The organism is Streptomyces sp. Root1304, from assembly GCF_001426405.1.
Lineage (GTDB): Bacteria > Actinomycetota > Actinomycetes > Streptomycetales > Streptomycetaceae > Streptomyces.
This window is the reverse complement of the sequence record NZ_LMEP01000022.1, coordinates 456456-511336: the sequence shown is the minus strand read 5'-3', so window position 1 is coordinate 511336 and position 54881 is coordinate 456456. Positions and strand designations below refer to the sequence as shown.

The 54881-nt window shown below is 73.3% G+C and carries 60 protein-coding genes, 1 tRNA gene and 1 pseudogene (2 of these 62 cut by a window edge); 35 read left to right on the top strand and 27 right to left on the bottom strand.

The annotated features are described in order from the left end of the window. From ASD33_RS21750 to ASD33_RS21740, 3 genes are all read left to right on the top strand, one after another. On the top strand, positions 1-127 hold the final stretch of the coding sequence (locus ASD33_RS21750; protein WP_056562818.1) for a hypothetical protein. Its footprint begins 257 nt before the window's first position; the window shows 127 of its 384 coding nt (coding positions 258-384); the start codon falls outside the window, past its left edge; it ends in the stop codon at positions 125-127. A 62-nt stretch (positions 128-189) separates the two neighbouring features. Next, positions 190-387: a hypothetical protein gene (locus tag ASD33_RS21745; protein WP_056562815.1), complete on the top strand. Its 198-nt coding sequence runs from the start codon at positions 190-192 to the stop codon at positions 385-387. Positions 388-463: 76 nt separating this feature from the next. Beyond that, positions 464-2326, top strand: coding sequence for an alpha/beta-hydrolase family protein (locus ASD33_RS21740; protein WP_079044917.1), 1863 nt, complete (start codon positions 464-466; stop codon positions 2324-2326). Positions 2327-2478: 152 nt separating this feature from the next. Here the strand turns inward: ASD33_RS21740 and ASD33_RS21735 are convergent, their stop codons facing one another. Together ASD33_RS21735 and ASD33_RS21730 are read right to left on the bottom strand one after the other, a co-directional pair. Further along, positions 2479-3312, bottom strand: coding sequence for an IclR family transcriptional regulator C-terminal domain-containing protein (locus ASD33_RS21735; RefSeq protein WP_063991986.1), 834 nt, complete (start codon positions 3310-3312; stop codon positions 2479-2481). A 175-nt stretch (positions 3313-3487) separates the two neighbouring features. Next, entirely contained in the window at positions 3488-4774 is a 1287-nt protein-coding gene (locus ASD33_RS21730) for a low temperature requirement protein A (RefSeq protein ID WP_277922097.1), read from the bottom strand. Positions 4775-5058: 284 nt separating this feature from the next. On the opposite strand from ASD33_RS21730, the pseudogene ASD33_RS36445 reads away from it, so the two are divergent. Then, positions 5059-5478, top strand: a pseudogene (locus ASD33_RS36445) (hypothetical protein); the annotation flags it as partial. A 72-nt stretch (positions 5479-5550) separates the two neighbouring features. On the opposite strand, the gene ASD33_RS21720 reads toward ASD33_RS36445, so the two are convergent. After that, positions 5551-6375 (bottom strand): helix-turn-helix transcriptional regulator, encoded by an 825-nt coding sequence (locus ASD33_RS21720; RefSeq protein WP_056562808.1) that lies wholly within the window; start codon positions 6373-6375, stop codon positions 5551-5553. A gap of 90 nt (positions 6376-6465) precedes the next feature. Here ASD33_RS21720 and ASD33_RS21715 point away from each other — a divergent pair, with 90 nt between their 5' ends. Then, positions 6466-6771: a 4a-hydroxytetrahydrobiopterin dehydratase gene (locus ASD33_RS21715; RefSeq protein ID WP_056562805.1), complete on the top strand. Its 306-nt coding sequence runs from the start codon at positions 6466-6468 to the stop codon at positions 6769-6771. A gap of 54 nt (positions 6772-6825) precedes the next feature. Further along, complete coding sequence (locus ASD33_RS21710) at positions 6826-7563, top strand: class I SAM-dependent methyltransferase (protein ID WP_056563218.1); 738 nt, start codon at positions 6826-6828, stop codon at positions 7561-7563. On the opposite strand, the gene ASD33_RS36830 is transcribed toward ASD33_RS21710, so the two are convergent. After that, positions 7550-7684: a hypothetical protein gene (locus ASD33_RS36830; protein ID WP_277922096.1), complete on the bottom strand. Its 135-nt coding sequence runs from the start codon at positions 7682-7684 to the stop codon at positions 7550-7552. The two genes, ASD33_RS21710 and ASD33_RS36830, sit on opposite strands and share 14 nt — an antisense overlap. Positions 7685-7715: 31 nt before the next feature. Next, positions 7716-8195, bottom strand: a complete 480-nt coding sequence (locus ASD33_RS21705; protein ID WP_056562802.1) for a hypothetical protein — start codon at positions 8193-8195, stop codon at positions 7716-7718. A gap of 39 nt (positions 8196-8234) precedes the next feature. On the opposite strand from ASD33_RS21705, the gene ASD33_RS21700 reads away from it, so the two are divergent. Then, positions 8235-9185: a YafY family protein gene (locus ASD33_RS21700; protein ID WP_056562799.1), complete on the top strand. Its 951-nt coding sequence runs from the start codon at positions 8235-8237 to the stop codon at positions 9183-9185. 59 nt (positions 9186-9244) lie between these two features. Here the strand turns inward: ASD33_RS21700 and ASD33_RS21695 are convergent, their stop codons facing one another. Next, positions 9245-10162 carry an NmrA family transcriptional regulator gene (locus ASD33_RS21695; RefSeq protein ID WP_056562796.1) on the bottom strand — a complete coding sequence of 306 codons (918 nt, stop codon included), beginning with the start codon at positions 10160-10162 and terminating at the stop codon, positions 9245-9247. Between the two features lie 95 nt (positions 10163-10257). Between ASD33_RS21695 and ASD33_RS21690 the strand changes: the two genes are divergently transcribed. Both ASD33_RS21690 and ASD33_RS21685 read left to right on the top strand, forming a co-directional pair. Beyond that, a complete protein-coding gene (locus tag ASD33_RS21690) occupies positions 10258-11190 on the top strand; it encodes an AraC family transcriptional regulator (RefSeq protein ID WP_056562794.1) in 933 nt (310 codons plus the stop codon). Between the two features lie 96 nt (positions 11191-11286). Continuing rightward, positions 11287-12255, top strand: a complete 969-nt coding sequence (locus ASD33_RS21685) for a class I SAM-dependent methyltransferase (protein WP_079044916.1) — start codon at positions 11287-11289, stop codon at positions 12253-12255. Between the two features lie 22 nt (positions 12256-12277). On the opposite strand, the gene ASD33_RS21680 is transcribed toward ASD33_RS21685, so the two are convergent. After that, positions 12278-12742 (bottom strand): RICIN domain-containing protein, encoded by a 465-nt coding sequence (locus tag ASD33_RS21680; RefSeq protein ID WP_056562790.1) that lies wholly within the window; start codon positions 12740-12742, stop codon positions 12278-12280. A gap of 151 nt (positions 12743-12893) precedes the next feature. On the opposite strand from ASD33_RS21680, the gene ASD33_RS21675 reads away from it, so the two are divergent. Then, a complete protein-coding gene (locus tag ASD33_RS21675) occupies positions 12894-14225 on the top strand; it encodes an SUKH-4 family immunity protein (protein WP_056562786.1) in 1332 nt (443 codons plus the stop codon). Between the two features lie 62 nt (positions 14226-14287). Here the strand turns inward: ASD33_RS21675 and ASD33_RS21670 are convergent, their stop codons facing one another. The 3 genes from ASD33_RS21670 to ASD33_RS21660 form a co-directional block, all read right to left on the bottom strand. Then, the gene (locus ASD33_RS21670; protein WP_056563212.1) at positions 14288-15082 is read right to left on the bottom strand and encodes an aldo/keto reductase; all 795 of its coding nucleotides are present in this window, start codon (positions 15080-15082) and stop codon (positions 14288-14290) included. Positions 15083-15297: 215 nt separating this feature from the next. Beyond that, entirely contained in the window at positions 15298-17121 is a 1824-nt protein-coding gene (locus ASD33_RS21665; protein ID WP_056562783.1) for an AMP-dependent synthetase/ligase, read from the bottom strand. A gap of 351 nt (positions 17122-17472) precedes the next feature. Then, positions 17473-18339, bottom strand: a complete 867-nt coding sequence (locus ASD33_RS21660) for a LysR substrate-binding domain-containing protein (protein WP_056562780.1) — start codon at positions 18337-18339, stop codon at positions 17473-17475. A 133-nt stretch (positions 18340-18472) separates the two neighbouring features. Between ASD33_RS21660 and ASD33_RS21655 the strand changes: the two genes are divergently transcribed. The 9 genes from ASD33_RS21655 (at position 18473) to ASD33_RS35540 (ending at position 24689) form a co-directional block, all read left to right on the top strand. Continuing rightward, the gene (locus ASD33_RS21655; RefSeq protein WP_079044915.1) at positions 18473-19576 is read left to right on the top strand and encodes a bile acid:sodium symporter family protein; all 1104 of its coding nucleotides are present in this window, start codon (positions 18473-18475) and stop codon (positions 19574-19576) included. 25 nt (positions 19577-19601) lie between these two features. Then, entirely contained in the window at positions 19602-20123 is a 522-nt protein-coding gene (locus tag ASD33_RS21650; RefSeq protein ID WP_056562774.1) for an isochorismatase family protein, read from the top strand. Next, positions 20120-20503, top strand: a complete 384-nt coding sequence (locus ASD33_RS21645; protein ID WP_056562771.1) for a hypothetical protein — start codon at positions 20120-20122, stop codon at positions 20501-20503. The genes ASD33_RS21650 and ASD33_RS21645 overlap by 4 nt, the downstream gene beginning before the upstream one ends. Positions 20504-20677: 174 nt before the next feature. Continuing rightward, the gene (locus ASD33_RS21640; protein ID WP_056562768.1) at positions 20678-21628 is read left to right on the top strand and encodes a beta-ketoacyl-ACP synthase III; all 951 of its coding nucleotides are present in this window, start codon (positions 20678-20680) and stop codon (positions 21626-21628) included. 141 nt (positions 21629-21769) lie between these two features. Next, on the top strand, positions 21770-22327 hold the full coding sequence (locus ASD33_RS21635; RefSeq protein ID WP_056562765.1) for a hypothetical protein: 558 nt from the start codon (positions 21770-21772) through the stop codon (positions 22325-22327). A 121-nt stretch (positions 22328-22448) separates the two neighbouring features. Beyond that, positions 22449-23177, top strand: coding sequence for a class F sortase (locus ASD33_RS21630; RefSeq protein ID WP_056562762.1), 729 nt, complete (start codon positions 22449-22451; stop codon positions 23175-23177). 263 nt (positions 23178-23440) lie between these two features. Further along, a tRNA-Leu gene (locus ASD33_RS21625) sits at positions 23441-23528 on the top strand. A 104-nt stretch (positions 23529-23632) separates the two neighbouring features. After that, positions 23633-23986 (top strand): zinc ribbon domain-containing protein YjdM, encoded by a 354-nt coding sequence (locus ASD33_RS21620; protein ID WP_056562759.1) that lies wholly within the window; start codon positions 23633-23635, stop codon positions 23984-23986. Between the two features lie 46 nt (positions 23987-24032). Further along, entirely contained in the window at positions 24033-24689 is a 657-nt protein-coding gene (locus tag ASD33_RS35540; protein ID WP_056562756.1) for a hypothetical protein, read from the top strand. Between the two features lie 11 nt (positions 24690-24700). Here the strand turns inward: ASD33_RS35540 and ASD33_RS21610 are convergent, their stop codons facing one another. The 3 genes from ASD33_RS21610 to ASD33_RS21600 are packed head-to-tail and all read right to left on the bottom strand — an operon-like array spanning position 24701 to position 26380. Beyond that, positions 24701-25411 carry a class I SAM-dependent methyltransferase gene (locus tag ASD33_RS21610; protein ID WP_056562753.1) on the bottom strand — a complete coding sequence of 237 codons (711 nt, stop codon included), beginning with the start codon at positions 25409-25411 and terminating at the stop codon, positions 24701-24703. A gap of 34 nt (positions 25412-25445) precedes the next feature. Next, entirely contained in the window at positions 25446-25943 is a 498-nt protein-coding gene (locus tag ASD33_RS21605; RefSeq protein WP_242427151.1) for a hypothetical protein, read from the bottom strand. A 5-nt stretch (positions 25944-25948) separates the two neighbouring features. Then, positions 25949-26380: an ATP-binding protein gene (locus ASD33_RS21600; protein WP_056562750.1), complete on the bottom strand. Its 432-nt coding sequence runs from the start codon at positions 26378-26380 to the stop codon at positions 25949-25951. A gap of 271 nt (positions 26381-26651) precedes the next feature. Here ASD33_RS21600 and ASD33_RS21595 point away from each other — a divergent pair, with 271 nt between their 5' ends. The 3 genes from ASD33_RS21595 (at position 26652) to ASD33_RS21585 (ending at position 28657) form a co-directional block, all read left to right on the top strand. Continuing rightward, a complete protein-coding gene (locus ASD33_RS21595; RefSeq protein ID WP_056562748.1) occupies positions 26652-27527 on the top strand; it encodes a helix-turn-helix transcriptional regulator in 876 nt (291 codons plus the stop codon). Further along, entirely contained in the window at positions 27528-27764 is a 237-nt protein-coding gene (locus ASD33_RS21590; RefSeq protein WP_015037566.1) for a DUF397 domain-containing protein, read from the top strand. Between the two features lie 74 nt (positions 27765-27838). Continuing rightward, a complete protein-coding gene (locus tag ASD33_RS21585) occupies positions 27839-28657 on the top strand; it encodes an SAM-dependent methyltransferase (protein WP_056562744.1) in 819 nt (272 codons plus the stop codon). 98 nt (positions 28658-28755) lie between these two features. On the opposite strand, the gene ASD33_RS21580 is transcribed toward ASD33_RS21585, so the two are convergent. After that, a complete protein-coding gene (locus tag ASD33_RS21580) occupies positions 28756-30645 on the bottom strand; it encodes a M64 family metallopeptidase (RefSeq protein ID WP_056562742.1) in 1890 nt (629 codons plus the stop codon). Positions 30646-30714: 69 nt separating this feature from the next. Beyond that, positions 30715-32058: a 6-phospho-beta-glucosidase gene (locus tag ASD33_RS21575; RefSeq protein WP_056562739.1), complete on the bottom strand. Its 1344-nt coding sequence runs from the start codon at positions 32056-32058 to the stop codon at positions 30715-30717. Positions 32059-32171: 113 nt separating this feature from the next. Between ASD33_RS21575 and ASD33_RS21570 the strand changes: the two genes are divergently transcribed. Then, positions 32172-32627, top strand: a complete 456-nt coding sequence (locus ASD33_RS21570; protein WP_107103770.1) for a YchJ family metal-binding protein — start codon at positions 32172-32174, stop codon at positions 32625-32627. Positions 32628-32676: 49 nt separating this feature from the next. Here ASD33_RS21570 and ASD33_RS21565 read toward each other — a convergent pair whose 3' ends face one another. The 3 genes from ASD33_RS21565 to ASD33_RS21555 form a co-directional block, all read right to left on the bottom strand. Beyond that, a complete protein-coding gene (locus ASD33_RS21565) occupies positions 32677-34770 on the bottom strand; it encodes an MDR family MFS transporter (RefSeq protein ID WP_079044914.1) in 2094 nt (697 codons plus the stop codon). A 108-nt stretch (positions 34771-34878) separates the two neighbouring features. Then, positions 34879-35127, bottom strand: a complete 249-nt coding sequence (locus ASD33_RS21560) for a hypothetical protein (protein ID WP_199863571.1) — start codon at positions 35125-35127, stop codon at positions 34879-34881. A gap of 461 nt (positions 35128-35588) precedes the next feature. Next, on the bottom strand, positions 35589-36647 hold the full coding sequence (locus tag ASD33_RS21555) for an ATP-dependent DNA ligase (RefSeq protein WP_056562726.1): 1059 nt from the start codon (positions 36645-36647) through the stop codon (positions 35589-35591). Positions 36648-36699: 52 nt separating this feature from the next. Here ASD33_RS21555 and ligD point away from each other — a divergent pair, with 52 nt between their 5' ends. Together ligD and ASD33_RS21545 are read left to right on the top strand one after the other, a co-directional pair. Continuing rightward, positions 36700-37740: a non-homologous end-joining DNA ligase gene (gene ligD, locus ASD33_RS21550; protein WP_056562723.1), complete on the top strand. Its 1041-nt coding sequence runs from the start codon at positions 36700-36702 to the stop codon at positions 37738-37740. 167 nt (positions 37741-37907) lie between these two features. Beyond that, positions 37908-38786, top strand: coding sequence for an alpha/beta hydrolase (locus tag ASD33_RS21545; protein ID WP_056562721.1), 879 nt, complete (start codon positions 37908-37910; stop codon positions 38784-38786). A gap of 5 nt (positions 38787-38791) precedes the next feature. On the opposite strand, the gene ASD33_RS21540 is transcribed toward ASD33_RS21545, so the two are convergent. Next, positions 38792-39505: a TetR/AcrR family transcriptional regulator gene (locus ASD33_RS21540; protein WP_056562718.1), complete on the bottom strand. Its 714-nt coding sequence runs from the start codon at positions 39503-39505 to the stop codon at positions 38792-38794. 225 nt (positions 39506-39730) lie between these two features. Next, positions 39731-40525 (bottom strand): IclR family transcriptional regulator, encoded by a 795-nt coding sequence (locus ASD33_RS21535; protein ID WP_056562715.1) that lies wholly within the window; start codon positions 40523-40525, stop codon positions 39731-39733. Positions 40526-40725: 200 nt separating this feature from the next. Between ASD33_RS21535 and ASD33_RS36955 the strand changes: the two genes are divergently transcribed. From ASD33_RS36955 to ASD33_RS21505, 7 genes are all read left to right on the top strand, one after another. After that, positions 40726-40839, top strand: coding sequence for a putative leader peptide (locus ASD33_RS36955; protein WP_347232298.1), 114 nt, complete (start codon positions 40726-40728; stop codon positions 40837-40839). Positions 40840-41200: 361 nt separating this feature from the next. After that, positions 41201-42226 carry an ABC transporter substrate-binding protein gene (locus tag ASD33_RS21530; RefSeq protein WP_056562712.1) on the top strand — a complete coding sequence of 342 codons (1026 nt, stop codon included), beginning with the start codon at positions 41201-41203 and terminating at the stop codon, positions 42224-42226. A gap of 185 nt (positions 42227-42411) precedes the next feature. After that, positions 42412-43434 carry an ABC transporter substrate-binding protein gene (locus ASD33_RS21525; protein WP_056562710.1) on the top strand — a complete coding sequence of 341 codons (1023 nt, stop codon included), beginning with the start codon at positions 42412-42414 and terminating at the stop codon, positions 43432-43434. Beyond that, positions 43431-44327 carry an ABC transporter permease gene (locus ASD33_RS21520; RefSeq protein WP_056562707.1) on the top strand — a complete coding sequence of 299 codons (897 nt, stop codon included), beginning with the start codon at positions 43431-43433 and terminating at the stop codon, positions 44325-44327. The genes ASD33_RS21525 and ASD33_RS21520 overlap by 4 nt, the downstream gene beginning before the upstream one ends. Continuing rightward, a complete protein-coding gene (locus ASD33_RS21515) occupies positions 44324-45154 on the top strand; it encodes an ABC transporter ATP-binding protein (RefSeq protein ID WP_079044913.1) in 831 nt (276 codons plus the stop codon). The genes ASD33_RS21520 and ASD33_RS21515 overlap by 4 nt, the downstream gene beginning before the upstream one ends. A 52-nt stretch (positions 45155-45206) precedes the next feature. Continuing rightward, positions 45207-46070, top strand: coding sequence for an ABC transporter substrate-binding protein (locus ASD33_RS21510; RefSeq protein ID WP_056562703.1), 864 nt, complete (start codon positions 45207-45209; stop codon positions 46068-46070). A gap of 4 nt (positions 46071-46074) precedes the next feature. Then, positions 46075-47157: an LLM class flavin-dependent oxidoreductase gene (locus ASD33_RS21505; protein WP_056562700.1), complete on the top strand. Its 1083-nt coding sequence runs from the start codon at positions 46075-46077 to the stop codon at positions 47155-47157. Here ASD33_RS21505 and ASD33_RS21500 read toward each other — a convergent pair. Continuing rightward, positions 47147-48007 (bottom strand): hypothetical protein, encoded by an 861-nt coding sequence (locus ASD33_RS21500; RefSeq protein ID WP_056562698.1) that lies wholly within the window; start codon positions 48005-48007, stop codon positions 47147-47149. The two genes, ASD33_RS21505 and ASD33_RS21500, sit on opposite strands and share 11 nt — an antisense overlap. A gap of 251 nt (positions 48008-48258) precedes the next feature. Between ASD33_RS21500 and ASD33_RS21495 the strand changes: the two genes are divergently transcribed. Further along, positions 48259-48516, top strand: a complete 258-nt coding sequence (locus ASD33_RS21495) for a WhiB family transcriptional regulator (protein WP_056563202.1) — start codon at positions 48259-48261, stop codon at positions 48514-48516. 22 nt (positions 48517-48538) lie between these two features. On the opposite strand, the gene ASD33_RS21490 is transcribed toward ASD33_RS21495, so the two are convergent. From ASD33_RS21490 to ASD33_RS21480, 3 genes are all read right to left on the bottom strand, one after another. After that, positions 48539-49513, bottom strand: coding sequence for an acyl-ACP desaturase (locus tag ASD33_RS21490; protein ID WP_056562695.1), 975 nt, complete (start codon positions 49511-49513; stop codon positions 48539-48541). Positions 49514-49738: 225 nt separating this feature from the next. Then, positions 49739-49990, bottom strand: coding sequence for a hypothetical protein (locus ASD33_RS21485; protein ID WP_347232297.1), 252 nt, complete (start codon positions 49988-49990; stop codon positions 49739-49741). Between the two features lie 12 nt (positions 49991-50002). Further along, positions 50003-50854, bottom strand: a complete 852-nt coding sequence (locus ASD33_RS21480; protein ID WP_056562692.1) for a helix-turn-helix transcriptional regulator — start codon at positions 50852-50854, stop codon at positions 50003-50005. A 146-nt stretch (positions 50855-51000) separates the two neighbouring features. Between ASD33_RS21480 and ASD33_RS21475 the strand changes: the two genes are divergently transcribed. Next, complete coding sequence (locus ASD33_RS21475) at positions 51001-51474, top strand: ATP-binding protein (protein ID WP_242427150.1); 474 nt, start codon at positions 51001-51003, stop codon at positions 51472-51474. On the opposite strand, the gene ASD33_RS21470 is transcribed toward ASD33_RS21475, so the two are convergent. The 3 genes from ASD33_RS21470 to ASD33_RS21460 form a co-directional block, all read right to left on the bottom strand. Next, a complete protein-coding gene (locus ASD33_RS21470) occupies positions 51460-53139 on the bottom strand; it encodes an ABC-F family ATP-binding cassette domain-containing protein (RefSeq protein WP_056562688.1) in 1680 nt (559 codons plus the stop codon). The genes ASD33_RS21475 and ASD33_RS21470 overlap by 15 nt on opposite strands. A gap of 272 nt (positions 53140-53411) precedes the next feature. Further along, the gene (locus tag ASD33_RS21465; RefSeq protein WP_056562685.1) at positions 53412-53828 is read right to left on the bottom strand and encodes an SsgA family sporulation/cell division regulator; all 417 of its coding nucleotides are present in this window, start codon (positions 53826-53828) and stop codon (positions 53412-53414) included. A gap of 133 nt (positions 53829-53961) precedes the next feature. Next, the gene (locus ASD33_RS21460) at positions 53962-54438 is read right to left on the bottom strand and encodes a (4Fe-4S)-binding protein (protein WP_056563197.1); all 477 of its coding nucleotides are present in this window, start codon (positions 54436-54438) and stop codon (positions 53962-53964) included. 117 nt (positions 54439-54555) lie between these two features. On the opposite strand from ASD33_RS21460, the gene ASD33_RS21455 reads away from it, so the two are divergent. Then, positions 54556-54881, top strand: partial view of an oxidoreductase gene (locus ASD33_RS21455; protein WP_107103769.1) — the 5' end (the start) only. It continues 877 nt past the right edge of the window; only the first 326 of its 1203 coding nucleotides appear in the window; the start codon lies at positions 54556-54558; its stop codon lies beyond the right edge, outside the window.

Genomic DNA, 54881 nt, shown 5'->3' with positions numbered 1-54881 from the left:
GGGCCTGCGCCCGGTCCGGCCCGCGCACCTCCGCCGTGGCGGCCGCGACCACCGCGACGCCCCCGCTCCCGCTCCCGTGCCCGCTCCGCGCGGGGACGCGCTCCGGTGCGTGGTGATGCGCTGCTGAGAGGCCCCGCCTCCCGGCAGTCCCGACATCACTCACACCCCCGCACCACGAGGAGCTTCGCCATGCCCGTCGACCCGTTCGCCGTCCTCCAGGCCCTGCTGCGCGCCGAGGCCTCCCGCGCCCAGCGCACCGACCGCCGTGCGTCCGAGCCCGCCGCCCCGACCACCGCTCCCGGCTCCGCCCCGGTCCAGGACCCGGCGGTGTCCGAGCCGCGCGTGTCGCCCACGTCGCCCACCCGCCGTGAGGGCCCGGCGCGCTGACCCTTCGTGACGCCCCGACGCGGGCCGCGGCGAAATCCGATTGCGTACCGGTGGACGGGCGTACGAGGCTGTTCGGATGGCCTCGACCGACCGGAACACCAGCCCCGATCGGTCCGCCGGACCCGCGTCCGGCAGGGCGCCGGACGCCCTCGGCAGCCGGGACCCCGGGCCCGAGCCGGGTACCGGAACCGGCCCCCGCCCTCCGCTCCCGCGCCGTGCCGCGCGTCGGCTCCTCGCCTTCGCGCGCCGCCCCTATCTGGACCGCCGGGACCCCTCGTACCGCATCCGCCGGTGGCCCGACCTCGTCGCGCTCTGCTTCGCCACCGTCTTCTTCTGGTCGAGCCTCACGCCCTCCCTGGTGCCCCGCCCCTGGTACCTCCAGGGCCTCGTCGGCGGGATCACCGCCACCATCGGGTACGCCCTCGGCTCCGGCCTCGCCTGGATCGTCCGGCTCTTCGTGCGCCGGCGGCCCCCCGAGTGGCTGCGGGCCCGCTGCTGGCAGGTGTACTGGCTGCTCAGCCCGGTCCTCGCCGTCGCGTTCATCTCCGAGAGCGCCCGGATGCAGCGTGAGCTCCGGGTCCTCCAGGAGCTGCCGCCCTCCCTCACCTGGCACACGCCGATGATCGCGCTGATCGCCCTCGGCCTGCTGCTCGCCGCGCTCCTCGTCGCCCGCGCCGTACGGCTCGGCTCCGTCACCCTGATACGGCTGCTCGGCAGGCTCCTGCCCCGGCCCGTCGCGTTCGGCGTCGGCGCGGTCCTGTCCGCGCTCGTGGTCCTCGTGGGCGTCCGCGACGTGGTCTTCGACCGGGGCGTCGTCGACCTCGCCGACCGCATCGCCGAGGCCACCAACGGCGGCACCAAGGACGGCATCGAGCGCCCCGCCTCCCGGCTGGTCTCCGGCGGTCCGGGCTCGCTCGTCCCCTGGGAGGGCCTCGGTTTCCAGGGCCGCAACTTCACCGGCTCCACGCCCACCCGCGACGCCCTCACCGCCTGGAGCGGCCGGCCCGCCCGCGACCCGGTCCGCGTGTACGTGCCGTCCGCGCTGCCCGCCGCCTTCGCGGACGGACCGCCGTTCGCCGCGCAGGCCCGGCTCGCCGTCCGCGAGCTGGAGCGCACCGGGGCCTTCGACCGCGCGGTCCTCGCCGTGGCGGGAACCACGGGGACCGGCTGGGTGGACCCGAAGGTCGCCGAGGCCCTGGAGTACATGTACGGCGGCGACACCGCGATCGTCGCCGTCCAGTACTCCTACCTGCCCAGCTGGGTCTCCTTCCTGGTCGACAAGGAGAAGGCGGGGCAGGCGACCCGCGCCCTCCTCGACGCCGTACGCGACCGGCTCGACGCCCTCCCCGCCGACCGGCGGCCCCGGCTCGTCGTCACCGGCGAGAGCCTGGGTGCCTACGCCGTCGAGGCCTCCTTCGAGGGCGCCGACGACCTGCTGGCCTCCACCGACGGCGCCCTCCTCCTGGGCGCCCCGAACTTCTCCCCGATCTCCCGGGAGATCCGCCGCGACCGCGATCCGGGCAGCCCGGTCTGGCGCCCCCAGTACCGGGGCGGCGCCCACATCCGCTTCGCCCAGTTCCCCGAGACCGACCTCGCACGCCCGGCCGCCGCCTGGGAACACCCGCGCGCGGTCTATCTGCAGAACGCCTCCGACCCGGTCGTCTGGTGGTCGCCCGACCTCCTCCTCAGCCGCCCCGCCTGGCTCGACGAACCCCTCGGGCCCGACATCACGCCCGAGATCGCCTGGTTCCCCTTCGTCGCCTTCTGGCAGACCTCCGTGGACATGACGGTGTCGTACGGCGTCGACGCCCCGCACGGCCATCGCTACGGGGCCGGGGCCGTCGACGGCTGGGCGGCGGTCCTCCCGCCACCCGGCTGGACGGCGGCCGACACGACCCGTCTGCGCACCTACATCGGCCACCGCCCGGCGGCGTACTGAAGGACCGGCCCGACGCCGAGCACGCCGAGGACCGGACCCCGAGGGCATCGAGGCCTGCCCCCCTGACACCCTGAGGACCTGCCCCCGAGCACCCTTGAGCCCCACCCCGAGCACCCTCGGCCCGGACCCCGGGGACGGCCCCGTCCCGGTCCTCAGGGCAGCCCCGATCCCGAAGGCCGCTCCGGGCGCCACCGGCCCCCGCCGCCCGTCAGGGCGTCTCCCGGTCCCTCCGGGTCCCGGGGCAGCACCGTGAACGCGTGCTTCCGCAGCGCCCCTTCGAGCCGTACGCGCAGCCGCAGCGCGGTCTCGTCGAGCCGGCCGGCCTCGCTCACCGGGAGCGAGAACCCCACCGCCGAGTGGACCCCGCCCACCGTGATCGGCACGGCCGCGCAGACCGCGCCGAGGACGTACTCCTCCCGCTCGACCACCGGCGCGCCCCGGCGGACGGCGGCGAGCCGGCGCATCAGCGCCTCCTCGTCCGGGACCGTCCTCGGCGTCAGCCGGCCGACCGGCCGCCGGGCCAGGTACGCCCGGCGGTCCTCCGGGTCCAGCTGGGCGAGCAGGCACTGACCGAGCGCGTGGGCGTGGGCGGTGGTGCGGAAGTCGGTCCACTCCTCGACGGCGGGACGTAACGGGGTGTCCGCCACCGCGACGACGTCGACCTCGCCGTGGGCGAGGAGGGCGTAGTAGACGGGCGCGTCCAACTCCCCGGCGAGCGCCCGCAGCCACTGGGGCAGCCGGGCCCCGCCGCCCCGCGCGGCCCCGGAGAGTCGAGGGGCGGCGGGGCCGAGCCGGAACGCCCCGTGCTCGTGCCGCAGATGTCCGTCGTGGACGAGCGTGCGCAGCAGGTGGTACGTGGTGGCGAGCGGCAGGCCCGTCATCCGGGAGAGCCGCTTGGCCGTCAGCTGGTCGTGCTCGGCGACGAGTTCCAGCAGGGCAAGGGCGCGACGGACGGAACCTATGAGAGTGGGGCCGGTGGGAGGCATGGGGCCAGTGTGACGAGGTCGGTGGGTCGGCGCGCCCATGACGGCGGAGGGTTGTCCGATCGGCCCGGGAGCGCTACGGAAGCACGCGCGGATCCTCCAAGACGAAGATCGTTCGGGGCGGGCGGCCGAGGCCCCGTACCGCCGCTCCGAACCTCTCCGTACCCTTCCGCCGCGCTCAGGCCGTCTCCGCCGCCGCCGTCTCCGTCTCCGCCGCCGTGCGCGGCGCCCCCACCGTCCCCGCCGTCTCCTGGGGGAGCCCCGCCGGCTCCCCGTGTTCCGGTCCTTCGGACCGCCGCCCGTGCAGCCGTACCAGGCCCGCCGTCACCGTCGCGAGGACCGCGAGCGCGACCAGGGCCGGGACCAGACCGACGAGCGGCCCCGCCGCCAGGCAGCAGACGCCGCCCGTGGCCAGGGCGGTCGGCCGCCGGCCGGAGGTGCGCCGTACGATCGCCGCCGCACCGAGCAGGTACACGCCGACGCCACCGGTCAACGACCAGGCCACCACCCCGTGCAGGGGCTCGGCGAGGCCGTAGTGGCCGGTGTCGGCGACCTGCTGGAGGACCTTCTTCATGCCGAGCGCGCAGAGCACGACCCCCGCGACCAGCGGAAGGTGCAGGAAGGTGTACACATCGCTGGCGAACCGGGTCCGCTCGTCGCCGTCGAGCGCGGTGAGCCGGTGCTCGGCCGCCTCGCCGAGCTGCCGGAAGTACAGCCGCCACAGCCCCGCCGACAGCAGCAGTCCGGCGGCCGAGGCGCCCAGCACGGCGACGGTCAGGGGAAGTCCGGAGACGCCGACGCCCATCGCGACGATGGACTCGCCGAGCGCGATGATGACGATCAGACCGTGCCGTTCGGCGAAGTGCCCGGGGGAGTTGACCCGCCAGCCGGACGAGCCGTTGACCCAGATGCCGCCGTAGTCGACGACCACCGCCCCCAGCCACAGCAGGAGTTGGACCCGCCCGCTGTACGCGCTGCCGATCAGGAGCAGGACCAGCGGCGGCAGGACGGACATCAGGGCCGTACGCCGCAGGGTGGCGCGCAGGGCGTGGTCCCCGGGGCTGGAGATCCAGTACGAGGCCAGGTGCAGGACGCGCACGGCGCCGTAGCAGAGCACGAACAGCAGCGGCGCGGGCAGTCCGGCGGTCGTGGCCGAGAACACCTCAGGCACGGCGAGCGACACGATCAGGACGACGGCCATCACCGTGACGAGGACCCCGAACAGAGCGCCGGAATCGGCCCGTACGACGTTTCCCAGCCAGGCGAAGCAGCACCAGCACCACCACAGCAGCGCGAGCACGACCATCGCGCCGACCACCCGGAACGGCGACGGCGCGGCCGCCATCAGCGCGGTGACCTGCGTGATCGCATACACGAACACCAGGTCGAAGAAGAGCTCCGCGGGCGTCACCCGGTGATCGTCCGCGGTGGCCACCATCCGGGCCCGTTCCCTGTTCCACACCATCACTGTCTCCCCCTCCGGGGGACCGGTACCGGCCACCCCGGCGCGAACGATACCCACGCCCGGGGCCCGGAGGGACGGCGTCCGGAACACGGACCCGCCCACCCGGCCGGCCACCCCGCGCGCACCGCATTACCTCCCACGTAATCGACCCCCTCCGCCCCGCCCGGCATGCTCGTGACCACCGGAACCCGGGCGGCGCACTCCGCTCGGGCTCCGGGCCCGGCACCGCACCTACGTGCGTCGCGAACCTCCCCTTGAACGTCCCCTTTGGAGGGTGATCCGTCATGTCCCAGGCCCTGCTGTCCGGTCTCGCCCGTACCCCCCGGCCCCAGGCCGCGGTGCGTCGCTTCCTGGCCCTCGACGCCGTCGTCACCGGCGCCAACGGCATCGCCTACGCCGCCGCCTCGGGACCGCTCGGCGAGTTCCTCGGCGTCGACGCCGGACTCCTCCTCGAACTCGGCGTCTTCCTCACCCTGTTCGCCGCCGGGGTCGCCTGGCTCGCGAGCCGCCCGCAGCCCCCGGCGCTCGCCGTGAAGCTCGTCGTCGACGCCAACGTCCTCTGGGCCGTCCTGAGCGTCGTCGCCCTGGTCGCCTGGCTGGAGCCGACCACCGCGGGCCTGGTGTGGACCCCGATGCAGGCCACCACCGTCGCCGGCTTCGCCGCGCTCCAGTGGGCGGCGCTCCCAAGTAGCTCCGCTACGAGGGCGCCCCGGCCGCACGCCGATCGCACGCACCGAACGGCCCGGCCTGATCCGACGCGAATTGTCAGACAGGCCCTAGCCGCTGACCGGCGGCAGCGACCGGAGGTACGCGACCGTCTCCGGGTCGGCCGGGAGGAACGTCTCGATGGCCAGCTCGGCGACGGTCACGTCCAGCGGCGTGTTGAACGTCGAGATCGACGACACGAACGACAGCACCCGCCCGTCGTGCTCGATCCGCAGCGGCAGCGCGAAGTACGGGTACGGCTCCTCCTCCGCGGCCCCGCCCCCGGCGTCGTCGTCCGCGCCCGGCGGCAGCGGGTACGCCGCCACCTCCGCGTACAGCGCGCGCAGCGACTCCGAGCGCGCCAGACCGATCTGACGCTCCATCTGGGCCAGCAGGTGCCCCCGCCACTCCCGCAGGTTCCGGATGCGGGGCGCGAGGCCCTCCGGGTGCAGCGTGATCCGCATCGTGTTCAGCGGCGGGGCCAGCAGGTGCTCCGGCAGCCCTTCGAGCAGCAGCCCGATGCCCCGGTTGGCCGCCACCACGGTGTACGAACCGTCCACCACGAGCGCCGGATAGGGCTCGTACCCCTGCAGCAGCCGCTCGATGCCCTCCCGGAGCGTCTCCAGACGCGGGGCGTCGAGCGGCGACTCCGTATACCGGGGCGCGTACCCGGCGGCGAGCAGCAGCGCGTTCCGCTCGCGCACCGGCACCTCCAGGTGCTCGGCGAGCCTCAGCACCATCTCCTCGCTCGGCCGCGACCGGCCCGTCTCCACGAACGAGATGTGCCGCGCCGAGGAGTCCGCGCGCAGCGCCAGCTCCAGCTGGCTCAGCCGCCGCTGCTCGCGCCAGCCGCGCAGCAGCGGCCCCACCCCCGTGTCGCTCACGACTGTCGTCATGGCCAGACGGTATCCCAGAGGTGGACCCGGGTACGTTCCCCGGGGACGTACGTCCGTCACCCGCGCCACCCCTCCGGAGGGAGCACCGCCGTGCCCACACAGCCGCTGTCGCAGAAGGAGATCGAGGACCGACTGCGGGAGCTCCCCGGCTGGGCGGTCGAGGAGGACCGCCTCACCCGCGCCTACCGGCTCGACGACCACTTCGCCGCGACCGCGCTCGTCGTCCATGTGGCCAGCATCCAGCAGGAGCTGGGCCACCACTCCGACCTGACCCTGGGATACGACACGGTGTCCCTGTCCGTGAACACCCACTCCGCGGGCGGCGCCGTGACCGGGAAGGACTTCGAACTCGCCGAGCGCGTCGAAGGCATCGCGCCCGGCCACGGCGCCCGCTGACCCCCACCGGGTCACCGCCCCCCCCCTCGTAGGATCACGGGCATGGGGGAGACCGTGCTCGACTACGAGACCGAGGCAGCGCACTACGACCGGACCCGGGGCGGGGTGCCCCGGGCCGAGGCGGCGGCCGAGGCCGTCCTCCGGCTCGTCCCGCCCGGCGCCCGCACGCTGCTCGACCTGGCCTGCGGCACCGGCCTCGTCACCGAACGGCTCACCAGGCCCGGACTGCGCGTCCACGGCGCCGACGCCGCCCACGCCATGCTGCGGGTCGCCGCCGGACGCGTACCGGGCCGGGTCGTACGCGCCGACGCCCGGCGGCTGCCGCTCCCCGGAGCCGCCGTGGACGCGGTCAGCGCCGTCTGGCTGCTGCACCTCGTGCCGTTCGCGGCGGACGTGGTCGCCGAGGCGGCCCGCGTCCTGCGTCCCGGCGGTGTCCTCGTCGCCACCGTCGACAAGGACGCCGCCCATGACGTCGGCAGCGACATCGACGCGATCCTGCGCCCCCACCGTTCGGCGGAAGCAGCCTCCGACCGCGCCGGCCTGATCGCCCGTCACGCGGAGGCCCACGGCCTCGAACCGGCCCCCGGCACCCGCTTCAGGGGCCACGGGCAGGGCGCCACCCCGCGCGACACCGTACGGAAACTGCGGGCCGGCTACTTCGCCTCCTGGTTCACCGGGGCCGACCCGGCGACGGTCGAGGAACTCGCTGCCGCCCTCGCGGCGCTGCCGGACCAGGACCGCCCCCGTGACGACCCCCACTACCGGCTCGCGTGCTTCGTCAGGCGCGGCTGAACTCCCTCACCCAGTTCGTCACCCAGCCGCCGACGAGCGCGCTCGCGTCCCCCTCGTCCCTGCCGTCCGCCGGTGCGAACGCCTGCTCCCAGCGGGCCGTCTCCGGTCCGATCCCGACCACCGTCCGTCGAGGAAGCCGAAGCCGCAGCGCGTCACGCGCCCACCCCCGTCGTGCCGGACGGCAGCGCGTCCGCCAGGTACCCGGCCAGGTCCGGCGACTCCGGGGTCAGCACGTGCCGCACCCAGGCGTTCCGCTCGTGCCCCAGCGGCGGCAGCTCCCACACACAGCCGATCCACGAACGGTCGACACGGACGAAGTGCGCCGGATCGGTGTCGGGGCAGTCGAGGGCGGGCTGACCGGCGGCCGCGCCGCCGAAGTGGAGGACGTTGTCCCAGACCCAGCTGTACGCGTTGAGGTACGCGCCCGTGTCACCGCCCCGGTGCAGCACCACGAAACCCGCCGCCGGGGTGCCGTCGAGCGGCGGCAGGAGCTCCGGCAGCAGCGCGTACGCCGCCTTCTCCACCTCCGGATCGATGCCCGCCGGATCGGCCGTGACGTGGTAGCGCTTGAGGTGCCGTCCGCCGATCACGACCGGCGGCAGCACCAGGAGGTTCTTCTCTGCGAAAGCCATGGCTGGACTGTAGGAACCCTTCACTGACACCTTGTGTCAGTGAAGTCCAGCCGACTCGTCTCGATCCTCCTGCTGCTCCAGACCCGGGGGCGGATGACGGCCGACGGGCTCGCCGAGGAACTGGGCGTCTCGGTCCGCACCGTCTACCGCGACGTCGAGGCGCTGCACGCCGCCGGCGTCCCGCTGTACGGCGAGGCCGGGCACCGCGGCGGCTACCGGCTGCTCCCCGGCCACCGCTCCCGTCTCACCGGCCTGTTCGCCCCCGAGGCCGAGGCGCTCGTCCTCGCCGGGATGCCCGGCGCCGCCGACGGCCTCGGGCTCGGCCCGCACTTCGCCGACGCCCAGCTGAAGCTGCGCGCCGCCCTCCCCGAGCCGCTGCGCGAACACGTCGACCGGCTGCGGCGCCGCTTCCACATCGACGCCCCCGGCTGGTACGACGAGGGCGACGAGACGCCGTTCCTGCCCGAGGTGGCCGACGCGGTGCGCACCGGACGGGTCCTGGAGGTCCGGTACCGGCGCTGGAAGGAACCCACCGACGTGGACCGCCGCCTGGAGCCGTACGGCCTGGTGCTCAAGGCCGGCCGCTGGTACCTGGTCGCGGGCCCCGGGCCGCGCACCTACCGCGTCGACCAGATCCTCGGCCTCACCGTCACCGACGAGGAGGCCGGGATCCCGGACGGATTCGACCTCGCCGCCCACTGGCGGGCCAGTCAGGCCGACTTCCACTCCCGGCTCCACCGGGACGAGGCGACCGTGCGGATCTCCGCCCGGGGGGCCGCCCGCCTCACCGGGGCCGCCGCACGCGCGCTCGCCGCCACCGGCGTCCCGGAGCCCGACGGCTGGACCCGCGCCACCCTCCCGGTCGAGTCGCCGGAACAGGCCCACGACATGCTCCTCGGGCTCGGCACGGAGGTGGAGGTCCTCGCGCCGGAGGACCTCCGCGCCCGCCTCGCGGCGACCGTACGGACGCTCGCGGAGCGGTACGCCTGAGCCCCGGGCCGTACGGACCCCGGCGGAGCGGTACGCCGGCCCGTCGGCCGGAGCCGCGCTCAGGACGCGGACGCCGGACCGTCCCACGCCTCCGTCGCGAAGTCCGCGAACGCGCGCGGGTCGCGGCCCAGGACCCGCTTCACCCCGTCCGTCACCGAGGCGTTGTGGCCGTCGAGCAGCGTCGCGAAGAGGTTCGCCAGCCACTCGGCCTCCGGGACCGGGAGCCCGAAGCCCGCGAGCATCCCGGCGTACTCCGCCTCGGACACCGGCGCGTAGACCACCGGACGGCCCGAGGCGCGGGCGATCTCCGCCGCCACCTCCGCGAAACCCACCGGCCGGGGCCCCGTCAGCTCGTGCGTCCGGCCCGCGTGACGGTCGTCCGACAGGGTCTCCACGACCACGTCCGCGAGGTCGTCGGCGTCGATGAACGGCTCCGCCGTGTCCCCGGCGGGGAAGACGACCGCGCCCTCCGCGACGCCCTCCGCGAGCAGCCCCTCGTTGAAGTTCTGCGCGAAGAACGAGGCCCGTACGACGGCCAGTTCCACCCCGTCGGCCGCCTCCCGCAGAGCCTCCTCCGCCGCGACCGCCTCCGGCTCCCCGCGCCCGGACAGCAGGGTCAGCCGCCCCACCCCGGCCTCCGCCGCCAGCCGGCCGAAGGTCCGCATCGCCTCGGCCGCGCCGGGGGCGGCGAGGTCCGGGTAGTAGGCCACGTACGCGGAGTCGGCGCCGCGCAGCGCCGGGGCCCAGGTCTCCGGGGCCTCCCAGTCGAAGGGGGTGGCGCCGGTACGGGACCCGGCGCGGACCGTCGCCCCGCGCGCCGCGAGCCGCTCGGCGACGCGCCGCCCGGTCTTGCCGGTGGCGCTGGTGACGAGCACGGTCGGCGCGGTCCCGCCGTCCTGGGTGCCCGGGGTCTTCTCGGTGCTCGGGGCGTCGTGAGTGCCGTGGTTGTTCTGCGAGTTGTTCGTCTGCGTCGTCATGGTTCAAGACTCCCGCCCGCGGCCCCCGGCGCCCATGCTCCGCAGTCTCACGTCCCTGTGTCTGCGTCTCACCCGGCCGCCTACCCTTGGACCCCATGGACGCACTCGCCGGACTCCTCGACGGACCCCGCGCCAGGGGCGCCTTCCTGCTCCGCATGATCATGGAGCCCCCGTGGTCCGTGCGCATCGAGGACGGCGCACCGATCTGTCTGATGTGCGTCACCTCGGGCGAGGCCTGGATCGTCCCCGGCAGCGACGACCCCGTCCTGCTGCGGCCCGGAGACATCGCCATCGCCCGGGGGCCGGAGCCGTACACCGTCGCTGACGCCCCCGACGCGCCGCCCCGGGCCCGTATCGGACCCGACGGCACCTGCTCCACCCTCTCCGGGGAGCCGCTCGCCCAGACCATGCGGCTCGGCGTCCGCACCTGGGGCAACGCCCCCGACGGCGGCACCACGGTCCTCGTCGGCACCTATCTGATGGACGGCGAGGTCGGCCGGCGGCTGCTCGACGCCCTCCCGGACCTGCTGCACCTGCCCGCGGACGTGTGGAACTGCCCCCTCATGCCCTTCCTCGACGAGGAGATCGCCCGCGACGAACCCGGCCAGAGCGTCGTCCTCGACCGGGTCCTCGACCTGCTGCTCATCGCCGCCGTCCGCGCCTGGTTCTCCCGGCCCGGAGCCGAGGCGCCCGCCTGGTACCGGGCCATGGGCGACCCGGTGGTCGGCCGGGCGCTGCGGCTGCTCCAGGACGACCCCGCCCACCCCTGGACCGTCGCGTCGCTCGCCGCCAAGGCGGGCGTGTCGCGGGCCTCGCTGGCCCGCCGCTTCACCGAGCTCGTCGGCGAGCCCCCGATGGCGTACCTCACCGACTGGCGGCTCGCGCTCGCCGCCGACCTGCTGCGCGAGACGGACGCCACCGTCGAGTCCGTCGCCCGGCAGGTCGGCTACAGCGGGGCCTTCGCCCTGAGCGCCGCGTTCAAGCGGGTCCGGGGCGTCAGCCCGCAGGAACACCGCACCGGGGGGTGACGGCCAGGGTGCGGCCCCTGCGGCGAAGGGGACGGATTCGTTGCCGGACCGGCAAGTTTTCTCGCGCTCCGGGCCGTCTCCCCGCACGCTGGGACCATGACTCAGCAGATCGCGTCCCACGACGGACACGCCCACGGCGAGGGCCGGGGCCACCAGCACTCCGCCGGCCACGCGGCGGCACCGGGCCACAAGCACGGTCACGGCCACCGGCACGGCCACGACACCCACCTGGACTGGAACGAGATCGCCCCGCTCCTGGAGCGGCAGGCCGAGGTCGCGAGCCCCGCCTACGCGGACGCCGCCGCCTGGATCGGCACGCTCGCCCCGGTGCCGGGAGTCCGCCGGGTCCTCGACATCGGCAGCGGCCCCGGGGTCATCACCAGCCTGCTCGCACAGGCCTTCCCGGCCGCCGAGACGGTCGCCGTCGACGGCACCCCCGAACTCCTCGTCCGCGCCACGGCCCACGCCGAGTCCCGCGGTCTCGGCGCCCGCGTCTCCACCCTGCACGCCGAACTCCCCGAGGGCATCGCGGGCCTGGGGCGCGCCGACCTGATCTGGGCCGGGAACTCGATGCACCACATGGGCGACCAGCGGGCCGCGCTCGCGGAGTTCGCCGGGCTGCTCAACCCCGGCGGTCTGATGGCCCTCGTCGAGGGCGGGCTGCCCACCCGTCATCTGCCCTGGCACATCGGCTTCGGCCGGCCCGGCTTCGAGGCCCGTGTCGACGCGGCCCAGGCCGACTGGTTCGGCGAGATGCGCGCCGACCTGCCCGGCTCCAAGGACGAGCCGGACGACTGGCGCGCGCTCCTCGCCGCCGCCGGTCTCACCCCCGCCGGCACCAGGACCTTCCTCACCGACCTCCCCGCGCCGGTGTCCCCGCTCGTACGGGACCTGGTCGTCGCCCACTACACGCGGCTCCAGGAGAGCTGGGGCAGCCGTTTCGACGCGGACGACGCGGCGACCCTCGACCGCCTCCTCGACCCGTCCGACGAGCTGTCCCTGCACCACCGCACGGACCTGTACTACCTCACGGCCCGCACGGTCCACACCGCCCGCAAGGGCTGACGGACCGCCGCACCGGGACCCGTCAGGACACCGGCTCCAGCCGCCACCACTGGAACGGGGAGTCGGTGTCCTCCCACTGCCGTACGTTGCCCCCGTCGTCCTCCGAGGCGTCGGCGACCTCCAGGAACAGGCCGCTGACGAAGCTCACGAGCGCGACCGTCCCCGGCGACTGCAGGTCCTGCTCGATGATCCACTCCTGCGCGCCGAAGTTGTTCGCCTTCCACTGCTGGATGTTGGCGCCGTTCTCCGTGGACGCGCCCGCGACGTCGAGCCGCTTGCCGCTGGCCGCGTTGACCAGGTGGTAGACCCCGCCGCCGTTGGGCACGGAGCTGATGTGCCAGTGCTGCCCCGGGGTTCCGCGCTCGGTGCCCTGCTGCACGTTGGCACCGCTGCGGGCCGACCCCTCGTACACCTCCAGGAGCAGCCCGCTGGCCACGTTCCGCACCCGGTAGAGGCCCTCCTCGACGGGCACCGGAGAACCACTCACGTACCGACTCCTTCTTCACGCACCGCTGTTGGACCCGACACTACGTCCCGGGTACGACAACGGCGGGTACGGCCGAGGCGCCGCCCACGGCCGCCCGCCGCCCGGCGGCCACCGCACCGCCGATGTCCGAGGCGCCTGTCACCATGATCCGGTGACCGCACGCGAACCCGTTCTCCCCGCCCCGCCCGCAGCCGCCGACCCGCTGGACGCCGCCGCCCTCGTCGACGACCCCGCCCGGGTCCTGCGCCACGACCGCGCCGAGCTCCGCGCCCGCCTCGCCGCCCTGCCCGACCACCGCGGCGGGGTGGGACGGGAGGTGTTCACCCAGGCCGAGGCCGTCTTCGGGACCGGCCCGGTGACGACGGCCGAGTTCGCGTCCAGGCTGCACTTCGCCGCGACCGTCCTCGGCCACCGGGAGTACGCCGAGCAGGTGGCCGCCGCCGAACCGGGCCTCCCGTGGCGGACGGTCTGGGCCTGGTGGCGGCCGGTCGGCGTGTACGAGGCGGAGCCGAACCTCAGCGGCGACGGCTCCGCCGAGGTGTACGAGGCCGACGGCCGGCCGCTGCTCAAGGTGACGGCCCTGTGGTGCGCGGACACCTGGTTCGACCTGGCCACCGGCGTGCGGCTGGACGCCCCGCCCGAGGGCGCGGCCGTGCCGTACGAGGAGACGGAGCCGGACGGCCCCTGGCTCTTCGAACCGGACGACGAGTCCTGGGCACCGCGCGCCCCGGACGGCTGGGAGGAACCCTTCGCGCTGGACGGCGGGCGCTACGTCTTCCAGGACGCGCGCGGGGTCGCCGTCGTCGAACAGAACGAGAAGGCGCTCGCCGGCCGGCCGAGCGGCGACGCCGACGACGGCGGTGCGACGGACGACGATCCGACGGACGGCGAACCCTGGTTCCGGCCGGGGACGAGGAACGCCCGAGCCGACGAACCCCTCACCGCCGCCCGCCTCGACCGGGTCTTCGGCCCCTCCGGTGTCCTCCGCGTACCGGCCGCCGAGCTCCCGGACGCCCTCACCCACGAACCGACCCGGGCCCTGCTCGCCGGGGCCGGCCTGCCCCGCCGCTGGGCCGCCGGCGTCACGTCCTTCGCGGCGGCCGCGCCGCCGCTGGGGCCCGGCCCCGAGGGAATGCTGCGCGTCGGCGCCTTCGACCTCGGATACTGCGACCCGGGCGAGGTGTTCGTCCACCCCGCGACGGGTGCGGTGGGCATGCGCCAGCCCGACGGCAGCCACGGCCCGGGCGGCGACGCCGTCTTCCCGCTCGCCCGCGACCTGGACGCCTTCGTCCGTCTCCTGGAGGGCGTACGCCGTCACATGGGCGCCTGCTGGGACCCCTACCCGGGGGAGGAGGGCGTGTCGGCCTTCCTCCGTGCGATGGACGCCGTCGACGCCGGAGCGCTGGCCGAGGGCGCGCCCGGCGCCGGGGTCTGGGAGCACCTCTTCGCGTCCGTCACCGAGCTCAGTGTGTACGGCTACTGAGGCCGGGCGCGCAGCCGGCGCCGCACCGCCGAGACGGCGCGGCGCCGGAGCGAAGCGCGCCTTCAGGCGCCGACGTTGAACTCCGCCGGGTCCGGGCCCAGCCGGCGGTTCTCGTCGAGCGCGGCGATGGCGGCCAGGTCCTCGGCGTCCAGCTCGAAGTCGAAGACGTCGATGTTCTCCCGGATGCGGGAGGGGGTGACGGACTTCGGGATGACCACGTTCCCCAGCTGGAGGTGCCAGCGCAGCACGACCTGGGCCGGGGTCCGCCCGTGCTTGCGGCCGATCGCGACGATCGCGGGGACGTCCAGGAGGCCCTTGCCGGAGCCGAGCGGGGACCACGCCTCGGTCGCGATCCCGTGCCGGGCGTGCAGCTCGCGCGAGGCCTGCTGGGTGAGCTGCGGGTGGAGCTCGATCTGGTTGACGGCGGGGACGACCGAGGTCTCGCCGATCAGCCGCTCCAGGTGCTCGGGAAGGAAGTTCGAGACGCCGATCGCCTTGGCGCGCCCGTCCGCGTAGATCTTCTCGAACGCCCGGTACGTGTCGACGTACGCGTCCTTCGCGGGCACCGGCCAGTGGATCAGGTACAGGTCGACGTGGTCGAGGCCGAGCTTGTCGAGGGACTCGTCGAAGGCCTTCAGGGTCGCGTCGTAGCCCTGCTCGCTGTTCCACAGCTTGGTGGTGACGAAGAGGTCCTCGCGGGCGATCCCGGAGGCGGCGAGGGCCCGGCCGGTGCCCTCCTCGTTCCCGTAGATCGCGGCGGTGTCGATCGAGCGGTAGCCGGCCTCCAGAGCCGTCGCCACGGCGTCCGCGGCCTCGTCGTCCGGCACCTGCCAGACACCGAAGCCCAGCTGCGGCATCCGGACGCCGTTGTTCAGGGTGACGGAGGGAACCTTGCTGTCCGTGCTCACGTGGGAGGGGTCCTTACCTTGTCGCGGTTCGTGACGGTCGCGCACCCGCTCCAGCTCGTACGGGGGCACTCCCAGCGTCAACGATCACGGGGCGTCCCGCATTCCGTGCCCGGCACGGGAACCGGCCCGCCCGACGCGGGCGCGACCCGGCCCGACGCGCCTTCTCAGCCGTACAGCGCCGCGACCTCCGCCGCGTACGCCCGCTCGATCGCCTTCCGCTTCAGCTTCAGCGAGGGGGTGAGCAGCCCGTGCTCCTCGCTGAACGGGTGCGCCAGTATGCGGAAGGTGCGGATCGACTCGGCCTGCGACACGAGCGTGTTCGCCGCCACCACCCCCCGCCGGATCTCGGTCTCCAGCGACGGGTCGCGCACCAGCTCCGACGGCGCGAGCGGCGGGCGCCCCTGCATCGCGAGCCAGTGCTCCACCGCCTCCTGGTCGAGCGTCACCAGCGCGGCGATGTACGGCCGGTCGTTGCCGACGACGATGCACTGGGAGATCAGCGGATGCGCCCGCACCCGCTCCTCCAGACCCGTCGGCGCGACGCTCTTGCCGCCCGAGGTCACCAGGATCTCCTTCTTGCGCCCGGTGATCGTCAGATAGCCGTCCTCGTCGAGCGCGCCCAGGTCCCCGGTGGCCAGCCAGCCGTCGTTGAGCACGGCGGCCGTCGCCTCCGGGGCGTTCAGGTAGCCGGAGAAGACCTGACCGCCGTGCAGCCACACCTCGCCGTCCTCCGCGATGTGCACCGTCGTCCCCGGCACCGGCTGCCCGACCGTGCCGTACTTCGTCCGCTCCGGCGGGTTCGCGGTGGCGGCGGCCGACGACTCCGTCAGCCCGTACCCCTCGTACACGGTGACGCCCGCGCCCGCGAAGAACAGACCCTGCCGGCGGTCCATCGCCGAACCGCCCGACATCGCGTGCCGCAGCCGCCCGCCCAGGGCCGCCCGGACCTTCACGTACACCGTCTTCTCGAAGAACTGGTGCTGTACGCGCAGCGCCGCCGAGGGCCCCGGGCCGGTGCCGAACGCCTTCTGCTCCAGCGCCTCCGCGTACGCGACCGCCACCTCGACGGCCTTGTCGAACGGGCCGGTCTTCCCGTCCCGCTCCGCCTTGCGCCGGGCCGCGTGGAAGACCTTCTCGAAGACGTACGGCACCGCCAGGACGAAGCTCGGCCGGAACGCCGCCAGGTCCGGCAGCAGTTCCCCCGCCGCCATCACCGGCTGGTGCCCCAGCTTCACCCCGCTGCGGACCGCCGCGACCTCCACCATCCGCCCGAAGACGTGCGAGAGCGGCAGGAACAGCAGCGTCGAGGCCTGCTCGCCCGGCCGGGAGCGGAACACCGGCTCCCAGCGGCCCACCAGCATGTCCGTCTCGAACATGAAGTTGGCATGGGTGATCACACAGCCCTTCGGGCGGCCGGTCGTCCCCGAGGTGTAGATGACCGTCGCCACCGTCTCCGGGGTCACCGCCTTGCGGTGCCGGTGCACGACGTCCTCGTCGATGTCGGCCCCCGCCGCCGTCAGCTCGTCCACCGCGCCCGCGTCCAGCTGCCACAGCCGCTGGAGCCGGGGCAGCCGGTCGATCACCGAACCGATCGTCATCGCGTGGTCCTCGTGCTCCACCACGCACGCCGTGACCTCGGAGTCGTACAGCATCCAGAAGACCTGCTCGGCGGAGGAGGTCGGATAGACGGGCACGGGCTGCGCGCCCACCGTCCACAGCGCGAAGTCGAACAGCGTCCACTCGTAGCGGGTACGGGCCATGATCGCGACCCGGTCGCCGAACCGCACGCCCTCCGCGATCAGGCCCTTCGCGAGACCCAGGACCTCGTCCCGGAACCGCGCCGCCGACACGTCCCGCCACTCCCCGTCCGGACCCTTCCGGCCGAAGGCCACCCGGTCCGGCTCGGCCTGGGCACGGTCGAACACGGCGTCCGCCAGACCGCCGACCTGAGGCGCCGCCTCGACGGGCGGCACGGTGAACTCGCGCACTGACCTGCTCCTCGACGGCTCGGTGGCTGGAAAAGCCCGTTGTCGCGCTCCGAAACGGCGGGGTGACCGTATCCCACCCGACTCCCCGGCGGGAGGGCCTTCACCAAGCCGGGACATTCCGTGTTCGCACAGGTCAGGATGGGTGGGGGAGCCAAGTCACGGGTCCGGCGGGGCCGTTACCGACCGCGCGGTACGCCCCTCGGGGTCGAATCTCCACGGAATCTGTACGGACCGCTCACCGGAGCGCCGTGGGAGGGGGAGCGTGCGGCGGGGGAGGGGGTATCGGCGGGCGCGGGCCCGCACCTCGAGCCCGCGCCCGCCGAAGGCCCGCACGGCCCCCGCGCACGCCCCTCACCCCGGCCGGTGCAGCCGGTCGCCGCCCGCCAGGATCGCTTCCGCCAGTGCGTCCGCCGCCTCCTGCACCGCCCCGCCCCGGCGCCCCGCGCGCAGGACGAAGCCCACGTCGCCCAGCTCCGGGAGCCCGGCGCGGGCCGGGAGCGGCACCAGGCCCGGTGGCACCATGCCCCGGGTGTGCGCCATCACGCCGAGCCCCGCGCGGGCCGCCGCCACGTTCGCGCTCAGGCTGGAACTCGTGCACGCGATCCGCCAGGCCCGGCCCTGCGCCTCCAGGGCCTCGAGGGCCCGCGCCCGGGTGATCCCCGGCGGCGGATACAGGATGAGCGGGACCGGCCGGTCCGGATCGAGCCGCAGCCCCGGCGCCCCGATCCAGACCAGGGTGTCCTCCCACACGAGCCGGCCCTCGCTCTCCCCGCCGCGCTGCTTCGCCAGGATCAGATCGAGCCGCCCGGCGGCCAGCCGGGCCTGGAGCGTCCCGGACAGCTCGACCGTCAGCTCCAGGTCGACCTCGGGGTGCTCGCGCCGGAAGGACTCCAGGATCTCCGGCAGCCGGGTCGTCACGAAGTCCTCGGACGCGCCGAACCGCAGCCGCCCGCGCAGCCGGGTCCCGCCGAAGAACGCCGCCGCCCGCTCGTGCGCCTGGAGGATCGTGCGCGCGAACCCGAGCATCGCCTCGCCGTCCTCCGTCAGCGCCACCCGGTGGGTGTCCCGGGTGAAGAGCGGCCGGCCGGTGGCCTCCTCAAGACGCCGCACGTGCTGGCTGACGGTCGACTGCCGCAGCCCGAGCCGGCCGGCGGCCCGGGTGAAGCTCAGGGTCTGGGCCACGGCGAGGAAGGTGCGCAACTGGGTGGGCTCGTACACGGGACGACCGTACCCCGCTCATCGCGGACCGTGATGACAGTCAGAGCGCTGTACGGGATTCCCGATGACCGACCCGTGGAGCAGGATGGGGAGGCGCGACCAGCCGCCCCAGCGCACGAAGCCGTGGAGCCTCATGACCGTCCGTACGCCCGCCGGCGCCCCACGCCGCGCCCTCCTCCTGCCGTCCTGGCTGCCCGTCGACGGCTACGTCCTCGCCCTGCTCGGCACGGTCGGCCTCGCCGCGCTCCTGCCCGCCTCGGGCACCGCCGCCGACATCGCGGAAGGCACGACCACCGGCGCCGTCGCCCTCCTCTTCTTCCTCTACGGCGCCCGGCTCTCCACCCGCGAGGCCCTCGACGGCCTCCGGCACTGGCGGTTCCACCTCACCGTCCTCGGCAGCACCTTCCTGGTCTTCCCGCTGCTCGGACTCGCCGCGCGCGGCCTCGTCCCCACCGTGCTCACCCCCCAGCTCTACACCGGCCTCCTCTTCCTCTGTCTGGTGCCGTCGACCATCCAGTCGTCCATCGCCTTCACCTCGATCGCGCGCGGCAACGTGCCCGCCGCGATCTGCGCCGGCTCCTTCTCCTCGCTCGCGGGCATCCTGCTGACCCCGCTGCTCGCGGGCCTGCTCCTCGGCGACAGCGGCGGCGGCCTCTCCGCCGACGGGCTGCTCAGGATCGTGCTCCAGCTGCTCGTGCCGTTCCTCGCCGGACAGTTCCTGCGCCGCTGGATCGGCGGCTTCGTCGTCCGCCACAAGAAGGTCCTGGGACACGTCGACCGGGGATCGATCCTCCTCGTCGTCTACACCGCCTTCAGCCAGGGCATGGTCGCCGGCATCTGGCACCTGGTCACCCCGGCCCGGCTCGGGCTGCTGCTCGCCGTCGAGGCCGTGCTGCTCGCCGCGATGCTGGCCCTGACCTGGTACGGGGCCGGCCGCCTCGGCTTCGGCCGGGCCGACCGGATCGCGATCCAGTTCGCCGGCTCGAAGAAGAGCCTGGCGGCCGGACTGCCGATGGCCAGCGTCCTCTTCGGCCCCGAGGCCGCCCTCGCCGTGCTCCCGCTGATGCTCTTCCACCAGATGCAGCTGATGGTCTGCGCGGTCATCGCGAAGCGTCGCGCCAACGACCCGGAGCAGGGGGAGGCGGCGGAACCGGGGGCGCCCCTCCCGGAACAGCGTGGGACCCCGCCGGCCCCCGCCCCCGTAGGCCGGATCACACCCACGACCGCCCCGAGATGATCAACAGGGCCGCTACGGTGCTCCCATGCCCGCACTCGATCCCGGTCGCACCGCGCTCGTCCTCGTCGACCTCATGGAACGCATCGTCGCGCTGCCGCTCGCGCCCCGCCCCGGCACCGACGTGCTCACCGCCGCCGCCCGGCTCGCCGACACCTTCCGGGCGGCCGGCGCCCCCGTCGTCCACATCCGCGTCGAGCGGCCGAACGTCGACGCCCAGCCGCCCGGCAGCGCGCTCGTCGCGGACCTCGTCCACGAGGGCGAACCCGTCGTCGTGAAGCGCACCATCGGCGGCTTCCACGACACCGGACTCCACGAACTGCTCTCCGGCCTCGGCGCCACCACCCTCGTCCTCGCCGGCATCGCCACCAACCTCGGCGTCGAGTCCACCGCCCGCGCCGCCGGCGACCTCGGCTACGACCTGGTCTTCGCCGAGGACGCCATGACGGCGCTCACCGCCGCGGAGCACCACGCCTCCGTCGAACTCGACTTCCCCCGCCTCGGCACCGTCGCCCCGGTCTCCGCGATCACCCTGGACGGCCCCGAGTGACCCGGGTCCCGATACGGTACGGGGCCCGCCCCTGCTCCCTCGTCGTCTGCCGCGGCTGCTGCTGCGGCGACGCCCGCAAGAACCCCGGCACCGACCACAGCGGGCAGCTCGCCCGCCTCAGGGCGGCCGCCGCGGCCTCCGGCGGCCGGCTCGCCGTCCGTACCAGCGACTGCCTCGGGCCCTGCGCCCAGGCCAACATCGTGGTCGTCCAGCCCTCCACCGAGGGCCGGCGGCGCGGCGGCAAGGCCGCCTGGATCGCCTTCACCCTCGACGAGGACGCCCTCGACGACATCCTCGCCTGGACGGCGGCCGGCGGCCCCGGTCTCGCCCCGCCCCCGGCGACCCTCGCGCTCCAGATGATCGACCCGCCGAAGAACTGACCCCGCCGACGGGGGCGGCCCGGGGCGCGGGGGCCGTGCCCCACACGGGTCCTTGTCACGGTCGGCCAAGCGGTACGGGGGAATCTTGGTGGTTTACGTCACCGGTTACCCATGAGTCGCTGGCAAGACTGGGGAATCCTGCCGGACGATCGAACCACCTAGGGGGTCCCGGGTATGACGGGCACTCGCATTGCCGCGCTCGGGCACTACCAGCCCGCCAAGGTGCTGACCAACCACGACCTCGCGGAGTTGGTCGACACCGACGACGCGTGGATCACGAGCAGGGTCGGCATCCGCACCCGGCACATCGCCGGACCCGACGAACCCGTCGACGAACTCGCCGCCCACGCGGCGGGCAAGGCCCTGGCCACCGCGGGGCTCACCCCGGACGACATCGACCTCGTCCTCGTGGCCACCTCCACGGCCATCGACCGCTCGCCCAACACGGCCGCCCGCGTCGCCGCCCGCCTCGGCATGACCTCGCCCGCGACCATGGACCTCAACGTGGTCTGCGCCGGCTTCACCCACGCTCTGGCCACCGCCGACCACGCGGTACGGGCGGGCGGCGCGCGCCGCGTCCTGGTGATCGGCGCCGACAAGATGTCCGACGTGGCCGACTGGACGGACCGCACCACCTGCGTCCTCGTCGGCGACGGCGCGGGCGCCGCGATCGTCGAGGCCGTGGACGAGGAGCAGACCGTGCCCGGCATCGGCCCGGTGCTGTGGGGCTCCGTCCCGGAGATGGGCAACGCCGTCCGGATCGAGGGCACCCCGCCCCGCTTCGCCCAGGAGGGCCAGAGCGTCTACCGCTGGGCCACCCAGCAGCTCCCGGCCCTCGCCCGCAAGGCCTGCGAGCGCTCCGGCATCGCCCCCGAGGAACTCGCGGGCGTGGTCCTGCACCAGGCCAACCTGCGGATCATCGAGCCGCTCGCCGCGAAGATCGGCGCCGTGAACGCGATCGTCGCCCGCGACGTCGTCGACTCCGGCAACACGTCGGCCGCCTCCATCCCGCTCGCCCTGGCCAAGCTCGTCGAGCGCGGCGAACTCCCCACCGGAGCGCCGGTCCTGCTCTTCGGCTTCGGCGGAAACCTCTCCTACGCGGGACAGGTCGTCCGCGTTCCGTAGCGGGCGCGGGCATGCCCCGTTCGGCGGAGCCCGGTGGCGGCGCACCGGGGGCGGACCTAGCTTCGATCGCGGTGAGGGTCATCGTCTTCCGGCCCCGGAATCGCTCCGCGGCCGAGCCCTCGCGTGATCTGGAGGACCGCCATGCGCGCGATACGTGCCGCTTCCGCCGCCCTGCTGAGCGCCGCCGCCGTGGTCGCGGTCGCGCCGACGGCCCTGGCGGACGAGGGCAATCACAACATCACGTCGTTCGGCTTCTCGGTCACCCCCGCGACGGTCGCCCCCGGCGGCACCGTCACCCTCACCTCGGACGGCTGCGAGGTCCCGTCGGTGACGGTCACCTCCGGGGTGTTCGACACCGTCACCCTCAACGAGGGCCGCGCGGGCACGGCGACCGTCGACTTCGACGCCAAGGCCGGCACCCAGTACGAGATCACCTTCGACTGCAAGGGCGAGCGCGGCACCACCAAACTCACCATCGCCCAGGGCGACCAGGGAGGGACCCGGCCCGAGCACGACAACGGCATGACCACCGGCGCGCACAAGGGCGTGAAGGCCGGCTACGGCACCGCCGCGGCCTCCGGCGCCGACTCCGAGGGCCTGGGCGCCACCGAGGTCGTCACGGGTGTCCTGCTCATCGCCGGCGCGCTCGGCGCCGCCGTCGTTCTGACCCGCCGCCGCGCCGCCGACGGCCGCGCCTGACGGCCGGTGCCAGGGGGACCTGAAACGGCCCCTCCGCCCCGGTGTGACGAGGTCCGGGACGGAGGGGCGCCACCCCGTGCAGGGGCGGCCGGCGTGCAGGGCGACGAGGAGGACGACGGACGTGCGGCGGTCGGACGACGACACGGCCGGGCCGAACGGCGCGGGCCGACCAGCGGGCGCGGCCCGCGCAGCCGGTGCGGCCCGCCCGGACGGTACGGGCCGGCACGGCGCCTGGGGTGTCATCGCGGTCGTCCTCCTGATCGGCGTCCACCTCGTACGCGGCGGTACGGAGGAGATCAGCGCCGAAGGCCCCCCGCAGCCCCTCGCCGCGGCGGCGCCCGACGGTGCCCGGGCGGCGGCGGTGGGCCTCCCCGCCTCCGTACCCGATCCGCTTCCCCCGTCGACGCCGGTCGGGGTCCGCGTCCCGGCCGTCCGGATCGACGCCCCCGTCACCGAGGTCGGCCTCGACGCCGACGGCTGGATCGAGGCGCCGCCGCCCGAGGACGACCGGCTCGCGGGCTGGTTCTCCGGAGCGGTCACCCCCGGGGAACGCGGCACCGCCGTGGTCGTCGGCCATGTCGACACCCCCGACGGCCGCGCCGTCTTCTACGACCTCGGTGCCGTCGGCAAGGGACACCGGGTGGAGATCGCCCGCCGCGACGGCCGGACGGCCGTGTTCACCGTGTACGGCGTCGAGGTCGTCCCCAAGGACGCCTTCCCCGCCGAACGGGTCTACGGGGACGCGGGCGCCCCCGAGCTGCGTCTGATCACCTGCGGCGGCACGTTCACCGAGGCGAACGGCTACGAGGGGAACGTCGTGGTCTCCGCCCGCCTGACCGAGGTCCGCTGACCTGACGGACTCGGGCCGGGGGATTGGCCTGGACCGCGAGGTTCTCGCCAGGGTGGCGTGCACGGAGCCGGCGTCGGGGGGCGCCTGGCTCCCACCACCCCGAAGTCACCCGGCGCACCCGTCCGGTGACTCTGGGTACGCACCTCGGGCCCCGGCGAGTGGATCAAGGCCCGTGAGGCCGCCGCGCCGCACTGACCACGGGAAATGCTGGTGAAGGGCACCTCAAACCCCTGGTAGAGTTACATCTGTCGCCCAGACACCTTGTCCGGGTGGCGGAATGGCAGACGCGCTAGCTTGAGGTGCTAGTGCCCTTTATCGGGCGTGGGGGTTCAAGTCCCCCCTCGGACACCAGAGGAAAGTGCCGGTCGATCTCGAATCGACCGGCACTTTTCGTCTGTCCGCACCCGCGCCGATCGGCCGGAGCCTGGCCGGGGGGCAGCACCTATCCTGGAACCGTGATCGAGAACATTCCCCCCTGCCCCCAGTGCTCCAGCGAGTACACCTACGAGATGAACAACCTGGTCGTGTGCCCCGAGTGCGGCCACGAGTGGGTCCCGGGCGCCGAGGGCGCGCCGGAGGCCGGCGGGGAGCGCGTGATCAAGGACGCCGTCGGCAACGTGCTGAACGACGGCGACACGGTGACCGTCGTCAAGGCCCTCAAGGTGAAGGGCAACCCGTCCGGCATCAAGGCGGGCACGAAGGTGCGCAACATCCGCCTGGTCGACGGCGTCGACGGCCACGACATCGACTGCAGGATCGACGGCTTCGGCGCCATGCAGCTCAAGTCCAGCGTGGTCAAGAAGGCCTGAACCCGTACGGCGGCCGAAGCCGTCGTACGAGCGGCGGAGGCACGCCATGGCCGAGGGAAGAACCTCCGGACCGAACGCCACCGACGGCGGCAGCGGTGGCCGCCCGCCGGACGGGCCGCCCTCCGGCCCGCTGAGCCCCCCGCCGTCGGAGCCCCTGCCACCCCGGAGACGGGGACTGCTCATCGCCCTGATGAGCGGGCTCGTCCTCGTCGTCGGCGTCGTGGGCGTCCTGATCGGCGCGGGAGGCTTCGGCGGGGACGGGCGCGCCGGGGGAGTGGCGACCGCGCCGCCCACCGCCTCTCCGCCGAAGTCCGCCCCGCCCACCACCGCCTCCTCCTCCTCCTCCCCGGCTTCCGCCACCCCCGGGCGTTCTTCCGGTGAGGTGCTCGCCTTCGGCAGGACGCAGCGGTACGAGGACGGCGTGGAGGTGACCGTGTCCGCGCCGGTCGCCTTCACACCGTCATCGGGCTCGGCCGGTCACACGGCGGGCAACCAGGCCGTGACCGTCGAGATCACGGTGCGCAACGGCACGGACGAGCGGATGGACCTGTCCCTCGTACGCGTGACGGCCCGGGACGGGCAGGGACGTGAACTCGCGCGGGTCTTCGACGTACCGCCCTCCGGTGGGAAGCCCGTCCTCGACGTCGAGGTGAAGGTCGGCGTCGACCGTCCCTCCGACTTCTGGAGCGGCGCCCTCGGGTAGCGGGGGCCCGCTCAGCCCTTCCGTGCCACCACCAGCCGGCACCGTGGGCTGCCGTCCTCCCTGTGTCCCAGGGATTCCACGGGGGTCAGGGTGACCTCGAAGCCCGCCTCCGTCAGCCGGTCGCGGACGTCCGCGAGGCGGAAGGTCCGGTAGTACATGACGAACGGGGGGTGCAGGACGGCGTTGCGGACGCGCATCGTCGCGTCGAAGCCCCACAGCATCCAGTAGAGGCGTGAGCCCACCCGGGGCGGGGCCGGGAGGGGGAAGGCGAAGGTGCCGCCGGGCTTGAGCGAGGCGTGGACCTGGGCGAACAGGGTGCGCTGGGCCTCCGGCAGGAAGTGGCCGAAGGCGCCGAAGCTGACCGCCAGGTCGAAGACCGGGCCGAAGGGCAGCGCCAGGGCGTCGGCGCGGACCAGGGCGGCGCCCGGGTGGGCGAGGCGGGCCCGGTCCAGCATGCCCGCGCTGAAGTCGACTCCGGTGACCGGCCCCGCGCAGACCGAGCGGAGGACACCGAGCCCGGCCCCCGTACCGCAGCAGACGTCGAGCCCCGAACCGAAGGGGCCGAGGGCCTCCAGCGACTCGGTGACCGCGGTCAGCAGCCGGTCGGAGGTACGGAACGGGGTCGCGTCGAACTTGTCCGCGAGCAGGTCGTAGCCGTGCTCCACCGAGGAGAGCGCCTGGGCGGTCAGTTCGCGGAGGGTCGGACCCTGCGGGGAGAACATGTCCCCGACCCTATGCCGTCACCGGCCGTCCGCGTCAGAGTGCGCTGCGCACCGGGGGCACCGCTCCCCAGGAGGGCGCGATCCCCGTCAGCTGGCAGACCAGCAGGTACAGCGGGATCGGCGGTGTGTAGGGGGAGGTGCCGTCGGGGTGGTGGATGAGCCGGGGGCGGCGGTCCGGGATCTCCGCGCCGGGGGCGTAGCAGGCGGGCAGCGGCCAGGTGAGGTCCAGGTCGGAGCCGGCCGGGACCAGCCACCACCACCAGTCGGAGTCGGCGTAGACGCAGCCCTTGGCGGGAAGGCGGGAGAGGATCTTGAAGCCGAACCGGGCCGGGACACCGACGGCGTCGCAGCCGAGGCCGGTGTGCAGGCCGACGGGGACGGCGAGGCGGGTGGCGCCCAGATCGCGGGGGCGGGCCGTGCCCGCGGGGCCGCGGCCGGTGGTGAGCCCGGGGGTGCGGGGGAGCTGCTCCGGCACGCGTGCGCCGTGTGCCCTGCGGGCTCCGGGGAGCAGCGGGATCATGCGGGTGGCCATCGACCTCAGCACGGTTCCCCCATGCCATGGGCCAGTTCCGCCCAGACGACCTGCGCGGTGCCGTGTCCGGTGCGGTCGGCGCCCCAGGCGGTGCACAGCGCGTCGACGATGAGGAGGCCGCGGCCGCGCTCGTCCTCACCGCAGTCGCGTATCCGAGGTCCCGCGGGCCCGCCCTCGTCCCGTACGGCTATCCGCAGTGTCTCCTCGCCCTCGCGGAGCTCGCAGATCACCCGGCCGCTGGCGGTGTGCACCACGGCGTTGGTGACGAGCTCGGAGACGACCAGGGCGACCGTGTCACGTATGCCGGGGCCGCAGCCCCAGAGGATCAGCCGCTCCTCCGCGAGCCTGCGGGCCCGCGCCACCGACGCGGTGAGGGCCGGCAGCTCGAAGGCGAAACGGCGGACGGGATCGGTGTGCTGCTGCGGGCGCTGGGCCATGACCCGAGGGGCTCGAGGGCTCATGAGACCTGAAGGCTGCGCGTTACCAGAAGCCACGACCGGTTCCTCACAACAGTGGGCAGGACTGCCGTACGGCGCTGTCGCCGTGGCGCGGTGGCGCACGGCGGCAGCGTGTACTGGTTCACCGGAACACTGTCCTCCTGACTCGGACACTTGGCAAGTGGCACTCTGAAAATTGCAGAGTGCTGTGTTCTCTCTGGCCCGGCTTCGTGGCACACTCGTCGAAACAGTGCGTCGGGGAGGTCTGAGAGTGAGCGAGCCGCGGTCCGCCCCCACGGTGGGACAGGTCGTTCTCGGCAGGCGCCTGCAGGATCTGCGGGAGCGTGCCGGCCTGAAGAGGGAAGAGGCCGCGAAGGTCCTCCGGGTGGCCCCGGCCACCGTCCGGCGCATGGAGACCGCCGAGGTCGCGCTGAAAGTCCCGTACGTGCAGCTCCTCCTGAAGGAGTATGGGATCACGGACTCCGAGGCGGAGGGCTTCGTCGCCCTCACGGAGGAGGCGAACCTCCCCGGCTGGTGGCAGCGGTTCCACGACGTGCTGCCCGGCTGGTTCTCCATGTACGTGAGCCTGGAAGGGGCCGCGAGCCTCATCCGGGCCTACGAACCGCAGTTCGTCCCCGGTCTGCTCCAGACCGATGAGTACGCCCGTGCCATTCTGCGCAGCGGGGCGGTCGGTGGCGGCAGCGATGCCGACAAGGACGAGGACACCGAACGCCATGTAGCCCTACGGATGGAGCGTCAGTCCCTGCTGACCAGGGAGGACGCCCCCAAGTTCTGGGTGATCATGGACGAGACGGTGTTCCGCCGACCGGTCGGTGCCGGGCCCGAAGTGATGCGCGACCAGCTCGACCGGCTGCTCGAAGCGTCCGAGCTGCCGAACGTCACCCTGCAGATCGCGGAGTTCGCCTCCGGCCATCACCCGGGGACGTACGGACCGTTCGTCCTCTTCCGCTTCGCCATGCCCGAACTTCCGGACATGGTCTACAGCGAGTACCTGACCGGCGCCGTCTATCTCGACGCGCGCCCCGAGGTGGCGTCCCACCTGGAGGTCATGGACCGCATGGCGGCTCAGGCCGCGACTGCACAACGCACGAAGGAGATTCTCCGGAATCTCCGCAAGGAGCTGTGAATGGATCGCATATACAACGGCATGCCCGCCGCTGAGCTCGGTGCCGAGGGTTGGCACAAGCCCTGGAGCGGCGGGAACGGGGGCAACTGCGTGGAGGCCATGAAGCTGGCCGACGGCAGAGTCGCCGTGCGACAGTCCGCAGACCCTGAAGGACCCGCGCTCATCTACACCCACGGGGAGATCGCCGCTTTCATTCAGGGGGCCAAATCCGGTCAGGCTGACTTTCTCCTCACCTGACCCCTTCCGCCCCGCCCGTAGCGTCGCGTAACTCTTGTTGTAGCGCCACTCGTTCATCCCGACCAGGAGAGCCGATGACCCAGGACCCCGCAGCCCCACACGGCGGAATTCACATCGACACCAGCACGCCGCATCCCGCGCGCATGTACGACTGGTTCCTGGGTGGCAAGGACAACTATCCCGTCGACGAGGCGATGGCACGCCAGCTGCTCACCGTCGACGCCCGCGGCCGGGACATGGCCCGCGTCAACCGGGCCTTCATGCACCGGGCCATCCGCTGGCTCAGCGCCCACGGCGTCCGCCAGTACCTGGACGTCGGCACGGGCATCCCGACCGAGCCCAACCTGCACCAGATCGCGCAGGAGGCCGCGCCGGACTCCCGCATCGTCTACTGCGACAACGACCCGATCGTGCTCGCGCACGCGGCCGCCCTGCTGCGCTCGACCCCGCAGGGGGCCACCGAGTACATCCAGGCGGACGCCCGCGACCCCGAGGTCATCCTCGAAAGGGCCGGAAAGGTCCTTGACTTCGACCAGCCCATCGCGCTGTCGATGCTCGCCCTGCTGCACTTCGTCGGGGACGAGGACGGCGCGTACGAACTGGTCCGCAAGCTCGTGGACCAGCTCGCGCCGGGCAGCTACCTGGTCCTCTCCCACGTCACCGGGGACTTCAACCCCGAGGGCGCGGCGCAGGCCGCCGCCATGTACAAGGCGCGCGGGCTGACCCTGCGGCCCCGCTCGCGCGACGAACTGGCCGCGTTCTTCGACGGCATGGAGTTCGTCGAGCCGGGCGTGGCGCTCACCGCCGAGTGGCACCCGGAACTGGGCGAGCCCGTCCCGGTCCAGGGCGACGACCCCATCCCGGGATGGGCCGGCGTGGCCCGCAAGCTCTGACCGACAGGAACAGTGCGGACGAGGGCCCGTGGACCGTCCGGTCCACGGGCCCTCGCGTGTGTCTCTCCTGACGGCCGCCGGACGTCACCCCTCGGCCGTCAGCGGCCCGGCGGGTTCAGCGTCACCAGGAAGCTCCGCGCCGCGCTCACGTTCCCGGCCGCGTCGATCGTGCGGTACTCGACGGTGTGCCTGCCGTAGTCCGGCGTCGCGTCGTCCCACGGGACGGCCCTGCTCCGGCCCAGCTTCCCGTACACGAGGTCGTCGATCACCGTGCCGCCCGGCGTGAAGCGGAAGGGCGCGTCCGCGTCCGTCGGCCAGCCGTAGTACGTGTACCAGCCGTCGCCGTCCACCCGGAACTGGCTCACCACGGCCCCCTCCCGGTCGTCCCGCGCGGTCAGCCGCATGGTGAAGGGGCCGTCGTACACATACTCCACGGGGAGCCCGGGCCGCCGTACCGTACGCAGCGGCTCCGACAGTTCGTACGCGGCGGTGGCCGGCCGGGCGTCCACCGCCCACGTCAACGTCTCGGCGGTGCCGGCGAGACGAGCCGTCAGGGTGTGGGTGCCCGGCGCCATCCGCAGCGAACGCAGGTCCAGGTCACGGTCGTTGGCTCCGGTCGCGACGGGGCGGCCGTCGAGCCGCCAGCGGACGACGGGGGTGCGGCCCACCGGATGGGTGGTGTCCGCGTGGACGACCGTCCGGCCGCCGACCGGGGAGCCGGTCGGGGTGTGCCCGGTGAACGCGGCGGCGGTGCCGTCCGGCGCGGTGGTGAGCGAGGGGTCCACCGTCCAGCTCACGGTCCGGGTGAGTGCGGGGGAGGAGCGGACCGCCGGGTCACGGACGAAGGGCGTCGGGTCGGTGACCGTGGCCGTCAGCGTGTGCGGGCCGGGTGCGAGCCGCAGCCTCCGCAGGTCGACGCTCCGGGCGCCGCCCGTGGGAAGCGTCCGTCCGTCCAGCCGCCAGGTCACGGAGAGCGCGCCGCCCACCGGGTGCAGGGTGTCGACCCAGACCGTCCGGTCCGCGCCGACCGGCGCCGTGTCCGGGGTGTGGTCCTGGACCAGGTCCACCTTCGCGGAGATCGCCCGGACCATCACCTCGCGCTCCACCTGGTCGAAGGCGTAGCCGAGGGTCTTCATCAGCGAGTGACGGCTCGGGCGCCAGACGCCCTTCGTGCTGTACATGCCGCCCTCGTGGCGGCCTATGAGCCCGCCCGCCTCGCTCTCCTCACCCAGCCAGCGCCACCACTTGGCCCGCCCGTCCAGCATCTGCCGCTCCGTCAGGAGCGTGTGGTGGGCGGAGGAGGGCTCGGGGCCGGAGTACGCCTCGCCCGGCACGCCCCGCCCGTAGTAGTCGTACTCGTCCTGGAGACCGCCGAGCGAATGGCCTATCTCGTGCGGGGTGATGAGGGAGGACAGCGCGTTGCCGCCGGACGCGGTGGCGTAACCGCCGCCCGCGCCACCGTAGGTGGAGCTGTGCGCGAGGGCGACGATCTGCCGGTTGGCGCCCTTGGTGCCGGGGACGAGATCGGCGAGCGCGGCGGCCTTCCGGCCGTCGACGGTCAGCAGCCGCTGCACGCTGCCCGGATTGCAGCCGCCCCAGAAGCCCATGTCGAGCACGGTGTCGCGGGCGGGCGCGTCGAGCCCCGGGTCGCAGTCCACCCCGGACTCGGCCGAAGGGGACTCCACCGCCCAGACGTTGACGTAGGAACGGTAGGAGGCGAAGGGCTCGATGCTCCACAGGGTGTTCAGATGCCGTTCCAGATCGGCCCGGAACGCCGGCATCTCGGCGGCGGTGTAACCGTCGCCCAGGAACACCAGGTTGAACCGCCGGTCGGCGGGGCCGGTCGTCTGTACGGGGACGACCACCGGGCCGTCACCCGTCGGCGTCTCGGCGGCCGCCGGCACGGTTCCCACCAGGCCGGCGGCCAGCAGACAGACCGCGAGGACGCGGGCCACCCCTCGTCGAACTCCACTGCGCTGTGAGGTCATGGGGCGCGAGCCTAGGACGCGCCCCCGACCTCGTAAAGATGTTCGTCGGCCGTACGACCGGGCGACGGCTCAGTGTCGTAGGTACGCCAGGCCCGCGTGCTCCGCCGCGTACCCCTCCAGGAGGCGCCGGGCGACCGCCACCGAGTCGACCAGCGGATGGAGCGCGAAGGCCTTCACCGCCGTCGCCCGCGAACCGCTCTCCGCGGCCGCGAGGACCTCCCGCTCCACCGCCTTCACCGCCGTCACCAGGCCCACCGCGTGGTACGGCAGCGGGGACACCTCCACCGGATGGGCGCCGTTCGCGTCGACGAAGCAGGGCACCTCGATCACCGCGTCCGCGTCGAGCGCGGCGAGCGTCGTGCCGTTGCGGACGTTGAGGATCAGGGTGGCCCGCTCGCCCCGGGCGATGGCCCGCATGAGGGCGAGCGCCACCTTCTCGTAGCCGCCGGACTCCAGGTCCTCCTCGTCGCGGTCCCCGATCCCGGCGGACTCCCGGTTCGCCGCCATGTAGGTGGCCTCCCGGTCGGCGAGCGTCCGGTGCCAGGCGGCCAGCGCCGGCGTTTCGGGCTTGCCCATCTCCTCGTAGAAACCGGCCTGTTGGTCGCGGAGGTACGCGCCGCGGGTGCGCTCGGCGGTCCGGTAGGCCTGCACGGCCTCCCGGTTGAAGTAGTAGTAGTGCAGGTACTCGTTGGGGATCGCGCCGAGCGAGCGCAGCCACTCCGGGCCGAACAGCCGGCCCTCCTCGAAGGAGCCGAGCGCCTCCTCGTCGGCGAGCAGCCGGGGCAGCTCGTCCCGGCCGCCGACCCTCAACCCTCGCAGCCAGCCGAGGTGGTTGAGGCCCACGTAGTCGATCCAGGCCTCGTCCGGGTCCGCGCCCAGGACGCGGGCGACCCGGCGTCCCAGACCCACGGGGGAGTCGCAGATGCCGACGACCCGGTCGCCCAGGATCCGGGACATCGCCTCCGTCACCAGGCCGGCGGGGTTGGTGAAGTTGATGATCCAGGCGTCCGGGGCGAGGGCGGCGACCCTGCGGGCGATGTGGACGGCGACGGGCACCGTCCGCAGCCCGTACGCGATCCCGCCCGCCCCCACGGTCTCCTGGCCGAGCACCCCCTCGGCCAGCGCGATCCGCTCGTCGGCCGCCCTGCCCTCCAGACCGCCCACCCGGATCGCCGAGAACACGAAGTCGGCCCCGCGCAGGGCCTCGTCGAGATCCGTCGTCGCCGTGACCACCGGCGCGTCCGGCACGCCCTCGCCCTGCTCGGCGAGGACCCTGGCGATGGCGGAGAGCCGCCCCTCGTCGAGGTCGTACAGGGTGACATGGGTGACCCGCCCCTCGGCGTGGTCCCCGAGGAGGGCGCCGTACACCAGCGGCACCCGGAACCCGCCGCCTCCGAGAATCGTCAGTTTCATGCTCGTACGCTACTCGGGAGCACCCTCCGGACAGCGGGACGACGGCCCGGCGTCCACGGGACCGTCCACATGCCGGGCGCCGCCGCGCGCCGCCCGTGGGGGAGAATGACGGCATGTCCCGACGCAAGACCCGCCCCCGCACCTCCCCTGCCGCCGCGAGCCGCACCGCGCCCGCCGTGACCGCGGACTCGCCGTGCCCCTGCGGGCTCGACGCCGCCTACGGTGCCTGCTGCGGCCGCTTCCACACCGGGACGGGCGGCACCGCGCCCACCGCCGAACTGCTCATGCGCTCCCGCTACAGCGCCTTCGTGGTCCGCGACGAGGCCTATCTGCTCCGTACCTGGGCGCCGGCGACCCGCCCGGGGGAGGTCGACTTCGACCCGGGGCTGCGCTGGACCGGACTGGAGATCGAGGGCGCCACCGAGGGCACGGCCTTCCACCAGCACGGCACCGTCACCTTCACGGCGCGGTACGTCCACGGCGGCGAACCGGGCGCGCTGAGCGAACGGAGCCGCTTCGCGCGCCACGAGGGGGCGTGGGTGTACGTGGACGGCGACATCGGCGAGTAGGGGCGAGGAGCGGGGAGGCCGGTCGGTCCCCCCGCTGTGCCCGACGGCCTCAGCGGACCCCCGCCGAGACCGTCGTCCGGCCGACCGGGATGCCCGTCGCGAGGTCCTCGGCGACGACCTTCTTGGCGATGGCGTCCGTCGCCACCCGCAGTTCCGGCCCGCTGGGCCGGCCCTGCTCCTGCTCGACCCGCTCGGACAGCCAGTCGCCCCAGGCCCGCGCGATGACGTTCGCCTCGCGCTCGCCCGCCGGGGTGTGGGACAGCAGGTTCCCGTCGCGGGTCAGGAATCCCTCGTCGACCATCCGGTCGAAGACCGGCAGGAGCACCTCGGGCGGCACCCGCCGCCCCGCCGAGATCAGGCCGAGGCTCGCGTGCCCGACCGTCCGTGTGAACAGCTCGACCTGCATCACCGCCCAGGCACCCGCCGTGTCCAGGCGGGTGTCGGAGGCGGCGACGATCCGCCGGGCCGTGTCGAGGTCGATACGGCTCAGGAGGCGGCCGACGGAGAGTTCGAGGAGTTTCGCCGAGTCGCCGGAGGTGGTGGGGGAGGCGAAGCCCTCGCCCATGTCGGGTGCGGCGGCGCGCGCGGAGTCGCGGAGCGTGACCTGCTTCAGGAAGAGCGCGACGACGAAGCCGACGGCGGCGACCGGCACCGTCCAGAGGAAGACGGTGTGGAGGGTGTCGGCGTAGGCGTCGACGATCGGCCGAGCGATCTGGTCGGGCAGCCCGTGGACGCCGGCCGGGCTCTGCGCGGCCTGCGCGATGCCGGTCGGGTCCACGCCGAGGCTCCCGGCGACGGCGGCGGCCTCGCCGACTCCGGCGGCCAGGTTGGGCTTGAGGGAGTTGGCGTAGATGGTGCCGAAGACGGCGGTGCCGAAGGAGCTGCCGAGCGTACGGAAGAAGGTGACGCCGGAGGTGGCGGTGCCGAGGTCGGCGTAGTCGACGGTGTTCTGCACGGCGATGGTGAGGACCTGCATGCACAGGCCGATGCCGACGCCCAGCACGAACATGTACAGCGACGCCAGCCAGGTGCTGGTGTCCGGGTTCATGAGGGAGAGCAGGTAGAGCCCGAGGCCCATCACGAGGCAGCCGACGATCGGGAAGGTCCGGTAGTGGCCGGTCTTGCTGACGACGTTGCCGCTGAAGATGGAGGCGATGAGCAGGCCGACCACCATGGGCAGGGTGCGGATGCCGGAGACGGTCGCGGAGTCCCCGTCGACGTACTGGAGGTACGTCGGCAGGAAGGTCATCGCGCCGAGCATGGCGAAGCCGACGACGAAGCTCAGCACGGAGCAGACGGTGAAGACCGGGTTGCTGAACAGCCGCATCGGCAGCATGGGTTCCGCCGCGCGGGTCTCCACCCAGCAGAACAGGCCGAGGGCGACGATCCCCAGGGCGAAGAGACCGAGGATGACACCGGAGGTCCAGGCGTACTCGTTGCCGCCCCAACTGGTGGCCAGGATCAGGGCGCTGGCGCCGGCGGCGACGAGCGCGATACCGGCGTAGTCGATGACGGGGCGGCTCGCCGAGCGCACGGAGGGGATCGTGCGGGCGGCGGCGATGACGACCAGGATGGCGATGGGGACGTTGACGTAGAACGCCCAGCGCCAGGTGAGGTGGTCGGTGAACAGCCCGCCGAGGAGCGGGCCGATGACCGTCGAGACGCCGAACACGGCGCCGATCGCGCCCTGGTACTTGCCGCGTTCGCGCAGCGGGATCACATCGGCGATGAGCGCCATCGAGGTGACCATGAGCCCGCCGGCGCCGATGCCCTGGAGTCCGCGCCAGACGATCAGCAGCGTCATGTTGGTGGCGAGTCCGCAGAGGAACGAGCCGGTGATGAAGACGACCGCCGAGATCTGGAAGATCACCTTGCGGCCGAAGAGGTCGCCGAACTTGCCGACGAGGACGGTCGCGACCGTCTCGGCGAGCAGGTACGCGGTGACCACCCACGACATGTGGGCGGCGCCGCCGAGGTCCGAGACGATCGTGGGCAGGGCGGTGCCGACGATCGTCTGGTCCAGGGCGGCGAGGAGGACACCCAGCATGATCGTGCCGAAGACGATGTTGCGGCGGCGGCTGTCGAGCACGGGTGGCTCGGTGGCGGCCGAGGGCGCGGGCGCTGCGTCGCTGGTCGTGGTCACTCTCGCAGCGTCACACCGGCCCCGGCCGCGTGCATGCGGGGGACGGCCGAACGGGCGGACCCGGAGCGGCGGATGCGGGAGGGCGGCCCGTCGGGGCCGGCGGGGCCGTCAGGGCATGACCGGCAGCTGGGGGTGGTGCTTCGCGAGGATCTTGTTGGCGCGGGCGAGCGCGGCGAGGGCGTGCTCGCGGTCCGCACGGTCCTCCGCGCAGAGCGGCCCCCGGAACCGGTACACCTCACGGGCCGCGGAGTCCGCGTCGACCTCGGCCTGGAGGACGTGCAGCGGCAGACAGGAACCGATCAGCGCGGCCACGCGGTCGGGGATCGGGACGGGTACGAGGCGCGAGGGCGAGGTGATCACGGGTCAGTCCTAGTCGGTCCGGGGAGGGTACGGAAGGGTCTCCACTCCATACGTACCGGATCGCCGTACGGGTTCCGGCACGGCGATGTCCCGGCGGGGCAACGACGGGACGCCCCTCGGGCGGGCCGCGCGGGGGACGGGCCGGGGGAGCGGGCCGGGGCACCCCGGGCCGCGGGGAGCGTTCTCGCAGGTACGGGGGTGGGCGGCCGCGACGGAATTGCGCACCGTCCCTGCGTATCGACCGTACGTTCGTCGAACGGGCTGTCGGATCGGGCTGGTTGGGATAAACCGACCGACGGGAGAATGTGAAGCATCTCACTCGGCGGATCGATGGGGAGGGAGGGCACCGGTGGGGTCGGAGGGGGCGGGGTGGCCAGTGTGGCGGGAGCTGTCGGCGGGGCCGGAGCGACCGGGGTGACCGGACCGGGCGGGTGGGGCCACGGTCGCCTCGGACTCGCTCAGGTCAGGATCTCCGACAGGTCGTACGACACCGGCTCGTCCAGCTGCCCGTACCCGCAGGACTCCGGTGTACGGTCCGGGCGCCAGCGCTTGAACTGCGCGGTGTGACGGAAGCGGTCGCCCTCCATGTGGTCGTATCCGACCTCGCAGACCCGCTCGGGCCGCAGCGCCACCCACGACAGGTCCTTCTTGCCCGACCAGCGGCTCGGCGCTCCGGGGAGTCGCGCCCCCTCGTGGGCGGCCTCGTTCGCCCACGCCGCCCACGGGTGCCCGTCCGGCGGGTCCATCCGGAGGGGTTCCAGTTCCCCGATCAGCTCGGCGCGCCGGACGGCGGTGAACGCCGCGCAGACGCCGACGTGCTGGAGGACGCCACCGTCGTCGTACAGGCCGAGCAGGAGCGAGCCGACCACGGGGCCGCTCTTGTGGAAGCGGTAGCCGGCCACGACGACATCGGCCGTCCGATCGTGCTTGATCTTGTACATCAGGCGGGCGTCGGGCCGGTACGGCAGGTCGAGCGGCTTGGCGATCACGCCGTCGAGCCCCGCTCCCTCGTACTGCTCGAACCAGCGGGCGGCGAGTTCCGCGTCCCGGGTCGCGGGGGCCAGGTGCACGGGTGCGTCGACGCCGGCGAGCATCGCCTCCAGGGCCTCCCGCCGTTCGCCGAGCGGGGTGTCGAGGAGCGACGCGTCGCCGAGGGCCAGCAGGTCGAAGGCGATGAACCGGGCGGGGGTGGTCTCGGCCAGCATCCGGACCCGGGAGTCGGCAGGGTGGATCCGCTCGCTGAGCCGGTCGAAGTCGAGATGGCCGTCGTGCTCGATGACGATCTCGCCGTCGACCACACAGCGTTCCGGCAGCCGGGCCGCGAGCGCCTCGACCAGTTCGGGGAAGTAGCGGGTCAGGGGCTTGCCGGTACGGCTGCCGATGACCAGCTCGGCCGCGTCCCGGTGCACGATCGCACGGAATCCGTCCCACTTGGCCTCGTACTGCATGCCCGGCGGAATCTTCTTCACGGACTTGGCGAGCATCGGCTTCACGGGCGGCATCACCGGCAGATCCATGAGGCGATTGTCCGGTATGCGGGAGTTGTCGGCGAGATCTAGGCTGACCCGCATGGCAGGCAAGGCGGCAGCGGTGGAACTGGAAGTCGGCGACCGGACCGTACGCGTGTCCAATCCGGACAAGGTGTACTTCCCCGAACCCGGCTACACCAAGCTCGACATGGTCAGCTACTACCTGGCCGTGGGGGACGGGATCACCCGCGCGCTGCGGAACCGCCCCACCACCCTGGAGCGCTACCCCGACGGGGTGACCGGCGAGTCCTTCTTCCAGAAGCGGGCCCCGAAGTACCTGCCCGACTGGATCCCGACGGCCCACATCACCTTTCCCAGCGGCCGGTCGGCCGACGAGATGTGCCCGACCGAACCGGCGGCCGTGCTCTGGGCCGCCAACCTCGGCGCCGTCACCTTCCATCCCTGGCCGGTACGAAGGGGCGACACCGACCACCCCGACGAGCTGCGCATCGACCTCGACCCGCAGCCCGGCACCGACTACTCCGACGCGGTCCGCGCGGCCCACGAGCTGCGCTCCGTCCTCGACGAGCACGGGCTGCGCGGCTGGCCGAAGACCTCCGGCGGGCGAGGGCTCCACGTCTTCGTGCCGATCACGCCCGAATGGACCTTCACGCAGGTCAGGCGCGCCGCCATCGCCTGCGGTAGGGAGCTGGAGCGCCGGATGCCGGAGCGGGTCACCATCAAGTGGTGGAAGGAGGAGCGCGGCGAGCGGATCTTCGTCGACTACAACCAGACCGCCCGGGACCGCACGATCGCCTCCGCCTACTCCGTACGCCCCCGCCCGCACGCGCCGGTGTCGGCCCCGCTGCGGTGGGAGGAGATCGACGACGCCGTGCCGCAGGACTTCGACATCAGGACGATGCCGGTCAGGTACGCCGAAGTCGGCGACGTCCACGCCGACATGGACGACGAGCGCTTCGGCCTGGAGTCCCTGCTGGAGCTGGCCCGGCGGGACGAGGCGGAACACGGCCTCGGGGACCTGCCGTATCCGCCGGAGTACCCGAAGATGCCGGGCGAACCGAAGCGGGTGCAGCCGAGCAGGGCGAAGAAGAAGGACGGGGCGGCGGACGGGGACGAGTGAGCGGCCTGTCGGTGGGGCGACGGCCGGATCGATCGGTGGATGGCGAGGGTGAGGGGGCGGGCCGGTGTCCCCGGGTGGGCGCCGGCCCGCCTTCTTCTTCACTCTAAAACAAGACGAACGGTCGTGCTGGCATTTTTTCACCCCAGGACGACCGAGGAGATTCCGGCATGTACCCGATGGCTCCGCTCATCCGCCCCGCCCTGAACACCGCCGCCCGGGTCGCCCCCGGACCGGCCGGCCGACTGGCCTTCCACCTCTTCGTCCGCCCCCTCGGCCGGGGGAAGGTGAAGCCCGGGGAGCAGGCGCTCCTCGCCGCCGCGCGCACCGGACGCCTCCGCGTCGGCGACAAGGACGTCGTCACCTACGTGTGGGGCGACGGCGCCCGGCCCGTCCTGCTCGTCCACGGCTGGTCCTCACGCGCCTCGCGGCTGTCGGCCTTCGCCGAGGCCCTGCTCGCACGCGGTCACAGCGTCGTCGCCTTCGACGCACCCGGCCACGGGGAATCCTCCGGACGGGCCGGCAACATCCTCGAATACCGGGAGATCATCCGGGAGTTGCACGCGCGGCACGGCGACTTCGACGCCGTCGTCGCCCACAGCCTGGGGGTCCTCGCCGCCCTCTTCGCCCTCCGCGACGGCGTCCGTACGAGCCGCTTCGTCGGACTCGGCGGCGTCGGCTCCTTCGAGATGCTCACCGAGAGCTTCCGGACCGGCTTCGGGCTCGACGAGCGGGTGATCCGGTGCATGCGGGCGTACGTCGAAGGGCGCCTCGCGCCCGACGAGCCCGGCATCTGGGACCGTTTCGACGCGGACCCCGGCGCGCTCGGCGCGCCCGTCCTGCTGTTCCACGACGAGGGTGACGACATGGTGCCCCTCGCCCAGGCGCGCCGGCTGGCGGGGGCGCACGGCGACCGCGCCCGGCTCGTCGTCACGAAGGGGCTCGGGCACCGTCGCATCCTGACGGACGCGGAGGTCGTGGCCGAGGCGGTGGAGTTCCTGACGGCACCGGTCGGCGACCGCTCGGGGGAGGGTGTGGCGGCGGGCTGAGCCCGCTACCCCTGGGTGGGGGTGGCGGCGGGGTCGGTGGCGTCGGGGGTGCCCGGGTCGTCGAGCGCGTCCCGGCCCCGGTCCGTGGCCGAGGCGCGCAGCCGGGCCGTGATTCCGCGCTCGGCACGGGCGTACACCCCGGGGTCGCCGAACAGGACGGACTGCGCGTTGGCCGCCTCCATCAGGGCGATCACCTCGAAGGCCACCTGCTCCACGTCCAGGTCCCCGGCGAGGTCGCCCACCGCCCGGGCCTCGCTCAGGGCGCCCTCCACGTAGGCGGTCCAGTCGTGTCGGGTACGGGCGACGGCATCGTGGACGGGCCCCGTGCGGGCGTCGAACTCCGCGGAGACGGCGTAGAAGAAGCAGCCGCCCGCGAAGACCCGCTCCGAGGAGTACGCCAGCCATTTCCGGCACAGGTCGCGCACCCTGCGGGCGCCGGGCGGCACGTCCGCGAGGGGGGTGACGACCCGCTCGGCGAAGACCGCGACGGCGGCCCGGACCGTGGCGAGCTGGAGCTCCTCCTTCGAGCCGAAGAGGGCGAAGACGCCGCTCTTGCTCAGCTGGAGTTCGGTCGCGATCCGGCCCAGGGACAGCCCTTCGAGGCCCTCGACCGAGGCGATGTCCATCGTCCGGCCGAGCACGAGGCGCCGGGTCTGGTTCCCGCGCTCGACCCGCCCGTCCGTCTTGGACTTGGTGCCGCTTCCGGTGCTGCCGCTCATCCGCCCATGGTACTGAACGCACGACCGTGCGGACATATCCGGGCGAGCGCCGCGTATGCCGGGTGGGCGCGTCCCCGGTGGGGTTCGGCCGTCGCCCGGTGGCGGTCCGTCGGTCGGGTGGCGGCCGCCGGGGTCGCCGGGGTTGGCCGGGGTGGCGGAGCGGCGCCGTGGCCGGGGCGTCCAGGGTGATCGGGACCGGTCCGGGTCTCGCCCGGGGGCGCGTGCCTACCCGGCCCGTTCGCCGGGATCCCGGCGCTCCGCCGGGGCGAGCAGCAGGACCTCAAGGGCGCGGGCGCAGGCGCGTGCCTGCGCCAGGTGCCAGTCGAGCCGCGCGTCGGTGATCAGCTCGGGGGTCGCGCGGACCGCGAGCGCGAAGCGCGCGTGCCCCGTCCGCTCCAGCACGGGCACGGCCACCGTCCGCACCCCGAGGGCCGACTCGCCGTCGTTGAGCGCGTACCCCGCCTCCCGTACGCGAGCCAACTCGGCGGCCAGAGCCGGTGGTTCGACGATAGTGCGCTCGGTGAACGCGTACAGCGGCGGCAGCGAGCGCGGTCCGGCCTCGCCCGCCCTGGGCCACGCGAGGAGCACCTTCCCGAGCGCCGTCGAGTGCAACGGGCGGCGCAGACCCACCTTCGGGGTCACCGAACCGCCCGCCACGATGACCACGTGCGGACCGCTGCGGAGCGCCAAGTCCGCGGTGGCGCCGGTCCGTTCCGCCAGATCGGACAGCTCGGGCGCGGCCAGGTGCAGTCCCCGCTGGTGGTACGAGAGGCGGCCCAGCTCCGTCATCGCCGGGCCCAGCCGGTAGCGGGCCGTCCGGGCGTCCTGCTCCAGGAAGCCCGCACCCAGCAGGGTCCGGGCGAGCCGGTGCGCCGTGGACGTGGAGAGCCCCAGCCGCCGTGCGAGGTCGGAGGCGCTCAGGTCGGGCCCGTTGTCGTGGAAACAGTGCAGCACGTCGAGTGCGCGGCGGACCGCCTGGGCGCCCGCCGGGGGTCGGGCGATGCCGGCCTCGGTCGTCATAGGGTTCGCTCCCCGTGGGTGATCGGGCTCCCACGCTGCCACATGGCGGGAGCCGAATCGGGCGCCCTGCGAGGTCGGAAACACTGCGTTCATACGCAATCCCGCATCGTGGGAGTCGAGTTGTCGGCGGCGGAACATTCGTGGCAGGGTTCCGGCCAAGCCACCACAGCGACACCGAGCCGGAGGGAGCCGGGCCAGCCATGAACGGACGACGCGCCGCACGCCGCACGCCCACCACGACTCCCGCGCCGCTCGGGCTCACCCGGCGCCGTCACATCGACCTGGCGCGGGTCGCGGGAGCCGGCTGTCGCTGACGACGCGGTTCGCCGGGCGCCAAGGCCGGCGTCGTCGTATCCGAGGGTCGTCGTATCCGGGGGTGTCGTCGTCGGACGACACACACCGTCCGCCGAGGTCGCACGCCGCTGACGGCGCTGGTCACTGATGTTGCCGGCGCGTCGGCGCGGCTCGGCCTTGACCCTCCGGCCGTCGGCACCTTCCGCTCCCAGGTGAGCCGCTAGCCGTACGCCAACTCCTTTGCCAGGGAAGGAAGTTCCGGTCGGCGGGTTCTGGAGCCCCTCCCGTGCCCGGACTCTCTCTCAAGGCCCTGTCGCGTCCGCACCCGGCCGCCGTTGCCTCGCCCTCCTCCTCTCGCCACCCCACCCCGGGAAGTCCTCCATGACGCATGCCCGCGTTCCCGAAACGCTCTGGTTCACCCGTTGCCCCGTTCCCACCGCCACCGGCGTCGCCGCCGACCGCGGCTGGCTGGCCGGGGAGTTCGCAGCCGACGGCATCGCCGTCCGCTCGCTCCAGGACGCCGACCCCGGCGCCGACCGCGCCACCCACTTCACCCACGCGCTCCCCGGGCTGTTCCGGGAGGGAGGCAACGTACCCGCCCTGTGGGCCCGTTCCCGCGGCGAGCGCACCCGGCTCGTCGGACTCACCTGGATCGAGGAGCGACAGGCCGTGCTCGTCGCCCCCGGCTCCCCGGTGCGCGGCGCCGCCGCTCTGCGGGGCCTCCGGCTCGCCCTGCCCCGGCACTCCGTGCCCATCGACTTCTGGCGGGCCATGGCCCTGCGCGGCTTCGAGGGCGTCCTCGCCTCGGCGGGGTACGGGCTCGACGACGCCGTCCTCGTCGACGTACCCGCCGACGGTCATCAGGGCCAGTGGGCCGCGGAACTGGACGCGCTGCGCCGGGGCGAGGTCGACGCGGTGTACGTGAAGGGCGCCCTGGCCGTCGAGGCGGCCCGGCGCGCGGGGGCGGAGGTGGCGGTGGAGCTCGACGACCTCCCCGACCCCGCGCACCGTGTCAACAACGGGACCCCGCGCCCCCTCACCGTCCACCAGGACCTGCTGGACGAGCACCCCGAGCTGGTCGCCCGCTTCCTCGCCGTCCTGCTGCGCGCCGCCGACTGGGCCGCCGAGGAGCCGGCCGAGGTCGCCAGGATCCTCGGTGCCGAGACCGGCGCGGGCGCCGAGGGGGTCGCGGGCGCCTACCGGCCCGGGACGCACCGCACCCTGCACCCGGACCTGTCGGACACCCGGCTCGACCTGCTCGCCCGGCAGGAGGCGGCCCTCCGCGCGCACGGATTCCTGCCGGAGGCCGTGGACGTACGCGCCTGGGCCGCCCCGGAACCGCTCCGACTGGCCCGCGGCCTGGCGGCCACGGCCGGGCGGGAGCCGTCGCCGCACTCGGTGCCGTAACGGCGAGAGAACCCCAGCGCCGCCGACAGATCCGGCTCGCACCGGCCCGTACCGGTCCGCGGCCCGGTGCGCACCGCGCCGCGTCGGCCCGCGCCGTGCATCCGGCCGCATCCGCCACCCCGACTCGTCCCACCTCGCCTCACCTCACCCCGCCCCGCCCACCCCGCTCCCGAAGGACAACCGCCATGCGCCCCACCACCCCGCTCGCCGCCCTGGCGGCCCTCGCGGCTGTCGCCGCTCTCTCCACCCTCACCGCCTGCGGAAGCGGTTCGGCCGCCGCCGAGGGCGGTGCCGGGGCGAAGGGCGGGAAGGGGACGGTCACCATCCGCATCCCGGACCCCGGCAACGCCGGAGTCCTCGCCCGGGGCAAGAAGGACGGCAGCCTCGACAGGGCACTCGCCGCCGTCGGCGCCAAGGTGGCGTGGACCGGCAGCGCCGGCCCCTTCGCGCCCGCCGCCCAGGCGATGAACGCCGACCAGCTCGACATCGCCACCGGCTCCATCACCTCCGGCATCACCTCCCTCTCCCAGAGCCCCGGCTTCGCGTTCTTCACCGCCACGGACCCCGACCCCGTCGGCGAGGGCATCCTCGTCCGTGAAGGCTCGGACATCGCCTCCGTCCGGGACCTCGTCGGCCGCAAGGTCGCCGTCAACAAGGGCGGCACCGGCGAGTACCTGCTCCTGAAGGCCCTCGCCAAGGCCGGGGTGCCGGCCGACAAGGTCGAGCGGGTCTATCTGCGGCCCGACCAGACGGCCGCCGTGTTCAACGCCGGGCAGGTCGACGCCTGGGCCGTCTGGTCGACCTACGCCGTCGCCGAGATCGGCGCGGGCAAGGCCCGTTTCGTCGCCGACGGAACCGCGATCGGATCGGACAACTACAGCCTGAACGCGGTCCGGTCGGGCTTCGCGAAGGACCACCCGGAGGTCGTCAAGGCGCTCTACGCCTATCTCCACGACAACAGCGCCAAGGAGAAGAAGGACCCGGCCGCCTACCTGAACGTCTTCACCGACGCAGGCCCCACCGCCGTGAACGGCAAGGCCAAGGAGGTGCAGATCTCCTTCACCGCCAAGGCCGGCACCGTCGACCCGATCGGACCGGAGGACATCAGGCGCTTCGAGACCGTCGCCCGGTTCTACGCCGACCAGAAGGTCACGCCGAACAAGGTCGACATCGCCGGACACCTCCTCGACATCGAGAAGCTGTCATGACGGCCACGACCACGGCCACCGCCGCACCCTCCGTACCCGCCGCACCCAAGAGCGGGGCACCGGTCGAGGACGGCACCGCCGGACTCGTCAGGCCACGCCCCCAGGTCGGTCGCCCCCGCCGCCGCGCGTACGCGCTGACCGTCCGTGCCCTCGGACCCGTCGCCCTCCTCGCACTCTGGTGGGGTTCCTCCGTCACCGGTCTCCTCACCCCCGACGTACTCGCGTCGCCCGCCCAAGTCGTGGACGCAGTAGGCGAGTTGTGGGGAAACGGTCAGCTGCCCGACGCGCTCGCCACCTCCCTGACCCGTTCCGGTACCGGACTCGTCATCGGCCTCGCCGCCGGTCTCACCCTCGGCATCACCACCGGCTTCACCCGGCTCGGCGACGAACTCCTCGACTCCTCCCTCCAGACCCTCCGCACCATCCCCTTCCTCTCCCTCGTCCCCCTCTTCATGGTCTGGTTCGGCATCAACGAGACCGCGAAGATCCTGCTCATCGCGGTCGCCACGACCTTCCCGATGTACGTCTCCACCACCGGCGGCGTCCGGAACACCGACCGCAAGCTCGTCGAGGCCATGCGCAGCTTCGGTCTCGGCAGGGTCGCCATCGTCCGCCAGGTCGTCCTGCCCGGCGCGCTGCCCTCGCTCCTGGCCGGTCTCCGGCTCTCGATGACGCTGAGCGTCATCGCGCTCATCGCCGCCGAGGAGATCAACGCCACCGAGGGCATCGGCTACCTGATGTCCCAGGCCCAGAGCTACGCCCGCACCGACATCCTCGCCGTCTGCATCCTCGTCTACGGTCTGCTCGGCCTCACCGCCGACATCCTCGTCCGTGGTCTGGAACGGGCCCTCATGCCCTGGCGCACGGCCGGTCCGGGGGGAGGATCCCGATGACCGCGATCACCACCGCTTCCACCCCGTCCACCGAGCCCACACCTTCCACGCCCTCCACCGCCGTACGCGTACGCGGCCTGCGCCGGGTCTTCGGCGCCCGGCCCGTGCTCGACGGCCTGGACCTCACGCTCGCGCGCGGCGAGTTCCTCGCCCTCCTCGGTGCGAGCGGCAGCGGCAAGACCACCCTCCTCCGCATCCTCGGCGCGCTCGACGGCGCCGACGGGGGAGAGGCCCTCGTCCCCGCCGCCCGCACGATCGTCTTCCAGGAACCCCGGCTCGTCCCCTCCAAGAAGGTCCTCGCCAATGTGACGGTCGGGCTGCCGCGCGGCGCCGCCACCAGGGCGACCGGCCTGCGGGCCCTGGCCGAGGTCGGGCTCGAACGTCACGCCGACGCCTGGCCCGCCACCCTCTCCGGCGGCGAGGCGCAGCGCGTGGCGCTCGCCCGCGCGCTGGTCCGCGAGCCGGAACTCCTGCTCCTGGACGAGCCGTTCGCCGCACTCGACGCGCTGACCCGGCTCCGCATGCAGGACCTGGTGGGCGAACTGCGCCGGATCCACCGGCCCGCCGTCCTCCTCGTCACCCACGACGTCGACGAGGCGGTACGCCTGGCCGACCGGGTCGCCGTGCTGCGCGACGGCCGGCTCGTCACCGACGAACCCGTCACCGTGGCCCGCCCCCGCGACCCCGGCGACCCGGCGTTCGTGGCCCTGCGCCGCCGCCTCCTCTCCGACCTGGGCGTCGACACGCCCGAGGAGACGTCGACTCCCGACCAGGCACCCACGCCCGACCAGGCACCCACGCCCGACCAGGCACCCGCGCCCGAGTAGGCGCCCACGCCCGACCCCACCCCCGTACCCGCCCCCTCGAAGGAGTGTCCACATGACCGTCGTCATCGGTGTCCACCGCAGCAACCCCTCCCTCTACCACCTCTCCCGCCTCGGCTACGCGGAGGAGGAGCTCGCCGCGCTCGGCGAGACCGTGACCTGGCACCCGTACACCGACGGGGTCCGCACCGGGGCCCATCTCGCCGACGGGACCATCGACTTCGGCGGCACCGGATCCACCCCGCCGGTCACCGCGCAGGCCGCCGGTCACGACATCGTCTACACCGCAGTCTCGGCGCCCCGCCCCGGCCACGGCGCCCTCCTCGTCCCCGAGGACAGCCGGGTCCGCACCGTCGCCGACCTCAAGGGCGGCACCGTCCACCTCGCCGTCGGCTCCTGGCAGACCCATCTCGTCGCCAAGGCCCTGGACGACACGGGCCTCTCGTACGCCACCGACATCACCCCCGTCCGGGCCGGCGCCGACAGCGAGGAGAAGCTCCGCTCCGGCGCGATCACCGCCTGGGTCGCGCAGGGCGCCGAACTCGCCGCCGCCCGCCGCGCCGGCGGGCTGCGCACCCTGGTCCGCACCGGCGAGGTCATCACCGACCGGTCCGTCTTCTTCACCCGCCGCGACCTGGCCGAACAGCGGCCCGAGGTGGTCGAGGCGCTCACCCGGGCGCTGCGGCGGGCCGACGACTGGGCCGCCGCGCATCCGCGCGAGGCCGCCGAGATCGCCGCCGCCGACCAGGGCGGCACGGTCGAGGACTGGGAGACCGCGCTGCGCGCGCTGCCGTGGACGATCGAGGCGGTGACCGAGGAGTTCGTCGCCGAGCAGCAGGAGGCGGCCGACATCTTCCACCGCACCGGATTCATCGACCGCGCGGTGACCGTCGCCGACGCCCTGCCCCGGAAGGCCTGAACCCGTGACCGCATCGCCCCCCGAAGTCCTCTGGTACATCATCCCGCGTGAGGGCGCCTACCCGTGGGAGCCGGCCGGACGCCGCCCGGTCGACCTCGGCTATCTGACACAGCTCGCCGGAACGGTCGAACGCCTCGGCTACACCGGCGCGTTGCTCGCCACCGACCTGTACGACGTGTGGCCGCTCGGCTCGGCGCTCGCGGCCTCCACCAGCACCCGCTTCAAGCCGCTGCTCGCCGTGCATCCGGGTCTGATCGCGCCGACCCTGCTCGCGAAGATGGCGCTGAGCTTCGACAACCTCTTCGGCGGGCGGCTCCGCTTCAACGTGGTCAACGGATCCACGACCGCGCTGCGCGAGTACGGGCTGCACGTCGAGCACGACGAGCGGTACGAACTGAGCGCCGAGTACTGGTCGATCGTGAAGCGGCTCACGGCCGGCGAGGTCTTCGACCACAAGGGCCGGTTCTACGAACTCAAGGACGCGGGCGCCTCGTTCCGCGACCTGCGGCCGGTCCAGGAACCGCACGTACCGCTCTGGTTCGGGGGTTCCTCGGCGCCGGGCATCGAGATGGCCGCCGAGCACGTCGACGTGTACCTGACCTGGGGCGAGCCCCCGGAGCTGCTGAAGGGGAAGCTCGACCACGTGCGGGCGCGGGCCGCCGCGTACGGCCGCACCCTCCGCATCGGTCTGCGCCTGCACCTCATCGTCCGCGACACCGAGGACGAGGCCTGGGCCGCCGCCGACCGGCTCCTGGACGTCACCAGCGAGGCGACGTACGCACGGCAGCTCGGCGGGCGCGCGGGCGAGGACGGGGTGGGCTGGCAGCGCCAGTTCCGCCAGCACGGCGGCAAGGTCCCGGCGCGGGCCCGCGAACTGGAGACCCACCCGAACCTGTGGCCCGGCATGAGCCTGTTCCGCCCCGGCCCGGGAACGGCGGTCGTCGGCTCCACGGCCCAGGTGCTGGAACGCCTCAAGGAGTACCAGGCCCTGGGCGTGGACACCTTCATCCTGTCCGGCAACCCTCTCCTGGAGGAGGCCTACAGAGTCTCGGAAACGATCCTCCCGGCACTGGGCGTCAGGCGCTGAGGTCGAACACGCACCACTCGGTGAAGGGCTCGGCCTGGACGTAGATCCTGCTCCCCCGGCAGACGCTCCGCCGGCGGCCGAGGGGACCGCCGTCGGGCAGGGTGAGCAGGCCGATGTCCGCGAGCTCGAAGGACGACGCGGTGAGGTCGCCGAGGGCGATCCGGTCCCGGTCCTTGTCGTAGCCGCCGAAGAAGGCGACCCGGCCCGCGTGTACGGCCAGGGCGTGGGCGCCCCGCACGGTGTTGGCCCGCACCTTCATCGAGCCGTCGGGCCGGATCTCCAGAAGCGGGAAGTCGGTGTACGGGCAGGCCCAGGCGACGGAGCCGGAGACGTTCATGGCGTAGCAGTCCATGATCCACCCGTAGCCGGGGATCTCGCCGGACTCCCATCGGATCCCACCCGTGGCGCCCCAGCGGCGGATGCCGAGGGGGTTCTCGTCGAAATGTCCGACCCAGAGGTCGCCGGTGGTGCCGACGAGCAGGTGCTCGATCGCGTCCCCGACGGAGAAGGACCAGGTCTCGCGGCCGAGGGCGTCGAAGACCTGCACCTGGTTCCCGTCCTCGTACCGGCGGGCGCGGGACGAGGCGACGACGAAGCCGCCGTCGGGGAGCCGGTCGAGGTGCGGCCACCGGGCCCGTACGGCGCCGAGTTCGGTGACCTCGACACCGCCGTCCTCATGGACGGAGACGACCGGCGCGTCGAAGGGCGGTGAGTCGGTGCCCGGCTCCGGAGCGCGGTCGACGAGCAGCCAATGGGCGGTGCCGAAGGCGTCGACGGTGCTGCTCAGGACATGACGGGAGTGGTACGCGCGGGGCAGCCGGGCGTAGGGGACGAGGGCGGTCTTCTGCACGGGCGGGCTCTCCTGGGTGGGCGGTCGCGGCGGGTTCGGGCGCTGGGCGGCGGAACCCGGTGGTGCGCGACCTGCGGAGAGCGGGGCGGGGCGCCTAGTCGGCATGGCCCTTTCTGGTCGTCATACGGTGATCTTCACGCATGTTCGACGAGGTGACAATCTCTTTCGGCGCGCCGTGTTGATCGAACCCGGCGCGCCGCATTGAGCGAACGTTGATGGCTCGTTTACGACCCTCCGGCAGCGTGTACCGCATGCAGACCTACACGACCGTACTGACCGCACCGGAGCCCGACATGTCCTGGCAGGAGAACGCCCTGTGCGCCCAGGCCGGGCCGGAGTTCTTCTTTCCCGCACCCGGGTCCTCGACGCGCGAGGCGAAGCAGCTGTGCGGGGCGTGCGAAGGGCGCCTGGCGTGCCTGGAGTACGCGCTGACGCACGACGAGCGGTTCGGCGTGTGGGGCGGGCTCTCGGAGAAGGAGCGGGGGCGGCTCAAGCGGCAGAGCCGCTGAGCCACCCCCGGGGGACGCCTGATCAGCCGGCCGCGCGGGCGGCCATCCGGGCCTTGCGGGCCGCGAGCTTCTCGTCGAACTTGCTCGCCTCGGAGTCCAGGCCGTTCATGTACAGGCCCAGTTCCTCCTGGGCGCGCAGCCCCTCCGGGCCGAGGCCGTCGATCTGGAGGACCTTCAGGAAGCGGAGGACGGGCTGCAGCACGTCGTCGTGGTGGATGCGCATGTTGTAGATCTCGCCGATCGCCATCTGCGCCGCCGCCCGCTCGAAGCCCGGCATGCCGTGTCCGGGCATCCGGAAGTTGACCACGACGTCCCGCACGGCCTGCATCGTCAGGTCGGGGGCGATCTCGAAGGCCGCGCCCAGCAGGTTGCGGTAGAAGACCATGTGCAGGTTCTCGTCGGTGGCGATGCGCGAGAGCATCCGGTCGCAGACCGGGTCGCCGGACTGGTGGCCGGTGTTGCGGTGCGAGATGCGGGTGGCGAGCTCCTGGAAGGCGACGTACGCCACGGAGTGCAGCATCGAATGCCGGTTGTCGGACTCGAAGCCCTCGCTCATGTGCGACATCCGGAACTGCTCCAGCTTGTCCGGGTCGACGGCGCGCGAGGCGAGCAGGTAGTCGCGCATCACGATGCCGTGACGGCCCTCCTCGGCGGTCCAGCGGTGCACCCAGGTGCCCCAGGCGCCGTCGCGGCCGAAGAGGCTGGCGATCTCGTGGTGGTAGCTCGGGAGGTTGTCCTCGGTGAGCAGGTTGACCACGAGGGCGATCTTGCCGATCTCCGTCACCTTGGACTGCGACGGATCCCAGGCCTCGCCGTCCTCGAAGAAGCCGGGGAAGTTCCGGCCGTCGGACCACGGCACGTACTCGTGCGGCATCCAGTCCTTGGTGACCTTGAGGTGCCGGTTGAGCTCCTTCTCCACGACCTCTTCGAGCGCGTAGAGCAGGCGCGCGTCGGTCCACTCCGCCGAGCTGCCGAGAGGGGGAGAGGTGAGCGTCACGGGGACTCCTGGGGACGGAGAAGAGCATACGGGCATACCTACGAATCCGTAGGTTACGAGACCGTAGGTTAAGGCTCCGTAAGGCGTCGGCCAAGCCCGTCCCGGCGATGTTCGGTTACGTTCCGTTATGTGCGCTGCTCAGTCGTGTCGCCGGAGACGCAGGTCACGTCCGGGTCGGCGTCGGGCGGACCGGTGAGCGACTACACAGCGCAGGCGTTCGGCGGCTCAGAGCAGATGGTCGGCGGCGCCGGCCTTCACCGCGCAGATCAGTGCCCGCAGCGCCTCCACCGAGTCGCTGACGTACGCGCCGGGGGTCAGCGTCGAGCCGATGTAGGCCCGGCCGGTGTCGTCGAGGCCGAAGCGGAAACAGTTGGCGCCCTCGCTGCAGAAGGCCTCGCTCCAGTCGATCTCGACAGCGGGCCGGCCGGTCGGGTCGAGGGTGTCGGTGACAGTGGGGGCGTCGGTGGTGACGTTCATGGTCGGGGTCCTTCACAGATCCTGGGCGATGGTGCGGATGAACGCGCGCGACTCGTCCGCGGACAGCGAGAGTCCGCGCAGGCGGTCCAACAGGCCACGGTATCGGCGGAGTTGCATGTCTGTGTCGAGAAGCAGTGAGCCGTGGGAGGAGTCCAGCTGCACGGTGTCGAGCTGTGGAACGGGCGCGCCCACATAGGTGAACGACTGGCCCGCCCCCGGGAAACCCCCCGCGGCGAAGGGGATGACGCGCACGGAGACGGTCTCCCGCTCCGACCGGGCGAGGATGTGCTCCAGCTGCTCCCGGGCGACCTTCGGCCCGCCGAACTGCATGCGCAGCGCCGCCTCGTGGATGACGGCCTCGTAGCGGACCGGGCGGTCGCGGTCCAGCACCTGCCGGCGGCGCAGGCGCAGGGAGAGTCGGGCCTCCAGATCGGGTCCGGGCAGCGAGGGGACGGCGGTGTCGAAGACGGCCCGCGCGTGTTCCTCCGTCTGCAGCAGGCCGGGGATGTGAGTGGTGACGGCGGTGTGCAACTCGGCTGCGTGGTACTCCAGTTCGGCGATGTCGAGCAGTGCGGGCGGCAGCAGCCCGCGGTGCTCCTCCCACCATCCCCGGTCCCTCTCCTGGGCCATCGCGGCGAGCAGGTCGACGAGCACCGCGTCCGGGCAGCCGTAGTTGAAGGCGAGGGTCCGGACGCGCTCGGCGCTGATCCCGAACCGGCCTGACTCGACGTTCGGAATACGGGTGCGGTCGACGCCCAGCAGGGCGGCGGCCTGCTGGGCCGACATCCCCGACTGCTCGCGCAGTGTGCGCAGCTCGCTCCCGAGCCGCTGCTGACGTGCGGTCGGACTGCTCCTGGGTGGCACGCTCGGTCTCCCCTTCGCCGATATGGCCGGAATGGCATAAGTGCCCGCAAGTAGTAGCACTGTGCTCCGGCGGTGCGCTACGGTCGGTAGCGCAAGTCTCACACGGGGCTACCGACCGTGTGGAGCTACCCCCCAGCACAGGAAATGTGAGCAACCCGATGAAGGGCGCACTGCGTTGCCTCCCGTCCGTCACGGCGGCCGGGCCCATACCTCCCGCCACGGAGAACCTCAGCTACTCGATGCTCCTGCCCGGCGGGGCCTACTGCGCCGGACTCGCCCGGCAGTCGATCGCGTCGCTCCTCGACAGACACGGCCTCTCCGACCTCTGTGACACCGCCTCCCTCGCCGCCTCCGAACTGGTCTCCGCCGCCTATCGGTTCACCCCCGACCGCGAGATGCTCCTCCGCGTCCGATGGCAGTTCGAGGCGCTGCGGATCGTCCTCTACGACCAGCACCCGGCGCACGGCACACCCGCCGCGGCCGAGGAATGCCGCGACCGCCGCAGCGGCAGCATGTGGCTGCTGGCGGCGGCGGTCGACGAGCATGGAGGGGACTGGGGACTCGCCCCGGTCCTCACCCCGGGCGGCGGCACCAAGTCGTGGGCCTTACTCCACCACTAGCTCCTCTGCGCCGGACCGACCACCACGGGGAGCCGGGGCCGTCCCCCTGACCTCCTCCTCCGTCGTCGGACGCAACGCTCCGTCGAGCAGCAGCCACCGGGTGATGCCGATCGACTCCAGGAACGTCACGTCGTGGCTCGCCACGATCAGCGCCCCCTCGTAGGCGTCGAGCGCCGCCGTCAGCTTCCGTACCGACGCCATGTCCAGGTTGTTCGTCGGCTCGTCCAGCATCAGCAGCTGCGGAGCCGGCTCGGCGAGCAGCAGCGCCGCGAGCGTCGCCCGGAACCGCTCCCCGCCCGACAGGGTGCCCAGGGGCTGATCAGCCCGCGCGCCCCGGAACAGGAATCGCGCCAGCCGGGCCCGGATCGTGTTCCCCGTCGCCGTGGGCGCGAACCGGGCCACGTTCTCCACGATGCTCAGCCCGTCGTCGAGGACGTCGAGCCGCTGCGGCAGGAAGCGCAGCGGCACCCGCGCGTCCGTCTCGCCCGCGACCGGTTCGAGCTCTCCCGCGATCGTCCGCAGCAGCGTCGTCTTCCCCGCTCCGTTCCGGCCGACCAGCGCGATCCGCTCGGGTCCGTGCAGCTCGAACTCGCCGTCCACGCGGGCCCCGTACCGCAGTTCCAGGTCCTTCAGGCGCAGCACCTCGCGGCCCGGCGGCACCGAGGTACGGGGCAGCTCGACGCGGATCTCGTCGTCGTCCCGCACCGCCTCCACCGCCGCGTCGAGCCGCTCCCGCGCCTCGGAGAGACGCTCCGTGTGCAGGGCGCGATGCTTGCCGGCCGAGACCTGGGCCTCGCTCCTGCGGTTGTTCGCCACGATCTTCGGGACGACCTTGTTCTCGTAGCTCTTCTGCCCGAACCGCTTCCGGCGGGCCAACTTCATCTGGGCGTCGGACAGTTCCCGCTTCTGGCGCTGTACGTCGGCCTCGGCGACCCGCACCATCCGCTCCGCCGCGTCCTGTTCGGCCGCGAGCGCCGCCTCGTAGTCGGACCAGGCGCCGCCGTACCAGGCGACGGACCCGTCGCGCAGATCGGCGATCTGGTCGACGCGCTCCAGGAGTTCACGGTCGTGACTGACCACGACCAGGACACCGGACCAGTTCTCCACGGCCTCGTGGAGCCGGGCCCGGGCCTGCCGGTCCAGGTTGTTCGTGGGCTCGTCGAGCAGCAGGACGTCGGGACGGGCGAGCAGCAGCGCGGCCAGGCGGAGGAGTACCGACTCGCCGCCCGAGACCTCGCCGACGGTCCGGTCGAGACCGACGGCCCCCAGCCCGAGCTGGTCGAGGGTGGCGCGGGCCCGTTCCTCCACGTCCCAGTCGTCGCCGAGGACGGTGAAGTGCTCCTCCGCCGGGTCGCCCGACTCGATGGCGTGCAGGGCGGCCCGTTTCGCGTCGATGCCGAGGATCTCGTCCACCCGGAGGCTCGTGTCGAGCACCAGGTTCTGCGGGAGGTAGCCGAGTTCGCCCGTGACCCGGACGGTGCCGGAGGACGGGGTCAGCTCACCGGCGATCAGCCTGAGGAGCGTGGACTTGCCGGAGCCGTTCAGACCGACGAGACCGGTGCGGCCGGGTCCGACCGCGAGCCGGAAGTCGTCGAGCACCGTGGTGCCGTCCGGCCAGGAGAAGGAGAGCGAGTGACAGGTGATGAACGTGGGGTGATGCGCCATGGGGGCCTCCCGGGTGCGTGAGCGCGAGCGTGATGTGATGCGACGCGTGGAGACACCGGGGCGCGGGCTGTCGAAAGAACGGCTCGTACGCCGAGGTCGAGAACGGCACACGCGGCACAAGGGGCACGCGCGGCACGGTGTCTCGCAACCTCAGACGAGCAACGTCCTTCTCCGATCAGGTGACGACTAGGTCAGTGAAGACGGTACGCCGGGGCCCGGGAGAGCCGCAAACGAATTACGGCGCCCGGCGGCGGGGGACACCCGGCCACCCGCTACGGGCGGTCGCGCAGCAGCGCCGCCAGGTCCTGGTCCCAGTCCAGGTACTGGTGCTCGCGGCCGGCCGGCACCAGATGCTCCGAGCGCTCCAGGAAACGGCGCAGCTCGGAGGTCCGTACGTGGACCATCGCGACTCCCTCCGGGGCGTGGAACTCGACCACGGTGCGGTCGTACCCGTACGGGCGCAGCCGTACGTCCCCGTCCCCGGCCGGGCGCTCGACGCCCTGCACCAGGAGGTCACGTGCGAACGCCCACGACACCTCGACCCCCTCCAGGGTCGCCGGGGGCGGGAAGGCCATGCTCACGGCGTACGGATCCCCGCGGTCGTACCGCAGTGTGGCGGGGACGGTCTCCATGCGGGGAGCGGATGCGACCAGTCGGGCCTGGACGGCCTGCTCGATGACGGCGGACAAGACCGGCTCCTCTCACGCGGGCTTCGGATCCTGTGCGTCTCCCCGACACCAGGGCACCTGACACCAGAAAGGACGAGCGGAACGGCCGGAACGTGCACTGCGGACCTACGTGAGCTGCGTCACCGTGGGAGGGTCAGCGCTGCTCGGGCACGTCGTCGTCCGGTTCGGCGCAGGGTCCGGAGTGGTCGCAGTACGGCTGGTTTCCCGAGGCTCCGCAGCCGCACAGCATCACCCGCGTCTCGCGACGCTCGCCGGTCCCACCGCTCACGAGGAGGTCGCCGCGCATGATCAGCTGACCGGACGGGGTGCGGCGCACGGTGGTGGGGGAGTCGGGGTGCTCGGCGGGGCCCTGCGCCGGGTGGTACTGGAGCGCTCCGGAGGGGCAGCGGCGCACGACCTCCGCGACGAGACCGGCCTCGGCGGCGTCGGGCAGCACCCAGGGGCGCCGGGAGAGGTCGAAGACCTCGGGCAGCCCGTGGACGCACTCGGCGGCGTGCAGACAGCGGCGCGGCTCGAACGTGACGGTGATGCCCTCACCCTCGTACTCCTTGAGCTTCGGCTGCTCGTCCGGCGGGCGCTCGCTCGTGCCATCGCTTGTGCGGTCGGTCATGCGGTCGGTCATGCCACCAGCCTAGGAACGCCCGGCGGGGCACGCACCCTGGACGGGGAGCGGCTCGGGGCACTAGCTTCCGGCGCCATGACGTCCATGGGGAAGACGAGACGAATGATGTCGGTGGGACTGACCGGGGCGGCGCTCGCGCTGACCCTGGCGGGCCCGGCGCAGGCCGGGGAGACCCCCACGGCGGCGACCGTCACCGACACGACGAGGACCGAGGGGCGGGCGGGTGTCGGCGGTGCCGACGTGACCGCGGCCGAGGGGCGGGCGGGCGCCGCCGACGCCACGGCCGACAGGCAGGACGGTGCCGGTGCGACCGCGCCCGGCTGGCGGCTCACGCCGACCGGGACCGACGCCCGCTTCCGGGGCCTCGCGGCGGTCGACCGGGCGACCGCCTGGGCCGCCGGGTCCAAGGGCACGGTGCTGCGGACCACCGA

Coding starts and splice junctions, on each gene's coding strand:
- ASD33_RS21705 (WP_056562802.1), bottom strand. CDS start 8,195: ATGGCTTTCGCAGAGAAGAACCTCCTGGTGCTGCCGCCGGTCGTGATC.
- ASD33_RS21525 (WP_056562710.1), top strand. CDS start 42,412: ATGCGCCCCACCACCCCGCTCGCCGCCCTGGCGGCCCTCGCGGCTGTC.
- ASD33_RS21580 (WP_056562742.1), bottom strand. CDS start 30,645: ATGACCTCACAGCGCAGTGGAGTTCGACGAGGGGTGGCCCGCGTCCTC.
- ASD33_RS21535 (WP_056562715.1), bottom strand. CDS start 40,525: ATGACGACCGAGGCCGGCATCGCCCGACCCCCGGCGGGCGCCCAGGCG.
- ASD33_RS21745 (WP_056562815.1), top strand. CDS start 190: ATGCCCGTCGACCCGTTCGCCGTCCTCCAGGCCCTGCTGCGCGCCGAG.
- ligD (WP_056562723.1), top strand. CDS start 36,700: ATGGCAGGCAAGGCGGCAGCGGTGGAACTGGAAGTCGGCGACCGGACC.
- ASD33_RS21590 (WP_015037566.1), top strand. CDS start 27,528: ATGGATCGCATATACAACGGCATGCCCGCCGCTGAGCTCGGTGCCGAG.
- ASD33_RS21610 (WP_056562753.1), bottom strand. CDS start 25,411: ATGTTCTCCCCGCAGGGTCCGACCCTCCGCGAACTGACCGCCCAGGCG.
- ASD33_RS21530 (WP_056562712.1), top strand. CDS start 41,201: ATGACGCATGCCCGCGTTCCCGAAACGCTCTGGTTCACCCGTTGCCCC.
- ASD33_RS21600 (WP_056562750.1), bottom strand. CDS start 26,380: ATGGCCCAGCGCCCGCAGCAGCACACCGATCCCGTCCGCCGTTTCGCC.
- ASD33_RS21575 (WP_056562739.1), bottom strand. CDS start 32,058: ATGAAACTGACGATTCTCGGAGGCGGCGGGTTCCGGGTGCCGCTGGTG.
- ASD33_RS21470 (WP_056562688.1), bottom strand. CDS start 53,139: ATGGCGCATCACCCCACGTTCATCACCTGTCACTCGCTCTCCTTCTCC.
- ASD33_RS21605 (WP_242427151.1), bottom strand. CDS start 25,943: ATGGCCACCCGCATGATCCCGCTGCTCCCCGGAGCCCGCAGGGCACAC.
- ASD33_RS21640 (WP_056562768.1), top strand. CDS start 20,678: ATGACGGGCACTCGCATTGCCGCGCTCGGGCACTACCAGCCCGCCAAG.
- ASD33_RS35540 (WP_056562756.1), top strand. CDS start 24,033: ATGGCCGAGGGAAGAACCTCCGGACCGAACGCCACCGACGGCGGCAGC.
- ASD33_RS21545 (WP_056562721.1), top strand. CDS start 37,908: ATGTACCCGATGGCTCCGCTCATCCGCCCCGCCCTGAACACCGCCGCC.
- ASD33_RS21635 (WP_056562765.1), top strand. CDS start 21,770: ATGCGCGCGATACGTGCCGCTTCCGCCGCCCTGCTGAGCGCCGCCGCC.
- ASD33_RS21460 (WP_056563197.1), bottom strand. CDS start 54,438: ATGACCGACCGCACAAGCGATGGCACGAGCGAGCGCCCGCCGGACGAG.
- ASD33_RS21655 (WP_079044915.1), top strand. CDS start 18,473: ATGACCGTCCGTACGCCCGCCGGCGCCCCACGCCGCGCCCTCCTCCTG.
- ASD33_RS21730 (WP_277922097.1), bottom strand. CDS start 4,774: ATGGTGTGGAACAGGGAACGGGCCCGGATGGTGGCCACCGCGGACGAT.
- ASD33_RS21650 (WP_056562774.1), top strand. CDS start 19,602: ATGCCCGCACTCGATCCCGGTCGCACCGCGCTCGTCCTCGTCGACCTC.
- ASD33_RS21695 (WP_056562796.1), bottom strand. CDS start 10,162: ATGACGACGCAGACGAACAACTCGCAGAACAACCACGGCACTCACGAC.
- ASD33_RS21735 (WP_063991986.1), bottom strand. CDS start 3,312: ATGCCTCCCACCGGCCCCACTCTCATAGGTTCCGTCCGTCGCGCCCTT.
- ASD33_RS21510 (WP_056562703.1), top strand. CDS start 45,207: ATGACCGTCGTCATCGGTGTCCACCGCAGCAACCCCTCCCTCTACCAC.
- ASD33_RS21720 (WP_056562808.1), bottom strand. CDS start 6,375: ATGACGACAGTCGTGAGCGACACGGGGGTGGGGCCGCTGCTGCGCGGC.
- ASD33_RS21540 (WP_056562718.1), bottom strand. CDS start 39,505: ATGAGCGGCAGCACCGGAAGCGGCACCAAGTCCAAGACGGACGGGCGG.
- ASD33_RS21585 (WP_056562744.1), top strand. CDS start 27,839: ATGACCCAGGACCCCGCAGCCCCACACGGCGGAATTCACATCGACACC.
- ASD33_RS21670 (WP_056563212.1), bottom strand. CDS start 15,082: ATGCCGCAGCTGGGCTTCGGTGTCTGGCAGGTGCCGGACGACGAGGCC.
- ASD33_RS21515 (WP_079044913.1), top strand. CDS start 44,324: ATGACCGCGATCACCACCGCTTCCACCCCGTCCACCGAGCCCACACCT.
- ASD33_RS21520 (WP_056562707.1), top strand. CDS start 43,431: ATGACGGCCACGACCACGGCCACCGCCGCACCCTCCGTACCCGCCGCA.
- ASD33_RS21495 (WP_056563202.1), top strand. CDS start 48,259: ATGCAGACCTACACGACCGTACTGACCGCACCGGAGCCCGACATGTCC.
- ASD33_RS36955 (WP_347232298.1), top strand. CDS start 40,726: ATGAACGGACGACGCGCCGCACGCCGCACGCCCACCACGACTCCCGCG.
- ASD33_RS21555 (WP_056562726.1), bottom strand. CDS start 36,647: ATGGATCTGCCGGTGATGCCGCCCGTGAAGCCGATGCTCGCCAAGTCC.
- ASD33_RS21685 (WP_079044916.1), top strand. CDS start 11,287: ATGACTCAGCAGATCGCGTCCCACGACGGACACGCCCACGGCGAGGGC.
- ASD33_RS21570 (WP_107103770.1), top strand. CDS start 32,172: ATGTCCCGACGCAAGACCCGCCCCCGCACCTCCCCTGCCGCCGCGAGC.
- ASD33_RS21690 (WP_056562794.1), top strand. CDS start 10,258: ATGGACGCACTCGCCGGACTCCTCGACGGACCCCGCGCCAGGGGCGCC.
- ASD33_RS21485 (WP_347232297.1), bottom strand. CDS start 49,990: ATGAACGTCACCACCGACGCCCCCACTGTCACCGACACCCTCGACCCG.
- ASD33_RS21740 (WP_079044917.1), top strand. CDS start 464: ATGGCCTCGACCGACCGGAACACCAGCCCCGATCGGTCCGCCGGACCC.